Annotated in this window: 44 protein-coding genes and 1 tRNA gene; 15 read left to right on the top strand and 30 right to left on the bottom strand. The window is 66.0% G+C overall.

Going from position 1 to position 57,224, the window contains the following annotated elements; genetic code table 11:
* Positions 1-66: 66 nt before the first annotated feature.
* Genes FM113_RS11520 through FM113_RS11510 form a run of 3 tightly spaced genes read right to left on the bottom strand, consistent with a single transcriptional unit; the run spans position 67 to position 5,558 of the window.
* The gene (locus FM113_RS11520; RefSeq protein WP_087014815.1) at positions 67-1,833 is read right to left on the bottom strand and encodes an AMP-binding protein; all 1,767 of its coding nucleotides are present in this window, start codon (positions 1,831-1,833) and stop codon (positions 67-69) included.
* A 4-nt stretch (positions 1,834-1,837) separates the two neighbouring features.
* Positions 1,838-4,957, bottom strand: coding sequence for a DUF2207 domain-containing protein (locus FM113_RS11515; protein ID WP_087014813.1), 3,120 nt, complete (start codon positions 4,955-4,957; stop codon positions 1,838-1,840).
* Positions 4,958-5,006: 49 nt separating this feature from the next.
* The gene (locus FM113_RS11510) at positions 5,007-5,558 is read right to left on the bottom strand and encodes an adenine phosphoribosyltransferase (RefSeq protein ID WP_254908985.1); all 552 of its coding nucleotides are present in this window, start codon (positions 5,556-5,558) and stop codon (positions 5,007-5,009) included.
* Positions 5,559-5,739: 181 nt separating this feature from the next.
* Between FM113_RS11510 and FM113_RS11505 the strand changes: the two genes are divergently transcribed.
* Both FM113_RS11505 and FM113_RS11500 read left to right on the top strand, forming a co-directional pair.
* Positions 5,740-5,816 (top strand) — tRNA-Arg (locus FM113_RS11505).
* A 129-nt stretch (positions 5,817-5,945) separates the two neighbouring features.
* The gene (locus FM113_RS11500) at positions 5,946-6,851 is read left to right on the top strand and encodes an ankyrin repeat domain-containing protein (protein ID WP_140393353.1); all 906 of its coding nucleotides are present in this window, start codon (positions 5,946-5,948) and stop codon (positions 6,849-6,851) included.
* 47 nt (positions 6,852-6,898) lie between these two features.
* Here FM113_RS11500 and FM113_RS11495 read toward each other — a convergent pair whose 3' ends face one another.
* Positions 6,899-7,774 carry a 3-hydroxyacyl-CoA dehydrogenase family protein gene (locus tag FM113_RS11495; protein WP_087014805.1) on the bottom strand — a complete coding sequence of 292 codons (876 nt, stop codon included), beginning with the start codon at positions 7,772-7,774 and terminating at the stop codon, positions 6,899-6,901.
* Positions 7,775-7,870: 96 nt separating this feature from the next.
* On the opposite strand from FM113_RS11495, the gene FM113_RS11490 reads away from it, so the two are divergent.
* Both FM113_RS11490 and FM113_RS18280 read left to right on the top strand, forming a co-directional pair.
* On the top strand, positions 7,871-8,539 hold the full coding sequence (locus FM113_RS11490) for a TetR/AcrR family transcriptional regulator (protein WP_087014803.1): 669 nt from the start codon (positions 7,871-7,873) through the stop codon (positions 8,537-8,539).
* Between the two features lie 82 nt (positions 8,540-8,621).
* Positions 8,622-10,388, top strand: coding sequence for a 3-hydroxyacyl-CoA dehydrogenase NAD-binding domain-containing protein (locus FM113_RS18280; protein WP_217896004.1), 1,767 nt, complete (start codon positions 8,622-8,624; stop codon positions 10,386-10,388).
* On the opposite strand, the gene FM113_RS11475 is transcribed toward FM113_RS18280, so the two are convergent.
* The 7 genes from FM113_RS11475 to FM113_RS11445 all read right to left on the bottom strand — a co-directional run bounded on the left by FM113_RS11475 (position 10,375) and on the right by FM113_RS11445 (position 19,759).
* Positions 10,375-11,037 carry a DUF998 domain-containing protein gene (locus FM113_RS11475; protein WP_254908984.1) on the bottom strand — a complete coding sequence of 221 codons (663 nt, stop codon included), beginning with the start codon at positions 11,035-11,037 and terminating at the stop codon, positions 10,375-10,377. The two genes, FM113_RS18280 and FM113_RS11475, sit on opposite strands and share 14 nt — an antisense overlap.
* Before the next feature lie 101 nt (positions 11,038-11,138).
* The gene (locus FM113_RS11470) at positions 11,139-11,510 is read right to left on the bottom strand and encodes a cupin domain-containing protein (RefSeq protein ID WP_087014801.1); all 372 of its coding nucleotides are present in this window, start codon (positions 11,508-11,510) and stop codon (positions 11,139-11,141) included.
* Complete coding sequence (locus FM113_RS11465) at positions 11,507-12,931, bottom strand: amidase (protein ID WP_087014798.1); 1,425 nt, start codon at positions 12,929-12,931, stop codon at positions 11,507-11,509. Before FM113_RS11465 ends, FM113_RS11470 begins: the two co-directional genes overlap by 4 nt.
* 29 nt (positions 12,932-12,960) lie before the next feature.
* Complete coding sequence (locus tag FM113_RS11460) at positions 12,961-15,474, bottom strand: CehA/McbA family metallohydrolase (protein ID WP_087014796.1); 2,514 nt, start codon at positions 15,472-15,474, stop codon at positions 12,961-12,963.
* Between the two features lie 71 nt (positions 15,475-15,545).
* Positions 15,546-16,997 (bottom strand): APC family permease, encoded by a 1,452-nt coding sequence (locus tag FM113_RS11455; RefSeq protein ID WP_176387197.1) that lies wholly within the window; start codon positions 16,995-16,997, stop codon positions 15,546-15,548.
* Positions 16,998-17,359: 362 nt separating this feature from the next.
* Positions 17,360-17,935 carry a helix-turn-helix transcriptional regulator gene (locus FM113_RS11450; RefSeq protein WP_176387196.1) on the bottom strand — a complete coding sequence of 192 codons (576 nt, stop codon included), beginning with the start codon at positions 17,933-17,935 and terminating at the stop codon, positions 17,360-17,362.
* Between the two features lie 87 nt (positions 17,936-18,022).
* Positions 18,023-19,759 carry an amidase gene (locus FM113_RS11445; RefSeq protein ID WP_087014789.1) on the bottom strand — a complete coding sequence of 579 codons (1,737 nt, stop codon included), beginning with the start codon at positions 19,757-19,759 and terminating at the stop codon, positions 18,023-18,025.
* A gap of 141 nt (positions 19,760-19,900) precedes the next feature.
* Here FM113_RS11445 and FM113_RS11440 point away from each other — a divergent pair, with 141 nt between their 5' ends.
* Together FM113_RS11440 and FM113_RS11435 are read left to right on the top strand one after the other, a co-directional pair.
* The gene (locus FM113_RS11440) at positions 19,901-21,079 is read left to right on the top strand and encodes a helix-turn-helix domain-containing protein (protein ID WP_087014787.1); all 1,179 of its coding nucleotides are present in this window, start codon (positions 19,901-19,903) and stop codon (positions 21,077-21,079) included.
* Positions 21,080-21,477: 398 nt separating this feature from the next.
* Positions 21,478-23,160 (top strand): ABC-F family ATP-binding cassette domain-containing protein, encoded by a 1,683-nt coding sequence (locus FM113_RS11435; RefSeq protein ID WP_087014786.1) that lies wholly within the window; start codon positions 21,478-21,480, stop codon positions 23,158-23,160.
* 60 nt (positions 23,161-23,220) lie between these two features.
* Here FM113_RS11435 and FM113_RS11430 read toward each other — a convergent pair whose 3' ends face one another.
* From FM113_RS11430 to FM113_RS11415, 4 genes are read right to left on the bottom strand one after another with little or no spacing between them, the layout of a single operon-like run.
* Positions 23,221-24,270, bottom strand: a complete 1,050-nt coding sequence (locus tag FM113_RS11430) for an iron chelate uptake ABC transporter family permease subunit (protein ID WP_087014784.1) — start codon at positions 24,268-24,270, stop codon at positions 23,221-23,223.
* Positions 24,267-25,307: an iron ABC transporter permease gene (locus FM113_RS11425; protein WP_254908983.1), complete on the bottom strand. Its 1,041-nt coding sequence runs from the start codon at positions 25,305-25,307 to the stop codon at positions 24,267-24,269. Before FM113_RS11425 ends, FM113_RS11430 begins: the two co-directional genes overlap by 4 nt.
* Positions 25,304-26,329: an ABC transporter substrate-binding protein gene (locus tag FM113_RS11420; protein ID WP_087014782.1), complete on the bottom strand. Its 1,026-nt coding sequence runs from the start codon at positions 26,327-26,329 to the stop codon at positions 25,304-25,306. The genes FM113_RS11425 and FM113_RS11420 overlap by 4 nt, the downstream gene beginning before the upstream one ends.
* Before the next feature lie 37 nt (positions 26,330-26,366).
* Entirely contained in the window at positions 26,367-26,990 is a 624-nt protein-coding gene (locus tag FM113_RS11415) for a TetR/AcrR family transcriptional regulator (protein WP_087014780.1), read from the bottom strand.
* Positions 26,991-27,044: 54 nt separating this feature from the next.
* Here FM113_RS11415 and FM113_RS11410 point away from each other — a divergent pair, with 54 nt between their 5' ends.
* From FM113_RS11410 to FM113_RS11400, 3 genes are read left to right on the top strand one after another with little or no spacing between them, the layout of a single operon-like run.
* Entirely contained in the window at positions 27,045-28,664 is a 1,620-nt protein-coding gene (locus FM113_RS11410) for an ABC transporter ATP-binding protein (RefSeq protein ID WP_176387195.1), read from the top strand.
* A complete protein-coding gene (locus FM113_RS11405) occupies positions 28,661-30,313 on the top strand; it encodes an ATP-binding cassette domain-containing protein (RefSeq protein ID WP_217896003.1) in 1,653 nt (550 codons plus the stop codon). The genes FM113_RS11410 and FM113_RS11405 overlap by 4 nt, the downstream gene beginning before the upstream one ends.
* On the top strand, positions 30,310-31,173 hold the full coding sequence (locus FM113_RS11400; protein ID WP_087014776.1) for a siderophore-interacting protein: 864 nt from the start codon (positions 30,310-30,312) through the stop codon (positions 31,171-31,173). Before FM113_RS11405 ends, FM113_RS11400 begins: the two co-directional genes overlap by 4 nt.
* A 57-nt stretch (positions 31,174-31,230) precedes the next feature.
* Here the strand turns inward: FM113_RS11400 and FM113_RS11395 are convergent, their stop codons facing one another.
* The 4 genes from FM113_RS11395 to FM113_RS11380 form a co-directional block, all read right to left on the bottom strand.
* On the bottom strand, positions 31,231-31,809 hold the full coding sequence (locus tag FM113_RS11395; protein ID WP_217896002.1) for a GNAT family N-acetyltransferase: 579 nt from the start codon (positions 31,807-31,809) through the stop codon (positions 31,231-31,233).
* A gap of 50 nt (positions 31,810-31,859) precedes the next feature.
* Positions 31,860-32,777: a LysR family transcriptional regulator gene (locus tag FM113_RS11390; protein WP_140393352.1), complete on the bottom strand. Its 918-nt coding sequence runs from the start codon at positions 32,775-32,777 to the stop codon at positions 31,860-31,862.
* A 41-nt stretch (positions 32,778-32,818) separates the two neighbouring features.
* On the bottom strand, positions 32,819-34,156 hold the full coding sequence (locus tag FM113_RS11385) for an MFS transporter (RefSeq protein ID WP_176387194.1): 1,338 nt from the start codon (positions 34,154-34,156) through the stop codon (positions 32,819-32,821).
* 65 nt (positions 34,157-34,221) lie between these two features.
* Complete coding sequence (locus FM113_RS11380) at positions 34,222-35,802, bottom strand: amidohydrolase (RefSeq protein WP_176387193.1); 1,581 nt, start codon at positions 35,800-35,802, stop codon at positions 34,222-34,224.
* 288 nt (positions 35,803-36,090) lie between these two features.
* Here FM113_RS11380 and FM113_RS11375 point away from each other — a divergent pair, with 288 nt between their 5' ends.
* Genes FM113_RS11375 through FM113_RS11360 form a run of 4 tightly spaced genes read left to right on the top strand, consistent with a single transcriptional unit; the run spans position 36,091 to position 39,717 of the window.
* A complete protein-coding gene (locus FM113_RS11375) occupies positions 36,091-36,624 on the top strand; it encodes a hypothetical protein (protein WP_087014768.1) in 534 nt (177 codons plus the stop codon).
* Positions 36,624-37,796: a peptidoglycan-binding domain-containing protein gene (locus FM113_RS11370; RefSeq protein WP_087014766.1), complete on the top strand. Its 1,173-nt coding sequence runs from the start codon at positions 36,624-36,626 to the stop codon at positions 37,794-37,796. Before FM113_RS11375 ends, FM113_RS11370 begins: the two co-directional genes overlap by 1 nt.
* Positions 37,793-38,482, top strand: coding sequence for an ABC transporter ATP-binding protein (locus FM113_RS11365; RefSeq protein ID WP_087014764.1), 690 nt, complete (start codon positions 37,793-37,795; stop codon positions 38,480-38,482). Before FM113_RS11370 ends, FM113_RS11365 begins: the two co-directional genes overlap by 4 nt.
* A complete protein-coding gene (locus FM113_RS11360) occupies positions 38,479-39,717 on the top strand; it encodes an ABC transporter permease (RefSeq protein ID WP_087014761.1) in 1,239 nt (412 codons plus the stop codon). Before FM113_RS11365 ends, FM113_RS11360 begins: the two co-directional genes overlap by 4 nt.
* Here FM113_RS11360 and FM113_RS11355 read toward each other — a convergent pair.
* From FM113_RS11355 to FM113_RS18490, 6 genes are all read right to left on the bottom strand, one after another.
* Positions 39,714-41,210 (bottom strand): GGDEF domain-containing protein, encoded by a 1,497-nt coding sequence (locus FM113_RS11355; RefSeq protein ID WP_087014759.1) that lies wholly within the window; start codon positions 41,208-41,210, stop codon positions 39,714-39,716. The genes FM113_RS11360 and FM113_RS11355 overlap by 4 nt on opposite strands.
* Positions 41,210-42,043 (bottom strand): alpha/beta fold hydrolase, encoded by an 834-nt coding sequence (locus FM113_RS11350; protein ID WP_087014757.1) that lies wholly within the window; start codon positions 42,041-42,043, stop codon positions 41,210-41,212. The genes FM113_RS11355 and FM113_RS11350 overlap by 1 nt, the downstream gene beginning before the upstream one ends.
* Before the next feature lie 22 nt (positions 42,044-42,065).
* The gene (locus FM113_RS11345; protein ID WP_087014755.1) at positions 42,066-43,151 is read right to left on the bottom strand and encodes an HTTM domain-containing protein; all 1,086 of its coding nucleotides are present in this window, start codon (positions 43,149-43,151) and stop codon (positions 42,066-42,068) included.
* Entirely contained in the window at positions 43,151-44,005 is an 855-nt protein-coding gene (locus FM113_RS11340) for a DUF5819 family protein (RefSeq protein ID WP_087014753.1), read from the bottom strand. Before FM113_RS11340 ends, FM113_RS11345 begins: the two co-directional genes overlap by 1 nt.
* A 107-nt stretch (positions 44,006-44,112) precedes the next feature.
* On the bottom strand, positions 44,113-48,147 hold the full coding sequence (locus FM113_RS18190; RefSeq protein WP_176387192.1) for a choice-of-anchor G family protein: 4,035 nt from the start codon (positions 48,145-48,147) through the stop codon (positions 44,113-44,115).
* 453 nt (positions 48,148-48,600) lie between these two features.
* The gene (locus FM113_RS18490; protein WP_254908982.1) at positions 48,601-48,810 is read right to left on the bottom strand and encodes a hypothetical protein; all 210 of its coding nucleotides are present in this window, start codon (positions 48,808-48,810) and stop codon (positions 48,601-48,603) included.
* A 30-nt stretch (positions 48,811-48,840) separates the two neighbouring features.
* On the opposite strand from FM113_RS18490, the gene FM113_RS11320 reads away from it, so the two are divergent.
* The gene (locus tag FM113_RS11320; RefSeq protein ID WP_254908981.1) at positions 48,841-51,042 is read left to right on the top strand and encodes a LuxR family transcriptional regulator; all 2,202 of its coding nucleotides are present in this window, start codon (positions 48,841-48,843) and stop codon (positions 51,040-51,042) included.
* A gap of 11 nt (positions 51,043-51,053) precedes the next feature.
* Positions 51,054-52,523, top strand: coding sequence for an NAD(P)/FAD-dependent oxidoreductase (locus FM113_RS11315; protein WP_087014748.1), 1,470 nt, complete (start codon positions 51,054-51,056; stop codon positions 52,521-52,523).
* A gap of 107 nt (positions 52,524-52,630) precedes the next feature.
* On the opposite strand, the gene FM113_RS11310 is transcribed toward FM113_RS11315, so the two are convergent.
* The 5 genes from FM113_RS11310 to FM113_RS18185 all read right to left on the bottom strand — a co-directional run.
* Positions 52,631-53,389 (bottom strand): hypothetical protein, encoded by a 759-nt coding sequence (locus FM113_RS11310; protein ID WP_087014746.1) that lies wholly within the window; start codon positions 53,387-53,389, stop codon positions 52,631-52,633.
* A gap of 9 nt (positions 53,390-53,398) precedes the next feature.
* Positions 53,399-53,974: a hypothetical protein gene (locus FM113_RS11305; RefSeq protein ID WP_140393351.1), complete on the bottom strand. Its 576-nt coding sequence runs from the start codon at positions 53,972-53,974 to the stop codon at positions 53,399-53,401.
* Entirely contained in the window at positions 53,961-55,100 is a 1,140-nt protein-coding gene (locus tag FM113_RS11300) for an HTTM domain-containing protein (RefSeq protein WP_087014742.1), read from the bottom strand. The genes FM113_RS11305 and FM113_RS11300 overlap by 14 nt, the downstream gene beginning before the upstream one ends.
* Entirely contained in the window at positions 55,090-55,878 is a 789-nt protein-coding gene (locus FM113_RS11295) for a DUF5819 family protein (protein ID WP_087014740.1), read from the bottom strand. The genes FM113_RS11300 and FM113_RS11295 overlap by 11 nt, the downstream gene beginning before the upstream one ends.
* Positions 55,879-55,996: 118 nt before the next feature.
* Positions 55,997-57,224: hypothetical protein (locus FM113_RS18185; RefSeq protein WP_176387191.1), on the bottom strand; the 1,228-nt coding region annotated here is incomplete at its 5' end.

The raw sequence follows: 57,224 nt of genomic DNA, 5'->3' as shown, positions 1-57,224 counted from the left end.
TCAAACGCGGTTGACTACGGGGCCTGGTGGACCTACTCGTTCCAGCGCACTGCGGCCAGGAGGGCGTTAGCCCTTGAGACCGGGGAAGTCTTCTTCGCGCCACTCCTCCGGCAGCCGCTCGCCCGCGTCGTACGCCACGACCTCACGGTCGCGGAGTTCGACGCGGCGGATCTTGCCCGAGGTCGTCTTCGGAAGTTCGAAGAACTCAACCCGGCGTACGCGCATGTACGGCGGCAATGCGACGCGGGCGTGTGCCAGCACCTCCCGCGCTGTGTCCTGGCTTGCGGGGACCCCGGCGGCGAGCGCCACATACGCCTTCGTCACGTTCAGCTTGGTCTCGTCGGGTGCGCCCACAACCGCGGCCTCCGCGACCGCCGGGTGTTCGAGCAGCGCGCTCTCCACCTCAAACGGGGAGACCTTGAAGTCACTGGACTTAAAGACGTCGTCGGTGCGGCCCACAAAGGTGAGGACCCCACCCTCACCGCGGCGCGCCACGTCACCCGTGTGGAACAGTCCGTCCGCGGTTGCCCGGGCGGTGGCCTCCGGGTTGCCGAGGTACTCGGTCATCAGGTTCACCGGCGCACTCCGCGGTGCGGCGGCAGCGTCGGCAGCGTCACCGGGAACGATTCGCAGGCAGATTTCGCCCTCTTCGGCTTCTTCACCCGTCACGGGGTCCACGAGGATCGCGTCGACACCGGGCAGCGGGAGACCCATGGCACCAGGAACCACGGGGTCGCCCGGCATGTTCGCAATGAGAGCGGTGGTTTCGGTCTGGCCGTAGCCGTCGCGGATCTCGAGCCCCCACCATTCCTGGATGCGCGCAATCACTTCGGGATTGAGGGGTTCGCCCGCTGACACGACCTCGCGCAGCGCACGCGGCTTCGTGTCGAGGCGGTGCTGGATCAGCATGCGCCACACCGTAGGCGGCGCACAGAACGTTGTGACGCCGGCGCGATCAAGCTCCGACACGAGGAACTCGGCATCGAATCGGCCGTAGTTCGCCACAAAGATCGTCGCCCCCACGTGCCAGGGCCCGAAGAAGCTGGACCACGCGTGCTTTCCCCAACCGGGCGCGCTAATCACGAGGTGTGTGTCTCCGGGACGTACACCGATCCACGACATTGTGGTGAGGTGCCCCAGCGGGTAGCTCGTGTGGGAATGCACCACGATCTTGGGCAGGCTCGTTGTCCCCGACGTGAAGTAGATGAGCGACGGATCCTGACTCAGCGTCCGGTTCGGAATAGTGCCCGCCCCGGACGCCCGGGACTCTTCGTAGTGGGCCCACTCCCACAGCGCGGCGCGCTGATCTTTCGACGCGTCTGCGAGCCCGACACCCACCCCACGGTAGGAGCCCGGAACGTCCGCGAATTTCACTGCATCTTCGGGCGCGGCAAATACCCACTTCACGCGTGCACGGGCGACTCGGTCTTCAAGCTCTGCAGCGCCGAGCACCACTGAGGTGGGGAGGATCACGACGCCGAGTTTCATGGCGGCGAGCATGATCTCCCACAGCTCGACCCGGTTGCCGAGCATCAGCATTGCTACGTCGCCCTTGCGTGCGCCCGTGCTGCGCAGCCAGTTTGCCACCTGGTCGGAGCGGTGCTTCAGCTCCGCGAAGGTGAGTTTTTGTTCGCTGCCGTCTTCCTCCGCGATCCAGAGCGCGACAGTGTCATTACCCTCGGCGATCACGTCGAAGACGTCGTGCGCCCAGTTGAACGAGTCGCCCACATCAGGCCAGCTGAACTCGGCGCGGGCGCGCGCCGGATCTCCCGCGCAGGCCAGCAACTGGTCACGTGCGGTGAAGAAGGCTGCGGAAGCGTCAGTCTGGGTCATACGCCTATTCTCTCTTGGACGTCGAACGGTTCTGGAATTTGGGCCGCAGCCCCGCCACGATGAGGCACTCGGCAAGGATGGCAGCCAGCAGGACGCCACCCAGCACAAACGCACCGACTCCCAGTGCGTCTCCCCCGGGCATCGACCCGATGACCCACCAGAACACCACGCACTGCGCGATCGCGAGGACCGGGAGCGCGACGAAGGCGACGAGTCGCAGGGAAAGCCCCGGGGTCTGGCGCCGGAGCGCCGCTGCGGCTGCGACGCCGAGCGCGGCCGCAATCAGCCCTCCCGTGCCCCACATCATCAGCGCGTAGGGTCGGTGGTAGTCAGCAAAGAATCGCTGCGCGCCGCTCGCGGTGACCCCGGTAAAGGTGTCCGGAGCAAAGGAAAGGCGAGCCCCGAGGTCCGTGTATGAACCGATCTGAAGTTCGTAGTGCCCGAGGGTCGCGTTCACCTCCGGGGAGACTTCGAAGCCCGCGTCCGGATCCTCCGCCTCGGGGTCGGCAGCGCTCTGATCCAGCTCCGCCATCGGGTCGGTGATCCGCGATTCGACCGAGTCCGCGTCGAATCGGAACACCACAGAGCCATCTTTTTCATGACTTTCCGAGCCGATACGCAGCTCAAGTCGCTGCGAGTCTTCGGTGTAGCTCGACATCTCAGTAACCCACGGTGCCACCGCATTTCCGGATACGAACGGGATCTTCGCCCGGTCACTATCCGTGTCGATCCACCCGCCCTCGCGAATCTCGTCCGCGAGTTCCGGGGCGACCGTGAGCTGCACCCGAAGCGGGCGCACCGGCTCGCTCCCGTCGTAGGGGTTATTGGGATTGACGTAGTACTCGTCCTCCCACGAGTCGAGGAGGGCCGCCCACCGAAGCTGCTGCGTGGCTTCGCTCGCCGTGCCCGCGTCAACCACCGGGCGTGCCAGGGTGTAGCGCACCTCGACGCTGTGCTCCCCGCTGAGCGCCTCGGCGAGCTGGGTGGTGACCACGGCACTGCGCGGCTGCGGGATCTCCCGGATCGGTGCCGGAGCTCCGTCCACGAGCAGAGAATCGAGCTCGAAGCCGAGATCTTGACCGAGATACTGGGTGCTCCACTCGCGAGCAAACTGCGGCACTCGCGCAGAGTCCTCCGCGAACACCACCGTAAAGCGCTCTACAACCTCGAGCCGGGCGGCATCTGCGTCGTCCCGGGTGAGTTCGGCGCGAATATCAAAGCCTTGGATCTCCGTGGCAAGGATGCCCGGGAGGTTGCTTGCATCGTCGCTGAACCGCTCCGCTTTGGCGTAGGGTGGCGGCACCGTAGCCGCAACACCGATCGCCCCGGCAAGGACGGCACCCGCGGCGAGCAGCGCCAGGATCGCGGGGAACGTCAGGAAGTTCCCGCCGCGCCAGCCCTGCGCGAGCGAGAGCTCGCCGGTCTCCCGGATTGCATGCTCGGTCACTCGGGATCCCGCACGGCGCGGCGAGACGAACAGCACCGCATAGGGCAGCAGCGGCTCGTCCACGGGCCCGCGATCCAGCAATCGTGTTGCCCGCGCAAACACGTGGATCCCCTTGAGATCCTGCACCGCGCGTGCGCCCTTTGGGGTGAGGGGACGAGGCCGGCGCACAAGCACAAGCGTGGCGATCGCCAACGCGGTCGCGAGCAGCACGAAGACGGCGGGCCACCACACAACCAGCAGAATGACTTGGTGTGAAAGCTGACGCAGCAGCCCCCACTGCAGCAGCGTGACCGCGATTGGAGCGTAGACGAAGAAGTCGCGGACGTAGCTGTCCGGCACCCATCGGAGGCCTTGCGCTACCACCTCATCAGAGCGACGCCAGCGCGCCGAGGTGGTGAGGACCGTGGGGGCGTTGCCCAGGCGTCCGGCCCGACGCCCCGCGCGTGCGAGGCGCGCCAGCCAGGACCTGCGCTCCGCAGGGGTCACCCGCTCTGTGAGCGTCTCAACAAGTTCGGCGTGTGCCGAGCGACCGAGCAGCGCTGTGGCAAGCTCGGGTGAGAGGCCCGCGGGTGGCGTGCTGCGCGGCAAATACCAGGGCTCGCCGGCGCTGTCCGCCCAGACAACCTTGCGGGCTGCGGCCGCGAACAGTGTCAGCACGGCAAGTCCCGCGAGCGGGAGCAACGGACCAAAGCTCTGCCACCAGAACAGCGCTGTGGTCTCCGGCTGCGCAAAGGTACCGGCGTCGAAGCTTGTGCGGATCAGGATGTCCGGGTAGGGCGGAAGCCCCTGATCGTTGGTGAAGCTGTATCGGATGCCCGCAGCAGTCGCACCGTCGGGTTCAAGCCACTGCGTCGCACTCGCGATCAGCCAACCCACATACGCCTGGGGCGGCCGCACAAGCGCCTCGTCGAGTTCCTGTGGCAGGGTCAGCGAGACCTCAATGCCCTTCGTCGCCTGGGGCCACAGCTCACCGAACACGGGCCAGTTCCAGGCGTCGACGATCGCCCCCGTCGCGTCGTCTGGTTTCGGGGTGATCAGGTTGTGCAGTTCGTAGCTGACGGCAATCTCGTGCTCGCCATCGAAGCGTTCCCCGTCCGGACGCACGATGCGGATCGTGGTAGTCGTCGCACGCCGGTCCACTTCGGCGGCGATCGTCTCTCCGTCGACGGTGACCTGGCCGAGCGCGAACTCCGCGTCGTGGCCCTGGAATTCCGTGACGAGCACTCGCTCCACGGCGGTTTCGGGCCCGTTCCGGAAGTCCGCGGTGTACCGCTCCTCCACCGTCGTGGCGAAACCGCCCTCGGGGTCCCGCGTCACGGTGTAGTCGACTGTGGCGTCACGTGCCACCCAATCGACTTCGTCGACGTTCGCGGAGGCGATGACGTCGTCGAATTCGAGTGGCTTGTTGATCACGGGGCCGACAAGCAGGAAGAGGCCCACGGCGGCCAGCAGGGCCCACCCCACACGCAGTGCGTTCCGCACCGAGGTGTCGCCCCGAGCTCGCAGCCGCGCCTCGATCGTCGTGAGGATGCGTGCGAGCCACCGAAAGAACGGGGTGTGCGCGGGGGCCGGATCGGGGATCCGTCCCGAGTTCAGCAGGTCCGGGTCGCTGCCCGCGAGGTCGAAGAAGTCGGGGCCGGGCAACCCGCGCCGAGACGGTTTCGCGTCTTTGCTCATACTTACTGGCTCCCCCGAACCCCGGGTCCGACCCGTCAGTCTCGCGTGCTTAGCTGTGGAAGACCGTGTGGAGCTGCGGGTCGTTCAGCGCGGCGCGACCGCCGAGATCCGCGATCTCAAACAGCACCGAGGTACCCGCGACCTCGTAGCCGAGCTCAGCCATCAGGGCGTGAGCAGCCACCAGGGTGCCGCCCGTGGCGAGCACGTCATCGATCACAAGCACGCGGGAACCGCGCGGGAAGTCGTTGTGCGCTTCAACGACGGCGACCCCGTATTCGAGCGCGTAGTCGACCTTGGCCGCGGGGCGGGGCAGCTTGCCTGCTTTGCGCACCGGCATCAGGCCGGCACCACTTGCATAGGCAGCGGCGCTCGCGAACAGGAATCCCCGGGCCTCCAGTCCTGCCACGACGTCGAACTGGCCTGCGAAGGGAGCGATCAGCGCGTCGACTGTGGCCCGGAATGCGGCTGCGTCGCCGAGGAGCGGGGTGATGTCACGGAACAGGATCCCAGAGCTCGGGTAGTCCGGGATCTCGAGGATCAGCGACTCGGCACGCTCAAGGGCAGTCTGGGAGTTCGCGGGGGCAGTGATGTTCTCTGGCACGGAGACAAGGGTACCTTGCCTGCGCGCCGCGAACATGGAGACCGGGTCGGTGACGTGCGGTGGCCTCACTCACGGAGCTCACGCTGGGCCAAAACCGGGAGCGTACACGCCCGGGATTCGCGCCCGAATTTCCGTTTCATTGGGGGCTCGTGTAATGTTTTCCAAGTTGGGAAACCAACGAGCGCCCCTAGCTCAGCTGGATAGAGCATCTGACTACGGATCAGAAGGTCGGGGGTTCGAATCCCTCGGGGCGCACCAGTCAACACCCGGTCAGATGAAGATCTGACCGGGTGTTTTTGGTTTTTACTGAGCCACTGCCTCACCCACCAGGCAGTTCAACCGATCAGTTGATGTCTCCGACAACGCACCGGACGTAGCGTGAGCCACATGAGCCCGATTTTTGCTTCTCGCAGGCCCGCTCGCGCAGTCCGGGCGAGCACGCCACTCACCGCGCTTGTCGGTTTGTCCCTACTCCTCGTGGGCTGCGCGCCGGAGCCGACACCCTCCCCCGCTCCGTCGCCGAGTTCCACTGCGCCACTCACGGACGCGGCACCTTCGATACAGCCCGCGCCCCCGAGCCCTGCGGCCCCGGAGCTCAGCCAGGCAGAGCTTGATCAGCTCGTGCGCGATTCCGCCTGGGCAAATGACGTTGCTGCGGCAGAGGCCCTGATCGCCCAGGGCGCGGACGTGAACGCCCAGGACTCGACGATGCAGTCCGCGTACCTCATCGCGAGCAGCGAGGGGCACACCGAGTTCCTGCGGCTCGCTCTCACCCACGGTGCGAATGTGGCGGATCTCGACAGCTGGAACGGGACCGGCCTGATTCGAGCGGCCGAGCGCGGACACTGGGCCGTGGCGGGCGAACTGATCCGGGCCGGTGTGCCGCTCGATCACGTCAACCGCGTCGGGTACCAGGCAATTCACGAGGCCGTCTGGTTCGGCCGCGACGATCCGAGCTATCACGCCGCGATTCGCGTGCTCGCGGCCGGAGGCGTAGAGCTCGACCGCCCCTCAGTAACCGAAGGGCTCACTCCGCTGCAGATGGCGGAGTGGAAGGGGTATCCGGGAAGCGCCGCGGTACTTCAGGCGATCCTGCAGGCTCCCGCGCCGACGGATCCCGCGGCTGCACTCCTGGACGCGGCGGCTTCCGGAGACGCCAACGCGGTGGCCGTGGCGCTGCGCGCGCAGGCTGACCCGAGCAGCGTCGACGCCGACGGACGATCCGCACGTCATATCGCGGAGGATGCCGGGCACAGTGCCGCTGCCCAGGTGATTCGGGCGCTCGGCGGGTGAAGGCTCGGGCCGTGCCCCGGCCCGGCCCGAACGCTACCCTCTGCGCGCTACGCCTCGTGTTTGTAGAAGCCCTCGCCTGTTTTGCGCCCCAGCTTGCCCGCCTCGACGTAGCGACGCAGCAGCTCGCGCGGCCCACTCGGCAGGGTCGGTGTCTCCGCCGCATAGTGCTCTTCGATGTCGAGCACCACGTCGAGCCCCACCTGGTCCATGAGCGCGAAGGGCCCTGCTGGCAGTCCCATGTTGGCGCGCATGATGGCGTCGACGTCCTCGGGCGTGCTGACACCTTCCGCTACAACGGCGAGTGCTTCACGCTTAATCGCGGCCCAGATTCGGTTGAAGATGAAGCCTGTGCTTTCGGCGTGTGCGATGAAGGGTGCGAGTCCAAAACGTCGCAGCTCCTCAGCCACCTCTTCGAGCAAGCCTTCCGAGGTCTGGCCGTCGCTCATCAGTTCAACCGCCATGCTTGTCGGCGGCATAGCGAAGTGCATGTTGAAAACACGCTCAGCGTTTGTCACCTCATCGATCACCATCCGGGAGGCGTACGAGGAGGAGTTCGTGGCAAGTAGCGCGTCGTGATCGGCGAGCCGGTCGAGGTCCCCAAAGAGGGGCCGTTTGATCTCGAGCTTCTCCGGCACGGCCTCGACCACGAGCCAGGCGCCGGAGAGTGCGTCGGCGACCTGCTCGACCGCGGTGACCGATCCGGCGACTGGGGCTTTGCCATGCTGCGCCAGGCGCTCAGTGAGTTCGGGCAGCGTTTCCGAGATGTAGGCGAGCGCCGCCTCACGCTGCGCTTCCTGGAGGTCGGCGATACGGACATCCGAACCACCGGCCGCGAACACTGCGGCGATGCGCCGGCCCAGCGTTCCGGCCCCCACCACAACGATGGGACGTTCTGCCGCGTTTGCGGGAAGTGAATACTGCACGATGCCTCTCAATCCGGTGATGCGCTCACCTGGCTACTTCGATACAATTCGTATTGAATTCATTATGCATCGAATTGTGATGAAAGGGAACCGGCCATGACCCAGGGCGACTCCACCGGCACTGCGAGCGACGTCGGCGCACCGGCTGCACCCGCCGCACCCCGGGCGCGCGTGCGCACCCGGGGCGCACTCCTCGACGCGGCCGCCGCGATCTTCGCTGAGCGCGGTGCCCCGTCCGCTTCTATCGACGAGATCTGCTCCCGCGCGGGCTTCACGCGTGGCGCGTTCTACTCGAACTTCCGCACAGTGGACGACGTGTTTTTCGCACTATATGAACGTAAGACCGATGAACTGATCGCGGGCATGGAGGGCTTCGAACAACACCACCCCCAAGCAGGCGAGTCCCGGGAGGTCGTGATTGAGTCGGCGGCCGATGAGATGCTCCGCGTCATTCCTGCAGACACCCAGTGGTACGCGCTCCGGGCAATTTTTGGTCTGCGCGCAGGCAGCGACCCGGAAATGGCCGAGGTCCTGCGCGCGCACGGCGAGGCATTCCAGCATCAGGTCGTTCCCGTGCTGCAGGGTGTTGCGCAGGCCGTCGGAGCCGAGCTGATTCCGGATGCCGACGAAGCAACACGCATCCTGATCGCGTGCCACGTGGGCTCGGTACTCCAAGGGCCGTTCGTCGATACTCCGGACAGGCTGCGCCGCGACGCAATCCTCACCGCGCTGCGCGGCGTCCTGAGCGACGTTCCCACCGGCTAACCCGCAACCGCTGCCACCCAAGCTGCCGCGTTCCACCCACTGACGGTCCCGCCAGTTCCACACTCAGAAAGGTTCAGACACTATGACTACCTCACGCGTTGCCATCATCGGAGCTGGGGTCATCGGCCTCTCCTGGGCCGAGCTCTTCCGCGAGCGCGGCTGGGAGGTCGCGATCTACGATGTCTCCCCCGACGCGATTCCCACGGATCGCGGATTCGAGATTGCGGGCTCAATCGCTGACGCGGTCCGCGGGGCCACACTTGTGCAAGAGAACGGACCCGAGCGCCTGGAAATCAAGCGCTCCCTGCTCGCAGACATCGCTGCAGCGGCCTCCGAGGACACGATCATCGCGTCCTCGACGTCGAGCTTGCTGCCCTCGCTCCTTGCCGAGGGCAACGAGCGCGCGGAGCAGATCCTGGTGGGCCACCCGTACAATCCGCCGCAGATCATGCCGCTTGTCGAGATCGTGCCCGGGCCCGACACCCGCGCCGATCTTGTGCAGGCAGCCGAGCGGATCTACCGCGACATCGGAAAGGTTCCCGTTGCCCTGCAACGCGAGGTGCCCGGCTTCGTGGGAAACCGAGTCCAGAAGGCGGTGCTTGACGAAGCGATGTGGCTGGTCGCGAACGGCGTGGTTGATGCACGCGACTTCGACGTGATCTTCCAAGAGTCCCTGGGGCTGCGCTGGGCGTCGATCGGCGTGTTCGAGGCTTCTCATTTGGGCGGCGGCCCCGCGGGCCTGCGGCACATCATCGAACACGTGGGAGCCGCGCTCGACGCGATCGAACTGCATCGGCCCGAACTCACCCCTGCAGCCCGCGAGGCGCTGGTGCAGCAGGTCGAATCGACCTACGGGATTGCGGACACCTACCCGGAGCGCGCGGGTCGGCGCGATCGCATCACTCGGGCCGTGCGTGCAACTGTCGGCTCGGAGCAGCGCCGCCCGGTGCTGTACGCACTCGACGTGCTCGGTGGGAGCGTGAATCGCATCGACCCTCGTTCGGGCGACACTGTGCCGCTCGTGTCGGGATTGCGCGAGGCCCCCGACGGGATTGCCGTGGACACCTCAGCCGGGGCAGTGACGTTCACGTGCATGGGGCAACCCGATGGTGCTGCTGCCACGGGAGAAGAACCGGAGTTCACCACCCGCAATGGATCTGTACAGCGGATCCCCCTGACAGGCGGCGAGCCTGAAGTGATCGTCGACCGCGGATCGTTTGTTACGGGCAAGCAGCTCGCGGCGGATCCGGCGACCGGGCGGCTGTACTGGAGCGACCGAGAGGGGCGCGGGATCTACCGCGCTGAGGCCGATGGCTCCGGGCTCACTCAGCTCGTCGACACCCGCGGCAGCGGCCCCAGTGAGGTCGAAGAGTGGTGCGTCGGGATCGCTGTTGACGCCGCGGCGGGACACCTGTACTGGACGCAAAAGGGGAACGCTGATGTGGGTCAGGGTCGGATCATGCGTGCAGGGATCGAGATCCCCGAGGGCGAACGCGCCGCGACGCGACGCGATATTGAGACGCTGTGGCACGACCTGCCCGAGCCCATCGATCTGGAACTCGATCTCTCCGCGGGCATGCTCTACTGGACGGACCGGGGCGCTGGACCGGACGGGAACACCCTTAATCGCGCACCGATCCCGGCAGCGGGTGAGCCCGGCACAACTCCCACGGTGCTGTCCCGTGGGTACCGCGAGGCGATCGGGCTTGCGCTCGACACGATCCACCATGTCGCATATGTCTCGGACCTCTCCGGCGTTATCCGTGAGGTGCAGTTGGGAACTGGTGTCGAGCGCGTCGTAACCACCCTGCCGGGGGCCGCAACCGGACTCGCGCTCAGCTGGGAGTAGTCGCCGCAGCGCTCGGCATCACCGCCGTGCGCGCTGTTGCAACCCCGAGCAGACTCAGCCAGAAGATCCCGATCGACGTGGCAATGAACTCGAACAGGCTCCCGACATCGATCCGGAACTGCAGCAGCGACATGATCCCTCCGGCGGCGGCAATCACGGCAACCAGGATTGCCGCCGCGAGGGAGATCCGGCGCAGACGCGGGTAGCCCTCGGCAAACGCGGTCTGCAGCATGGCCCAGGCCGCCGCTCCAAAGGCGAGCACCGCGGAGCTTGTATGGATCAGGTCCTGCCAGGTAAAGGTGTCCCCCACCGGGACCGGGCAGCCGTACGTGCACGGCACCTGCGAGGCGACGAAAAACAGGAGACACGACACCACAAGCGTTGCCGAGGGGGCCCAGGCGTTCAGGTACGGGAGCCGAGAGCGCACCCCGCGCGCGCCCCAGGCGACCATGAGCCCACCGCCGACGATCAGCAACAGCGCGAGCTCGAACCGGGCTGCGGTCGGCTCGCCGTCAGCGCCCAGCCCACTCACGTAGACGACGCGATCCGTCTCGGACCGCGCCACCCAAATGATCACCAGGGCAACCGCAACGAGCGCGGCACCGAGCATGGCACCGGCGGCGCGGAGCTTGTTGAGGGGAATCACCACGGCTCAAGCGTACGCACTGCGCTGGCCCCGCGCACGGTTCAGGACGGTTACGGTCTCCAGCGAACCAGCGTCGTGCACGGAAGCGGCCGAACCTCCGCGGCCTACGCGGAGGTCACCCCGACAAACACTTTCTCGGTGGGCTCCAGCGTGTGCCACACGCCAGAGAAGCCCTGGGGAATCTGGAACGATTCCCCCGCGCCCCATTCGAGGCGCACCCCGGTGCTGTCTTCCACGGCGACGCGGCCCGACAGGATGACGCACAACTCGTTGTAGGGCCACGAGTCGAATGCGACCGAACCGGGCTCACCGACCCAGTACCCACCCTCGACGGCGGGGGCACCCATCTCCACGCGGTGTTCGGACTCCTGCCAGCCCGGACTCACGCGGTCGTAGGACTCGACCGGCGGGGTGGACCCGGCCAGCGTGCTGGAGTGGACGGCGACAATATCTGCAACGGTATACACGGTGGTCACACCCCTTCTGAGAGCACGGAGAAGTCCGTGGCGTACACGTGGGTTTCGAGCGCGTTCGCGAGGGAAAGCACGCGGGTATCCGCGTAGGAACGGCCCACGATCTGCACGCCGGTGGGCACGCCCGAGCTGGAAACGCCGCTCGGCACGCTCAGCACGGGGAGCTGCGCGAGCGAGTTGAACGGGTAGGTCATGAACCAAGCTTCGCCCACCTTCGGCGGGACTACCTCGCCATTGATCTCAATATCAATGTCGAGCGGGGACCGCTCCGCCGGGACGGAGGGCAGGGCTGTCGTAGGGCAGAGGAACGCGTCGTACCGTTCGAGGATGGGGCCAAGCTCCCGGTACATATCGACGTGCACCTCGAGCGCCTCGATGAGGTCTGCCGAGGAGAGGTCCTTGCCCTTCTCGATCATGTCTTCGGCGTAGTCGGAGAGTTGGTGGCGATCTCGATCGAAGTCGTGCACAAACCGGGCCGCGGATCCGCGGCTCGAGTTCGTCGCGACCCATGCGTCGTACACCTCAGTACCCCAGTCGAGGGAGACCTCTTCGACGGCGCATCCGAGCTTGCGGAGCCCCTCGACCAAGGCGAGCAGGTTGGCCCGCACCTCAGCGTCTACGGGGAAGTAGCCGAGGTCGACCGAATACGCGATCCGCCAGTTCGACACGTCAGCAACCTCGGTGTAATCCACCACTTCTGCGACGGTGCCAATGTCGTCGACGTGACGGCCCGCGATGATGCTCTGCATGAGGCGCACGTCGTTGACTGCGCGCGCGAGCGGGCCGTAGTGCATGTAGGGATCGAAGGTGTTCGGCAGGTCGTTCGGGTTTCGGCCGTAGGGGGCCTTGTACCCGTACACCCCGCAGCAGGAGGCGGGGATCCGGATCGATCCCCCGATGTCGGAACCGTCCGAGAGGGTGGTCATGCCCGCGGCGAGCGCAACCGCCGCACCGGAGGAGGATCCACCCGGACCGTACTCCGTGTTCCACGGGTTACGCGTGGTGCCCCAGAGCGGGGTGTAGCAGTTGCCGGCCTCGCCGAACTCGGGCATCGTGGTGCGCCCGATCACGATCGCGCCGGCGTCGAGGAGCCGCGCTACACCGGGGTGGGTGTCCGGGGTGACGTTGTCCTTGTAGAGCTTCGATCCGTAGGTCACGGTGTGACCGGTGATCGGAACGTTGTCCTTTACGGCGAGGGCGATGCCCTCGAGAGGGCGCGCGGTGCCGTCCTGATAGCGCTGGTCCGCGGCGAGCGCCGCGGCCCGAGCCTCGTCCGCGTAGATCGCGGTGAACGCGTTGACCTTGGGGTTCTCGGTGGCGATGCGCCGGAGCAGCACTTCCAGGAGTTCTGAGGGCCGCAGCGTGCCCGCGGCGAACCGGGAGAGCGCCTCCGTTGCGGAGAGGTATGCCAGTGATGCAGTCATGATGTCTTCCTCGGTGTTCGTTCCCGTGGCTAGGAGGTGTGCGTGCGGATCAGTTCGGTGAGTGTGCGCGTGGCCTCGTCGAGCGGTGCCACGAGGAACGCCTCGTGGTCGGGGTGGGTGTGCCTGTGCGTGACCGAGCCCGCCCACTGGGTGCGCCCGCGTTCCACGACATAGCGCCGTGCCCCGTCCACGATCCGGAGCATGTTCTTGATCGTGTGCTCGTTGAAGCGCTGGTACTCGCCCTGCGTGGTGACGTACACGGGTGAGGTGTGGGCAAAGACCACGCGGTCCCACGTGTCGTGGTGACGTGCGTCGTTCGCGCCAAAGCAGCGCACCGCCACCCAGGAGTCTTCGGTTACCTCGAGGTCGTGCGCGAAGGAGGCAGTGCCGCCCTGCGCGGCGACGGGGATCCGGGCCTGCACGACGCCGTTGAGCAGCACTTCCACCTCGGTGACGGGGAAGATTGTCTCGAGCTCGCCCGCGACGGTGATCCGGTTACCACGGCTGCGCGTGAGCGTCTGCCCGGGAGCAGCGCCGTCCACGGTGACCCAGAGCAGCGGGCCGCTCGTGATCATGGTGTCGCCGTTCTTGATGCCCTGGCACCACTCCCAGTAGTCGGGGGTCTTGGACGGCACACCGGCGTAGGTGCGGAGCATGCCGATCGGCACCTCAGCGGTCATCTTGTCGGTGCCCGCGGCGATGGGGATCTGGAATCCCGCATTGAGGTACTTGTAGTACTCGCCCATGTTGTAGTGGTCGAAACCGATGGACTCCACGGCGTCGAGCCGTCCAGTCGCGAGCAGAGCCGCGGTCTCCCCGTAGGGAACCGGGAAGTGGGCCAGCACGACGGTGCCGCCCTGTGCGTGGCACTCGTCGGCCCAGTGGGAGAGCGTCGTTTCGAGGCCACCCCCCAGCTCCGCTTCCTCGGATCCGCCGGTGCACCAGGGCATGATCGGCTCGCTCAGCCCGAGTAGGTTGATGTGCCCGAGCATGTTGGTCCGGTTCTCCTGGCCGGTAAACACTACGGCCTCCCGCTCCAGGGAGTATTCGGGTCGGCCGCTGAACTCCTCGGTGCTGGTGAACAGCTGCCCCCACTGGGTCTGCAGCAAGTTCACGATCTGCACGTCCTCGGCGCGCGCCTCGAGTTCTGCCCCCTTGGTCGACACGAAGTGGACGTGGGTGTCACCGCCAACGTAGCCGCGCTCTAGTGGGTTGAAGCGACGGGTCAGCTGAATATCGAAGCTTGTCTGCTCGGCCGAGACTGTGATGGAGCCCCGGAACGGTTCATAGGTGAAGCCGCGCACCACCTCAACCGTGATCTCACCGTTCGGGAGCCAGCCCTCGAACCGGCCGTCCGCGAACGCGTACGTGCTGGCGCCGAGGCGTACGTCCCCGCCGATGTCGAGATTCCAGGTGCTGCCGTCCGAGTTGATGTGTGCGTGGTGCCCGTACGGCGCGTAGGGGATTCCGTCGGCGGATTCGAAGCGCACGCGAGCCGCAACGGGCTGGCCGGTGTCGGCGTCGCGAATGCTGCCTCGCACCCAGCTGCGGTCCGCGGAGGGGAGCGCCACCGAGACCTGCTCGGTGAGGCGGAGGGTGTCTGCCGCGACAAGGTCACCCCAGATGAACTCGGCGAGCACGGCGTCGGCACGCATGATCATGATTGTGGCCGACGGCGCGGCGGCCACGCGCACATACCCTGATCCGGGCTCCGAGTGGGCGCTCCCCCAACCGAAGACCCCAGTGCGGACCTTGTCCGGGGTGCGGTGGGTACGGTACACGTACTGCGCGGTGCCGCGGTCCACCGCCACCTCGACAGTCTCGTCCATCTCCACGCCGGTCAACTGGATGAGCATTTCGCGCTCCACGGCCCGGTTCAGGGGTTCCTCGGCCAGGGTGCTCCGGGTGATCGCCCCGAGGAGCAGCGTGTGCTTCTCGCCGCCGCTCAGGCGAACTCGAGCGATCGCGAGCTCGGGGTGCGGGTTCTGCCAGGCCCACAGGTAGAACCGGTACGGCAGCAGGTAGGGCACGCGGGACTGCGGATCCTCGATCTCCACGAGGCGCGCGCCGGCTGTGTCGAACCGGCCACACACCCGCTCCATGAGCTCGTGTTCGGCGTCGTTCACCGCCAGAAACGGGGTCTGTCCCCAGTCGAGCGGCGTGACGTGGCCGAGCCACTTGCGCGGGGTGGGGCCGATCTCGAACCGCTGCGACAGCGAGATTTCCACTTCGCTACCGTCCGCGTAGGTGACGAGGTAGGCCCCTACGTGCTCCCCGATCGAACCGCCAGAGTACAAGTCGGTTTCGAGGACAGCGTGCGCGAACACCAGGGAGGTCGCGATGCCCTCCACGTTCATGTCGACGTGTGCGCCCGGGGTGGCGCGCACGACCGCGTGCTGGGCGGTGCCAAAGCTGAACGGCAGGCCGTGCAGTACACGCTGGCCGAGTGTGACGTCCTGGGGATCCTCGAACAAATCGACGGGGGCATTGTATGCGTGAGTGAGGTCAACCGGGAAGTATCCGGCCGGGCTGTGGGTCGTCAAAACGTGTCTTTCCTTTACGTACCTCGGAGTGCGTGCGGCCGCATGTGCGGCGCGCGACGATGGGCGTGGTGCTAGGGCACCACGGATATCTCGGTGGTCGCGGCCATATCTCGGTAGATTTCGGGGCGGCGGCGGCGCAGGTAGAGTCCGCGCCAGAGACCGCCCAGGATCGCGACCACAGCGAGACCCCACACGATGACGTTGACCGTGGTGTCGCCCCCGGTGAATAGGTCAAAGTTAGTGATGACGAGCACCGCGATGAACGTGAGCGCGACCCAGGCCAGACCGGGGGCGATCAGCGTGCGCCAGACCCCCTCTTCCGGGTGGACCCGGCGCAGGTATACGAGGCTGGCGAGGGAGCACAGCGACCACAGCACGATAATGGCAAGGAACCCGAGCGCGCTGCCAACGAGCAGGAGCACCGTGTAGGGGTCGATCCGGCCCACCGCACACACGATGATGACGATCAGCCCGAGCGCGCTCTGCAGGAGCCCCGCTGCCCAGGGCGAGTACGTGCGGGAGTGGGTGCGCCCGAACACGTGGGGCAGGATTCGTTCCCGGCCTAGGGTGTAGACGTAGCGGTTTGAGGCGTTGTGCAGCGCGAGCAGAGCCGCAAAGGCGCTCAGGATCAGCAGGATATTGACGATCTCGAACACCCACGGGTGGGTGAGTCGCGCAAATAGGTTGGTGACGAGGCCCTCGAGGTCGTTCCCGGCAGCACCGGTGATCCCGTCTGCGCCGTACGCGGTCACGACGATCAGCGCCATCAGGCTGTAGAACACACCGATGAACGCGACCACGATGTATGTGGCCCGGCGCACGGTGCGTGCTCCGCCCCGCACCTCTTCGGAGTAGATTGAAGTTGATTCGAAGCCCATGAACGCGCCGAACACCAGCGCGAACATCGCAAGCGTGCTGGGGTGCAGCACCAGGCCAGGGCTGTAGATTTCACCGGGCACCGCACCGATCTCGGGGGCGGCGAGCACCACAATCGCGAGCACGATAAGTGCGAGGATCTCGAGGATCAGCACGACCCCGAGGATCTTGGCGCTCGCTGTGATGCCGCGGTAGCCCAGGATTCCGACGATCACGAGAGTCACGAGCGCGTAAGACCACCAGGGCAGCGAGATGCCGAACCAGCTCGCGAAGCTGCTCGCCGCGTAGGTACCGATAACCCCGTAGGTAGAGATCTGCAGGGCGTTGTAGGCGAGCACGGCGAGCATCGCGGAGACGGTGCCGGTGGTTTTGCCGAGACCGCGGGCGATGATCGTGTAGAACGCCCCCGAGCTGCGGAGGTATTTCAGGACGGTGTTCAGTCCGACGGCAAACAGCGCCATGACGCCCGCGGCAATGAGGTACGCCCCCGGGACAGCGGCACCGCCGACGAGGAAGTGGAGCGGCATGACCGCCGCGACGAGCGTGAGCGGAGCGAGTGTCGCCAGAGCGGTGAACACAAGCTCCGGCAGACTGATCGCCCCCGCGGCGAGTTGGTTCTCACCGCGCTGCGTTTCCTGGATGTTCAATATTGGGCCCCTTTGCCGATAGTGCGTGCAGGTTAATAATTATTTACTATAGGACAAGTTGTCCGCAAGCGAAACCTACATGACAAGGGGAACTTGCCGCCGCGGCGATCCGCAGCAGGCGATCGGGGGCACCAGTGGGACTCATTTACTCTCAAACTGGGACGCCAATTGCCGATGTCCACGCGTTCTGGCCCCACTCCCTGGGAGACCGCATAGCTGAGCCCGGAGGGCTGCATTTCGCTCTTGCGAGCCAGACTCATCGTCGGTGAGCTGAATCCAAGGAAAGGAGCACGGGCGATGAACGTTTTCAGCGCTCACGAACTTGCCGGGCCTTCGACCCCCGGCTCAGATGCCCTTTCGGGTCAGGGGGCGACTGTCCGGGCGAGGCACCAAATCACGGTGGCACCCAAGGACGCCGAGGCTTGCCAGCGATGCAGATCTCGCCCGTCCAGGGTCAGAGAGTCTTGCGCGCGCAGTGTCCAGTCCTCATCGTGCAGAAACACGGTGAGCTCCCCCTCGAGCACGTGCACAAAGTGCAGCGGAGTGTTCACTGAGTAATCGAGCGCGTTTCCGGACGCTCCCGGCGCAAACTGACTATGAATAACCTGCAATCTCGATTCGGATCGCGGCGTCAATAGGCGTTCCTGCACCCCTGGTTCGGCTTCAATGAGCTTGGGGGCATCTTCCCAGCTCACGCGCGCGACCTCTGTGTGCGAGAGCAACTCACCCACGTCGAGGTGCAGCACTTGACACACAGTCATCAAGGTTGCGACGCTGGGCGAGGTGAGATCCCGCTCGAGCCGACTCAGGAAGCCCTCGGTCACTCCGCTCGATTCCGCAACCTGCTTCATCGTCAGGTGCTGAGAAATTCGTGCTCGCCGCAGTTTCGAACCAATACGCGCTCGCTCTGGATGGGAACCTGCGGCTAAGACGACCACGCGCTCTCCTAGATTCTGCAGGCACGATCGCACCACAGCCGTTGACGGCCGAACGCTCCCGTGCGGGAAGGACTGGGTACTGGAACTCTATCGCCACGGCACGCGCTGGCTCGGTGCCACACACGCTCCCCGCTGCCCGAGCTCCGGTGCTCGCCGCAGCGAACCGTTCCCGCCCGCCTCGAACGCGGCGGCGTAGCCGAGTAGCGCCGGATCGTCATAGGCAGCCCCAACGAACGTGAGTCCCACGGGCATCCCGATGTCGGCCATCACCCCCATCGCCACAGTCACCGTGGGGAGTCCGATGTGACGCAGCGCATAGTTGCCGTGCGAGAACCGTACCCCGTTGGCCCACGCGATGTCTGCTGCGGCCTCGTCCGTGTCCGCATTCGCGGGCCCCACGTCAGCGTGCGAGGGGAATACGACCGCGTCGAAGCCCTGCTCCTCGAGCCACGTTTCGAAGAGTTCCTCGCGCAGCTCGATGATGGCGTGCACTCCCCGCGCGAAGTCCGGGTGCTCGCGCGGATCGGGGATCCCGCGCCGCGCAGCCTCGACGACGCTGCGGAACCGGTCGCTGTGATCGCCCACCCGTTCGTAGCGATCCGGCAGCGCTCCCGGCGGCGTGGGGTAGATCTGCGCCGAGTCCACCCCACCGAGTGCGGGGATCTGCGGGTCGCCGTTTGCCCGAAGGAAGTCGTCCCAGCCAAATGCGAGCAGGTGGGTGAACTCAAAATCCGACCAGCCCGACGGGAGATTTCCCAGCGTCCCCAAGAACTTCTGCCCAGGCCGGTCGCCCTCATACCGAGTCATCAGCGAGAAGTCGCTCACCACAACCTCAGCCCCGAGCTGCTCGAGCCGCGCTCGCGCGGCGCCCCAGAGCTGCAGGATCGAGGGCCGGACGTCGAGTGGGTAGTGTGGATCCTCACCCAAATACATCGCGGGTACCGCGATGCGTTTCCCCGCGAGCGCACCGGGATCCTGCAGCGCCAGGTAGCTCTCCGGCCGATGTTCGCTGGGGCGCGGGATCGGGACCACGCGTTGGTGCCGCCAGAAATCACCCCGTGTTTCGGGATCATCTTGCACAAGCACGTCAAGAAGTTGCAGCATGTCGGGCATGGATCGCGTGTGCGGCACCACAACATCGCGGGCGGGGAATAGCGGCCAGTTTCCCCGGATCGACAAGATGCCCCAGGACGGGGTGTAGGCACACAGCGCGTTGTTCGCGGCGGGGCTCCGGCCGGACGACACGGTTTCCTCCCCCATCCCGAACATGGCGAGGTTTGCGGCGGTCGAGACCCCTGAACCGTTCGAAGATCCAGAGCCGTAGGCGGCGGCAAGAAAGTCCCGGTTGTACGGGCTTTCCGCGCGACCGTAGAGCCCGCGTTGCATCCCACCATCCGCCATCGGCGGCATATTGGTCTTGCCGATCAGGATCGCGCCGGCCGCAGTGAGCTGCGCAACTGTGAACGCATCCCACTGCGCAACAAGGCTGGCAAAGGCCGGAGATCCCGCCGCGACGGTCAGCCCTGCAGCCATGTAGGAATCTTTGACGGTGAACGGAATACCCTCCAGCGCGCGCGGCGTTCTCGCGCGCCAGCGCCGATCCGATTCCGCGGCTGCATCTCGGACACGCGGATCCATCACCACGATTGAGCGCAGTCCATTCGGGCCTCGGTCGTAAGCCTCGATCCGGGCAAGGTACTGGTCAACGATCTGAGTCACGGTGACCTGCCCCGTCTCGTAGGCCGCACGCAGTTCATCGATGCTTGCCTCTACAAGCTCGAACGCGCAACCCTGAGTGCCTGTGCTCTGCTCAGCCGATTCCATCCTGTACCCCTCGTTCACGCTGTCGTGTGCCGCCCTGATGCCCGGCTGTACTTCAGCGTGGCAGGCAATATGCCTCGTTTCGAGACGCAATCACTCCCCGTTTCCCGCGTTTCGCGGGGCATCTGCACCTACGATGAGGTCATGGTGGCATATCCAACGACGGACACACGAGTCCCGCTCGCTGCAGACGAGCAGCGCTGGCGGGAGCTCCTCGCCAGGCTCGATCCCGCAACACTCACGGAGGCGCTCCTGCCTCGGGTCGATCGGGTCGACGGCTACCAGTCGCCCCCGATCCCGCGTTCTGAAATTCGACGCACTGCTGAGCTCTCAATGGAGGTGTTGCTGCGTGCCCTGCGGACCGGATCACTCGACAACTCGGTGACAGTTCCCAGTGAAATTGGGGTGTCACGCGCCCGGGCAGGCATCGAACTCAGCTCGCTCATGGCAGCCCTGCAACTCGACTTTGCCGTGCTCTGGGATGGCCTTCTCGCCGTGGCTGACGACGCAGACGCACAGCTCATCGTGCACCGCACTCGGGCGGTGATGCGCACCGTCGACGCATGGGTGAGCCAAGCGCAGCGCGCGTATCTTGCCGAAACACAACGCATGCGAGAGGAGTCTGCGTCGCTGCGCCGCGACATCATCGATGCCGTGTTTCACAGCACCCCCGGAAGCCGGGAGGAGCGCGAGGCGGTCGCGGCCGTCGCGAGCGAATGTGGCTACGGAGTCGACGAACCTCTGCTCGTCGTCGCAGCGGTGCGCGGCGACATCCCCGCTCTCCGTGTCGGCGTCGCCGAACTTGAACGGTTCGGCGTCATGTGCCAGCTCTCCCACCTGGATGGGGCTCTCATTGTGTTTCTTGCCGCGCACCCAGGCGGTACCGGAACGCACGCGGATCCAGCAGCACATTTGGGCGACATGCGCGTCGGAATGGCACCGGCTCCGGACGGAATCACGGGGCTGCGCGCCGCCGCGGCTCGCGCCCGCGAACTCGCACTCCTCCTTACCCCCGACGAATCCGGGGCCATGACCCGGGAACGTGGGTGGGCCCGCCAGGCTGCGCGCGCGCTCGATGACGCCGGATCGCCCGTGATCGCGGACGTTGAGGCAGCACTCGCCCAGGGCTCAGCGGCGAAACGTGAGCGGCTCCTCGAAACAGTGCGATGCTATCTCGCTTTGGGCAGCATCAGCGACACCGCTGCTGCGCTGTTCTGCCACCGAAATACGGTCTCCAAACAGCTCCAACAGTTCCGGGACGTCACCGGTGTCGACCCGACGATTCCGCAGCAGGCGGCGCGCCTCGTCGTGGGCTGGGCGTAGCACCACTCACGCACTCCCTCGACGCCCTGCTTTTCCAGTTTTGGCAAGACCGCTGGCGCCGGAACCTGAGTTCGCCATAGTCTGGTGGCGTGTACCGCCTGTCGTTTGGTTAACGGGCCTGCGTCTCATCCGCGCAGGGTTCCCCACGGAGGGTGTCTTCGCTGACCCCTCCTGACCCCCGTCAGACCACCCCCTCGCGCACTTGCCGCTCGGGGCACGCAGTACAGGAGGCCTCGTGGCCACCCCCGTCTTGTCGCACGCTCGGCGTTCCCGCTCGATGCAGGATCACCCGGTCGCACGCGCACGCGACCCAACGCGTGCAGCGCCGCCACCGGCGCGCACCCGGATCCCGTAGACCCCTCATCCCCACCGTTCTCGGGGAAGAAAGCAGTACCCGCATGTCCCATCTCGAACTCACAGGCATCAGCTACACGCTGCCCGATGGCAGACCGCTCCTGAGTGATGTCAGCTTCCGCGTCGGCAACGGCGCAAAGGTCGGCCTGATCGGTGCCAATGGTGCCGGAAAAACCACGCTCCTGCGCATTGTCACCGGCGATGTGACCCCCGACGAGGGCGTCGTGTCCCGCGGCGGCACCGTCGGCGTGATGCGCCAGTTCTTCGCTTCAGGCACCGTGCACGAGCTCCTACTCTCGTTCGCCCCCGCGGCTGTCCGCGCCGCCGCAGCGCGGGTGCAACGCGCAGAAGACGCGCTCCTCGAAAACACGGACCCTGACCGGGAGGAGGCAATCCAGATGAGCTACGCGCGCGTACTCTCCGAGTGGGGCGATGCGGGCGGCTACGACGCGGAAGTGCTGTGGGATGTGTGCACGATCGCGGCCCTCGGCGTTCCCTATGATCGCTGCCGCGAGCGCGCACTCACCTCGCTCTCGGGGGGCGAGCAGAAGCGACTCGCGCTCGAGGCGCTGCTGCGCGGCAGTGACGACGTCCTCATCCTCGATGAGCCGGACAACTACCTCGACGTTCCCGGAAAGCGCTGGCTGGAGGATCGCCTGCGCTCGTCGGACAAGAGCGTGCTCTTCATTAGTCACGATCGCGAACTGCTCGCGCGCAGTGCAACCGCGATCGTGACGCTGGAGCTGGGGGCCGCCGGCAATACGGCCTGGACGCACCCCGGATCGTTCGCGAGCTACCACGCAGCCAGGGCGGCCCGCTTTGAGCGGCTCGAAGAGCTCCGCAAACGCTGGGACGAGGAACGTCAGAAGCTCAAGACCCTCGTGCAGATGTACAAGGACAAGGCCACCTACAACGCCGGCATGGCGAGCCGGTACCACGCCGCCCAGACGCGTCTCGCCCGCTTCGAAGCGGCTGGGCCGCCCGAGGAACAGCCGCGGGAGCAGGATCTTGCGATGCGCCTCACAGGCGGACGCACCGGGAAGAAGGCGATCGTGTGTCGCGAGCTGGAGCTGACCGGCTTGATGTTCCCGTTCGACCTCGAGGTTTGGTACGGGGACCGTGTCGCGATCCTCGGATCAAACGGCTCCGGCAAGTCTCACCTGTTGCGGCTGTTCGCCGCGGGCGGCACGGACCCCGAAGCGGAGAACCGGCCGGGCACCGATGTGGTGATCGAACCGGTCCTCCACGATGGCACGGCACGACTGGGCGCCCGCGTGCGGCCCGGATGGTTTGCGCAGACCCAGGGCAGGCCGGATCTGGCGGGACGCACACTGCTCGACATTTTGCACCGCGGCGATGAGCACCGGCAGGGGCTCCCCCGCGAGCAGGCCGCCCGCGCGCTCGCCCGGTACGAGCTCGCGGGCGCCTCGGAGCAAACCTTCGACGCGCTCTCGGGCGGACAGCAGGCGCGGCTCCAGATCCTGCTGCTCGAACTGGGCGGTGCCACGCTCCTCCTCCTCGACGAGCCAACCGACAACCTTGATCTTGTCTCGGCGGAAGCGCTCCAGCAGGCGCTGCGTGTCTTCGACGGCACGGTGCTCGCGGTGACCCACGATCGCTGGTTTGCCCGCGACTTCGATCGGTTCCTCGTGTTCGGTCAGGACGGGGAAGTCACCGAATCCGATACCCCTGTGTGGGACGAGGGGCGGGTGCAGCGCGCCCGTTAGGGGTGGGACTCGGGAAGCGACGGGGTGAGTCCGGGTGAGGACTCCCCCGTCGGCTCGGGGCTACCGCGTGCGGCGCAGCAGCGTCAGTGTGAGGTAGGCCCCACCCAGGCTCACGGTGACGGCCCCCACCGGAATCTGGACGGGCGCGAACGCGTGTGCCGCGATCCAATCCGCGACGCTCAGCAGCACGGCCCCCGTCAGTGCGGCCGCGAGGACCGGCGCCGTGCGCGGGAGGAGTGAGCGCGCGAGATGCGGGGCCGCAAGCGCCACAAACATGATCGGACCCGCGACGGCCGTGGTCACTGCGGTGAGCGCCACCGCACACACGATGAACAGGTTCCGGGTGAGCGTCACCCGAAGCCCCAGGGCCCGCGCGAGATCGTCCCCCAGCGACAAGATACGCAGCTTGGGGGCGATCCCCGCGATCACGACCCCGGTCGCTGTGAGCGCCACGAGCGCGGGCAGGATCTGTGACCACCGCATGTTGTCGAGCGTGCCCGCCGCCCACATTGATCCCGCCGTCGCTGTTGCGGTGTCGGTCTTATACACAAGCCAGGTATTGACGGCGGAGAGAATCGCGCTCACCGCGATCCCCGTAAGGATAAACGTCCTGCCGCCCACCCCGGCCCGCGCAGCGAGCGCGAGGACCAGGAGCGCTGCTCCCAGACCGCCCGCCAGCGATGCGCCCGCCAGCGTGACAAAGCCTGGGGCCGGAATGAACATGAGCACACACAGCACCCCGGTATAGGCCCCCGTGTTGAAACCGATCACGTCCGGGCTCCCCAGCGGGTTGCGAGTGAGGGTTTGGAAGATCGAACCCGCAGCACCCAGCGCCGCCCCGAACGCGAGTGCCGCGAGCGCCCGCGGCAGCCGCCACGACAACACCACGGTCGAGGTGAAATCATCCGCGGTGCCGATGAGCGCGCCCCACACTTTCGCAGGGCTCAGAAGCAGGTCCCCGGCGGCCAGCGCGCCGAGGAGGATGGCGACCAGCGCCGCGACCGCCGCTGCCCAGCGCCACCCGCCGGCCCGCGCGGGCGCGGGAACTCCCAGGGACGTGGGGACCGCAGGCTGCGCAATCGCCCCCGGCGAGCGGGGGATCGGGTTCATCGAGACCTCCGGATAAGAATGAGGAGCACGGGGGCACCAACCGCTGCGGAAACAATACCGACGGGGATTTCTCCCGGCCAGAGCACCACTCGTGCCAGCACATCCGCGGCGAGGACAAGCGCGGGCCCTGCCATCACGCTGGCGATCAGCACCCGCCGCGCATCGGGACCCGTGAACGGCCGCACCAGGTGCGGCACCATGAGCCCGACAAACCCGATGGGTCCTGCCACCGCTGTGGCGGCACCCACGAGGCAGGCGGTGGCGAGCCCCGTGCCTGCCCGCGTCAGCAGCGGATGACTCCCGAGCCCCCGCGCCAGATCGTCCCCCAACGCGAGGGCGTTGAGGGGGCGGGCGAGCGTGAGTGCGAGCACTCCCCCCACCGCAAACACCGGGAGCGTCTGCATGAGAACGTCAAGGTTGGGGCTCGCGAGGGATCCCGCCGACCAGGAACGCATCGCGTCGAGCATGCGCGGGTTCAGGAGCGTCATCGCGGCTTGGATGCCTGACACCGTCATACTGAACGCGACTCCGGCAAGGATCAGCTGCGAGCCATCCGCCACCCCGCGCAGGCCGAGGACAAGCACGAGCGCCGTTACTACGGCGGCCCCGCACACGGCGACGGCGGCGATTCCCGTGGCCGAACGCAGCCCAAACCAGCTCATGCCGAGCACCACGGCAAACGCCGACCCGGCGCTCACACCAAGCAACCCGGGGTCCGCGAGCGGATTACGTGTCATCCCCTGCATGAGCGCGCCGGCAGCCCCCAGAGCGGCGCCCACAAGGAGCGCGGCGAGCGTGCGGGGCAGCCGGACCTCCCACACGAGCGTGTCGAGGTCGATCCCACCATTCCCGGCGAGGAGCGCACCGAATTCCGTGAGCGAGACGGGGCGCGAACCGACGCCGACGCTCAGCATCGTGAGCGCACCGACAACCACCAGGAGCGCGGCCCCAGCCCCGAATCGGCGGAGTTGCGCGCGGGCGGGCGGCTGCGCGGCCGCCGCTCCGGCGCGCGCCGATCGGGGCGGGGCGAGGGTCACTTCGCCGGAATGAGTTCGAGCCCGGGACGCAGCTCGTCGAGCAGCCACGGGACGGACACGACGTTCGGATCCTGCAGCGCGGTTGCTGCTTCGAGCCCCACAGGGACGTAGCGCTGGGACATGATCGGCTGCTTGGACACGATCGGATCTTGCTCAAACTTCTCCTGCAGCGCGTCCGACTGGTACGTCATGAAGAGCACGCCGGCGTCGTTGAAGAGTGGTGCCTGCTCGAAGCTGACGTCGATCGCCCCGGGCACCGATCCCTGCCCACCCAATTCGGTGACCGCCGGCAGCGAGACGAGTCCGAGCTTCTGCATGAATCCGGCGGTGACGTTCGATTCTTCGACAAGCATGACAACAACTCCGTCACGTGCCTGACCGTAGAGGAAGGTGCCGCCATCAAGGTTCGGAAGGTCCTGCTGGAGCTGTGCCACGGCGGCATCTGCCTGCTGGATCAGCTCCTCGGCGGCAGCAGACTCGCCTAGGGCGGTACCGATCCGCTGAGCAGACTCCTCACTCGAGGCCGCGTAAAGCGCGTCGCTGTAGGTGACGACGGGGGCGATATCGCTGAGCTGCTGGTAGAGCGCCTCGTCTAGCGTGAACGCCGCGGTGGCAAGGATCACGTCAGGCCGCGCGCCCGCAAGCTGTTCGACGTTGACGCTCATCGGGTTGACCCAGGTCGTGTCGGCCGGCAACTTGTCAATGTAGGGCAGGTTCTTTTCGTCTCCCGCCCCGGCGATACTTGTGAAAGATTCGGGTGCGGCCACGACCTCCGCGCCGAGTGCGGAGGCGAGCGCCACGTCCGCATAGCCGAGAGCGGCGACGCGCTCGGGCTTCTCAGGGATGGTGACCTCGCCGTACGCGTTGTCGAGCGTCACGGGGAATACCGAGCCTGCATCGCTCACGGGAGCCTCCTCAGCGGGAGTGGGCTGACCGGTGGCGCAACCGCCCAGGAGGAGCGCGCTGGCGAGCAGTGCGGTGAGCGCTGGCAGGGGGCCGCGGCGGAGAGGAGAACGTGACATCGGAGCTGCTTTCTGTTCGGGTGTAGGGGATGAGGAACTAGTGCGCGCTGCGGGGCGTCGCGTCGGGTGCGGTGAGCGTCGCGGCGATCGCCTGAAACACGGCGCGCGGCGACGCTGCCGCGGCGAGCTCTGGCCAACGCGGAGCGAGGGCCGACACGGCGGGAACCGGAGGTCCGGCCGTGAGATCTGGGATCCGGATCTCAGATGTGCCGGCCTGGGCATGGCTCATGGTGGCCTGCCCGAGGATCGTGGCGAATATCGTGCGGTAGAACACAAACCCCTGCTCATCGGTGAGACCTGCCTGAGCGGCACAGCCCAGGAACCCCTCGGGGAACTGCATTCCCGCCGGGCTTGCGAGCCGACACGTCGAGATCAGGCGGATGAGCCACGGGTGGGCACTCAAGAAGTCGTGCAGGCACAGCGCAAGCTCGACCGCGGTGGCGACGGGATCGGCGCTCGGCGCGGGCAATGTGATGTCTTGTGAGACACGATCCACGAGGGCGACGAGCAGCGCGTCGCGGTCTGCGAAGTAGCGATAGAGCGCCATCGGCGTCACGCCGAGGCGCGCTGCGAGCGGCCGCATGGCGAGCGCCGATTCTCCGTCGACGGCAATGATCGACATGGCTTCGTCGAGGATTCGGCCGGGTTCGAGCTTGCTCAATCATTCCTCCGATGTTGATTAGGACAGCCTTACTATACGCGTATACTCCTGGATGTGACACCACCTCGCTCTCTGATCGACCCATCCGTCCTGCCGGCACTGCGTCCGTCGCTGCCCGCGCTCCTCATCGCAACGTCGGGAGCGACCCTCTCCGGGGTATCCGCTCTCGGCGCGATTTGGGGGGTGGTGCGCATGATCGGCGATCCGACACCCGCGCGCGCTGTCGGAGTCTGCGTCGCGCTCCTTCTCTCGGCACTTCTCGCCTCTGGCGCATCGTGGCTGGCCCACGCCGCAGAAGCCCGCTTCGAGGCCCGTCTGCGGCGCACCGTTGCCGCCCACGTGCTCCGGCTGCCAGCGACTCGGCTCAGTGACTTCACCACTGATCGGCTACGTCGTCTCGTGTCCGAGGACGTCGCCGCACTGCACCATATGGTGGCCCATCTCCCCGCAGAGCTTGCCGTCCTCATCGTGATCCCGGCCTGTGCGGTCGCGCTTCTCCTCACGCTTGCCGGCCCGAGCGCACTCGTTGCTTTGATCCCCGGCGTGCTTGCGGCGGTCATCTCCCTGCTGGTGTTGCCTCGGCTCTCCGCTGCGCACGGAGCCGAGCGTGGCCGGGTGATGAGTGAGATCACGACCGCCGTAGACGACTACGCGCGCGGGATCCGCGTCTTTCGTAGCTTCGGCGGCGGGGCTGGGGCGCTAGCGCAGTACTCCGATGCGACTCAGCGCTTCACCACTGGCATGGTGGCCTGGGTCCGGCGCGTCGCCACACCGGCCGCGATCGCGATCGCACTGCTCCAGGCCGTCGCTAGTATGGCGATCGCGTATGCGGTGGGGGCGGGACGCAGCCCCGAAGTGCTCGCCGCGACGCTCCTGCTCAGCCTCGCGATCGTCACCCCCGCACTTCGGCTCGGGCATGGCCTCGATTACGTTGCCGCTGGCCGCGCCGCAGCGACACGCATCGGCGAGCTCCTGGCCGAACCGACACTCGACGACGGTGCCGCCGAAGCTCCCACCGGCACAGTCACCGTGGAAGTCGATGCGCTCAGCCACTCCGCTGACGGACGGATGCTGCTGGCACCTCTCACCACGCGATTCCCCGCCGCCTCACTGACGGCAGTCACCGGCCCCAGCGGGGCCGGAAAGTCCACCCTGCTGCGCATTCTCGCCGGCCTAGACATTCCCACTCAGGGGCAAGTTCGAATCGGCGGAACCCCGGTCACGAAACTGTCCGAACGAGGTCGCGCGGACGCCGTTCTGCTGATCCCTCAGGCCGTCGCACCACTCCCCGGCAGCGTCCGCGATAACCTCAGCATTCTCGCCCCGCACGCCACCGACGCGAGCGCCCGGGACGCTCTTGCACGTGCTGGGCTCGAAATCCCCCTCGACACCAGTGCGGACATCCTGTCCGGCGGCGAGCGCCAGCGGCTCGCCCTGGCCCGCGCGTTCCTCACGACGGCGCGCGTGATCCTCGCGGATGAGCCCACCGGAGCCCTCGATGCGCGCAACGCTGATCGAGTGTGGCAGGAGCTCAGTAGTCTCGCCCGTGCCGGGCACACCGTTGTGGTCGTGACCCACGACGCAGCACTCGCGGCGCGCGCCGATCAGCGGGTCACGATAGCCCCCGTCGATATCCCCCACGCCTCGCCCACTCACGCAGGAGGTACCCGGTGACCCGCAGCGCCGCACCCAATACCCAGCTCACCGCAGGCTCCGCTCACCGGGATCGCGCTGACCGCACGGGACTCCCTGCTGCCGCCCGGAGGCGGCTGGTCTCGGTCGGCGCGGGATGGGCACTCGTTGCACTCGGCGAGGCGAGCGCATTCACCATCCTCGCGCTGGCCATCCGAGATGGCCAGGGCGTCGCCACGGTGCTGATGGCCGCGGCGGCCGCGATGCTGCTCACCGTGCTCGTGTCGCGTGCCGGCTATCTCGCCGGGGCACGCCTGGCGGGCGACCTGTACGCGTCACTCGGCTCGGCGCTCGCAAGCGCTCAGCTCTCCTGGTTCACCGCCGAGCATCGCGCGCTCGTTGCGGCCGCCGCGGGGCGGGCGATCCCCTCACTCATGGGGGTGCCCGCGCATCAACTTCAGACCCTCATCCTTGCCCCGCTCGTCCCAGCCCTCCTGTGTGTATCGCTTGGCGTTGTTGCGGGGGCGGCCACAGCCGGGATTCTCGCCGCGTTACTCGTGATCGCCCTCACCGCGCAGGTGTGCGCGCAGCGCAGCCTTGCCCGCACGGATGACGCCCGGCACCGCCATGAACGCGCCGCAACCGCGGGCACTGTGGAACTCGTGGAGCACCTCGAACTGCTCCGCACCGCGGCGGGGCCGACCCGCGCACTCGCCCGTGCAGAACAGGCATGGTCCGGTCACGAAGCAGCGATGGCTCGCACCAATCGCGCGGCGGCTCCGGCAACCCTCGTTTCGGCGCTCGCAAGCGCGACCCCATTGGCCGGAATGCTCATCTTCCTCGTGGGGACAGGAGGGTTTGGCGATCCCGCGCTTGCGCTCGCGATCCTGGTGCTCACCACCCGCGCCGGTGCACCGATCGATGATCTTGCGCTGAGCGGGATCGCGGTGGGCGAGATCCGTGCGCACACCGCTGCATACCGGGCAGCCGCCGCGGCACCCTCACTTCGGCAGCCGCACCCCGCACGCCTCGACTCGCAGGTCCTGGGCCGAAACTCCGGACACGTGCTGACGCTGACCGACGTGGGTCGGGCACCGGCGTTCTCCGGGGTGACCGCGCAGATCCCCGCGGACACACGCGCTCACGTGGCTGGGCCTAGTGGCTCGGGCAAGAGCACCCTGCTCGGGCTCCTGCTCAGATTCGATGACCCTGACACCGGCACGATCACGCTCGGCGGGACGGATCTGACCCAGCTCAACGAGGCTGAGTTGACCAGCCAGGTCGCGTATGTGCCGCAGGATCCCATTGTGTTCACCGGCACGCTCGCGGAGAATCTGCGTATTGGGCGCCCCGGGGCAGACACCGAAGAGCTCCTCGCCGCCGCCCACGCGGCTCAGCTCGGGGCGGTCTTGGGTCGGGATCCCCGCGGACTGGATCAGGATGTGGGCACACACGGCCAGGGTCTCTCCGGCGGTGAACGTCAGCGGGTCGCTATCGCGCGTGCACTCGTGAAACGCGCTCCCATCCTGATCCTGGACGAGGCGACCTCCGCGCTCGATGCATCGACCGAACGCCGTATCGCTGAGGTGTTGGTCGGCCTCGACTGCTCGCTCATCTTCGTCACCCATCGGGATCCGGCGATCTGGCGGCCCCACCAGACCATCGCTCTGACGGGGACGGTGACAGTGTGAACGCGGCCACCGCCCGCAACCTGCGCGCGGGCATTCGTGAACTCACGCGAGCTGCCCCAGCCCCGGTGATCGTTTCCGCGACGCTCACCGGTCTTGAGCAGATCGCCCCGTCCTACACCCGGATCACCTTGACCGCGGCGGGACTCCAGGCGTACTCCCCCACGCTGCCCGCTGACGCGGTCAAGATCGCGGTTCCGTCCCCCGCGGGCGGGACGGCCCTGCGCGCTATGACTGTCGCGCTCCGCCCGAACCCGACCTCACTCTGCATCGACGTGCTGCGGCACTCGGACGGCATCATCGACCCGTGGCTCGCGTCGGCTCGCGTCGGCGACACAGTCGAGGTCTACGCGGTGCGTCGCGAGTTTGTGCTGGGTGCCGGAATAGACGCACACCTGATCATCGCGGACGCCACCGCCCTCCCCGCCGCGGCGTCGATCCTGCGCAGCATTCCGCCGGACCACGCGGTGCGCCTGATACTCCAGGTGCCCGACCCACACGACGCGCCGGCGCTCCTCACCGAGCCCCCAGGCGCGCGCCTCACCTTGCACACGGGCGCGCGCTGGAACGAGCCCAGACTCCGCGCTCAGCTCGACGCGTGGGCGGATCATGCCTCCTGGACGTCAACTCAGGCCTGGGTTGCAGCAGAGGCGGGGGTCGTCTCGATTGTGCGGAAGTCGCTGGTGGAACGCGGGCAGCCCCGCGACCAGCTCTTCGCCGCCGCCTACTGGAAAGCGGGGCGCGACAGCGGCACTCGGGACGCTCGGATCCGTGCAGCGTTTGCCGCGACCGGACTCGGCCCGGAAGACCTCGCCGACCCAACTGTGCGCACCGAGATCGAACAGCGCGCGGATCGGGCGTAGCCCTGGTCGGGCGTTCCGGTTTCGCCCCGGACACTACGCTCGCACCCCCGCGAGGGATCACCTCAGGGTTCGTGTGAGCACCTGTCCCGGCCAGGGGCCGGACGGCTGAGCGACAGAAAACGTGTCTGCCCGAACATATCCGCACCGTTCGTAGTAGCGCACGAGATCACCCGATGCGCCCGCATAGCAGTCGACTCGCAGCTGGCTCACCCCTTCGGATTGGGCGCGCACCTCAGCAAACGCAAGCAATTCCCGACCTACCCCGGCAGCGCGGGGATCACGGGACCCAATCAGCACCCGCACGTAGAGCTCCGGCACCACCGCAGGCGGGACGTACTCCATCGCCTCTCCCAGCACGATCGCGCCGCAGACCCCCACGCCGGGCAACTCTGCCACCCAGGTATCCGGCGAGGCACACCACACCGCGGCCCGAGCGATCCATTTTTGCTGATCTGATGCGGGTTGTGTGCCCCACTGCGCGGTGTTTCCGATCCGCACAAACCAGGCAATGGCCGAATCAAAAAGCCCAAGCACGGCCCCGACATCACGCTCCGTCGCTCGACGAATTTGGATCCCCGGAAGGGATCTTTTCCCTGCATTCGATGCCCGAGCGATGAGTTCATCTGGGTGTTCCATCCTCCCAGTGTGCCGGATCACACAACTGCGCATCAGCGATCTGAGCCCCGCTACTCGCTCCGCGGTGCTTGCCACAGCGCACCAGGCGGGTCAAGGCTCTCGCTCCCACTCAGTTGGGCGACCACGTGCCGAATCTGCGGGTCCAGGGCCCCGCCGTTCGCCCAGGCGGCCCGCAGCGGGATCCGTAACGGACGCCCCTCCCAGGCCAGCGGGGTGCTCCGCAACCCAAAGAGTGCGGGTTCCCCGCTCATGAGGCATAGTCCGCCGTGCCGCGCCGCGTACGCTTGCGCGACCTCTGGCAACGCGAGCACGCGTGCGGGTCCAGGGACCACGCCGGCCGCGGCACACGCGTCCGCCACCGCGCGACGCACCCCTCGGTAGTGTTCGACGGTCACAAGCGGGGCCGCCGTGAGCACGCCAATATCCGCCATTGCAGCGGACTCAGGATCATCAATCGGAGCCCAGGACCCCCGCGCATGCTGCACGGTGATAGGAATCGCACCGATCACCTCGTGTGCGAGATCTTGCGGCGGCACTCCCGTCCCCACTGCGATGTCGCATTCCCCGGCAGCCAGCAGCCGCAGCACGTCATCTGCGGGGGCAGAAATGATGCGAGCTGTTGCCACACGGCCCTGAGCAATCATCGGGGCAATAATGTGCCGGGCCGTCTCAGACGGGCACGCAATCACCAGTTGAGACTCCGGACTGGCACCCTGCGTCCGGACGATCTCATCCAACTGCGCGGCGGCAAGCAAGACCTTGCGTGTGTGCGGGAGAAAATCGCGCCCAGCTCGAGTCAGCGTGAGGCGGTACCCACCGCGGTCAAACAGATCAAACCCGGTGCTCCGCTCCAGGTCTTTCAGTTGTCGTGACAGGGCGGGCTGCGTGACGTGCAACTCAGCTGAGGCCGCCGCGAGCGACCCCAACCGAGCTACGGCCTCGAAGCAACGGAGCAACCTGATCTGCACCGCATTCTCCGCCCTGTTCGACAACCCTCGTGAGCGTGAGCCTACTCGACCGGCTCTCCCCTCACGGCAATCCCCGCGGTCTCCGCGCCCGTGCGCAAATTCCGTGAGCGTGAGGCGATCCACACGCTCAAGACAGTGAGGGCGGTCAGTAACATGAAGAACCCAACGAGCGGCCAGTATGACCCGTTGCTCGCATTCCAGAGCGCGAAGCCGATGGTCGGCACAAATCCGGCGACCACGCTCGTCAGGTTCGTCGAGAGTGCAAGCCCGCTGTACTGCAGCCTGGCCGGGAATAGATCACTCAGCAGCGCTCCGGCGGGGGCGTACAGCGTGGCAACAAACACGGGAGCCAACGCAAGCGCGACAAGGATCAACGCGGGCACGCCCGTATTCACGAGGGTAAACAAGACCGGGGCATACGCGAGTGTCGCGAATCCGCCAACGATCATCACGCGCGCGGACCCGAAGCGATCAGCAAGCCGCCCATACACCGGAGTCACCACGAGTTGCAGCAGCGCACCCACGATCGAACTGCCAATCACGGGAGCCGGATCCTGCCCCTTCGATGAGACCCAAGCGATCATGAATGTGGTGAGGAAGAAGTAGCCGGCCATACCGATCAAGTACACGCCAGCTCCCAAGAGCACTCGGCCGGGAACCTCGCGGAAAATCTGCAGCGCTGGGTAGCTTTCTACCTCAGCCTCAGCAACCAGTTCCCGGAACTCCGGGGTCTCCTCGATACGCAGCCGAATCCAGATGCCTATCGCGACAAGCACAAACGCGGCGAGGAACGGCAGCCGCCACCCCCAGCTGAGGAACTCATCGCGCGGGAGCATCATCACGAGCATGAACGCTCCGGAAGAGGCGATCGTGCCTGCGGGCGAGCCGAGCTGCACGATTGAGGCGTAAAAGCTGCGGCGATGCGGAGGAGCGTACTCGATCGCAAGTAGCGTCGCTCCGGTCCACTCGCCTGAGGCGGAAAGTCCCTGTCCGACACGGAACAGCAGCAGCAAGATCGGTGCCGTAATGCCAATCGCGGCGTAGCCGGGAAGGAGCCCGATTCCCCCGGTGCACACGCCCATCAGGATGAGCGTGATCAGCAGTGCGGTGCGACGCCCGTATCGATCACCCACGTGCGAGAACACAATTGCTCCCAGCGGTCGCGACAGGAATCCTGCGGCAAAGGTGAGCAGTGACAGCACTGTGGCCTGCGCCATGTCATCGGACGCAAAAAACACCTGTTGAAATACCGCCGCAGCCGCGGTGCCATAGAGGAAGAAGTCATACCATTCGAGGGCGTTGCCCACGAAGGCAGCCCAAGCAATACGCCGTACGCTGGCCTCCGCGACAGGCGCGGTTGTGGAAGGAGATGCAGACATCGTTGTCCCTTTCATAACGATGAATCGGTGCGCGGCGCGCACCGAACAGAAAGCTTTTTGGAGCGCTACGCGGGCTGCGTGAACGTGATCTCGCCACCCACGACGGTGGCTCGTACGCGAATCTCGGCGAGCTCCTCAACGGGACTCGCCAGGGGATCCCGATCAAGCACAGTGAAATCCGCGACGTGGCCGGGGATAAGACGCCCCTTCCACGATTCGGTACCCTCAGCCCACGCGCTCCCGCGCGTGTACGCGAGGAGCGCCTGTTCCACACTGACGCGCTCAGCTGGGGCGATCACGCGCCCGTCCGGGGCGATTCGGCGCACCATGTCGGCAATGCCCTGGACCGGGTCGCCATCGCTGATTGGCGCATCGGAGCTACCTGCGGGGTACATTCCCGCAGCAATCAATGACTGAATCGGAAAGACCTGGTCCACGCGGTGGTCACCCAAGCAGCGGCGGTAGCCGTGTCCGAACTGCCCAATGAACCTGCTCTGCGGCACCGGGACGAGCCCCAGTGCTGCGGCGCGTGCAACCAGTTTCGGATCGACAAGTGAGAAGTGCTCAATGCGGGGCCGGAAGTCGGCCAATGTGGTTATCGTAGCGAGCTCCTCCAGTATCTCAACGACAAGCTCGGACGTGGCATCGCCCATCGCGTGGATCGCGAGCTGCCACCCCGCGCGATCCGCCTCGTACATCATCGCCCGGAGCGTGTCAGGCCGGTGCTGCAACAGCCCCCTGTTGCCCGGCTCATGCTCGTAGTCCTCGCGGACGAATGCTGAACGCCCGGACAGGGATCCATCCGCAATGATCTTGACCGGTCCGAGCCGCAGCCACTCATCTCCGAACCCGGTGGCGGCCCCCAGCCCGCCAGCGCGAGTCCACACACCCGGCGATTCCTCAATGCGCTGCAACCCGTCGATCAACGGCATCACCGTGGCGCGAACGTTGAGGGTACCCGCGACACGTGCAAGCTGGAACGCGCGCAGGTCATCGTGCCGGGATCCGGGGAGCACCCCGGGTGCACAAATTCCCGGCTCTGAGACACTTGTCAAGCCCATCGCGGCCGCGGCCGAACTTGCCGCTCCGATCGCCGTCACTTGCTGTGCGAGCGTGATCTCGGGGAGTGCCCGGGCGACAAGCTCTCGTGCCGTCTCCACGAGGAGTCCAGTCGCGGAACCGGCATTATCGAACGCAACTTCGCCTCCCACCGGTGCCTCCTCCGGCCGGTCAGGGTCCACACCCGCCGCCCAAAACGCCGCGCTATTCGCGACGGCGAGATGCCCACACTGATGCGCAAGAAATACGGGCCGTCCGCCCGAACGGCGGTCAAGCTCATGCCGGTCAGGATGGGCCCCCAGATCAAGCGAGTAGTACCCGTGCCCCAAGACCCAGTCCCCCGGGGGCAAGAGCTGTGCTCGTGCTTCAACTGCAGCATAGAGATCGTCAAGCGATGCAATACGTCCAGGGCCCAGGTATAGCGACTCCAGTTGCCGACCAAAGTAGCTGAGGTGAAAGTGCGCATCGTTCAGTCCGGGTACTGCTGTGGCTCCGCCGAGATCGACTGTCTCTCGTGCAGGAAGGTCGGCTGCGGCCTCTCCGATTGCCACGATACGGCCCCCCGACACCGCGATCTGATCGGTCACAGGGTCACCGCCCAGCCCCAAGAATCGCGCGTTCTCCCATCGAATATCGCAGTGCATTTGGGCCTCAGTTTCTTCTCTGGAACGGGTCGATCTCACGCTATGGGTCCTCGCAAGAAATTGACATTGCCAAGCTCGAGAGGACTCCTTGCCCAAACGGACAGGGGTGTGTTGGGAGCGGGACACTCTGCCGCACCGATTTTGTGTCGCTTCACACTGGCGCAACACCCACTTCGCTGAAATGGGACATGCAGCTGCACCACGGCAGCACATATCGAAAGCAGGACTCCCATGTCAGTACGACCCCGCCCCACCCTCGCACCGCGTGCCGCGCTGAAGCTCGCGGCGTGCTCCGCGGCGCTCCTGCTGGGCCTCGTCGGCTGCGCGTCCGGCGGGGACAGCACCGCCGTCGGCGAAACCGACACCGGAAAAGCTGCGGGCGAAACGAGCATGACCGATGAGGAGTACACGGCAAAGCTGCTGGCATGGGAGCGCGACCTGGCGCAGTGCTTCCGGGACAAGGGACTCGATGTCACGGACCCAACTCCCGAGGGCGGGTGGGCGGATATCACCCCCGAGATGCAGGAGCTGTCGCCTGAGTGCCAGAAGGAGATTGGGGAAGCCCCAGTCCGCGCGTTGAGCGCCGAGGAAAAGGCCGAAGGCGCACGCCAGCAACTCGAGTACGACACGAAGTTTGCGGGCTGCATGCGTGATCTGGGCTACGACATGGCGGATCCGAAGCCGGGAGAGCCTGCTGCGGCACCGCCGGCAAACGCCAGCATCACCGATCAGGAGAAGTGCAGCACGGAAGCGGTTGCTGGCTGATGGAAAGCGGACTGAGCGACCCGCTTTCTCCCGCTGCGGTCACCCCCACACCGCCCCCAAGGAAGCGAACCGCGCTGACGGTCACGCTGATCGTTACGGCCCTGGTGCTGGCCGCAGGCGGCGGGGTATTCGCGAGCAACATGATGCGACCCACACCCGTGGCCGCGCCGCCGGTGAGCCCGCAGACGGCACAGGCCAAGGTCACTGCGGGCAGCCTGAACGCAGAGACCACGGTGCGCGGCAAATTGCGCTTCACCAAGCAGATTGACCTTGCCGCGGCGCGGAGTGGGGTGATCACGGAGCTGCCAGCACCCGACACGATCCTCGCCCCGGGCGCTGTGGCATATCGGATCGACACCCTCCCCGCTGTTGTCATGGCCGGGACCACACCTGCGTGGCGCGATTTCGCCTCCGGCATGACGGCGGGACCCGACGTGAAACAGCTGGAGGAGAATCTGCGCAGCTTCGGCTACCTTGACGCGGAACCGAGCGAGGATTTCACCTGGCACACACGCTGGGCGCTCCGCACCTGGCAGCGCGATCTCGGCCTCCCCGCGAGTGACACGCTGAGTAAGGATCTCGTCCTGTTTGCTGATCAGCCGCTTCGTGTGTCGAAGCTGGAACGCCAGCTCGGCGACCGTGTCGAAGCGGGTGCAAAGCTCTACCGGGCCAGCAGCACCACAACGGAGGTCACCGCAAGCCTGAAACCGAACGACGCGGAGCTCGCACCGGTAGGGGCGACCGTCACAGTGGAACTCCCGGGAGGGGGAAGTACCGAAGGGATCGTGTCGAACGTGGGTTCTGCGGAGGAGGCAGCCGCAGAGAGCGGAACGGCACCCGCGCCTGGAGGCGACGCAACCGCGGAGGGCCGCCCCGGGGAGCTCCGCATTCCCATCACAGTGAGCTTGGCGGATCAGACTGCAACGCAAGGACTGTCACTCGTCTCCGTCACTGTGCGCCTCGGATCGGTGGTGCGCGAGGACGTCTTAACCGTCCCCGTTGACGCGCTGATTCCCGTGGACGCTGAGCGGTTCGCGGTGGAGGTAGCGGGTGCGGGATCCACGCAGCAGAAACTTCTCCCCGTGACCGTGGGCGCGTTTGCTTCGGGACTCGTCGAGATTTCTGGTGAGGGGATTCGAGAGGGCCTGGAAGTGACGGTGCCCAAGCGATGACCGCCATTGTTCAGCTCACCGAGGTCACGCGTAGCTACGGGTCACCTCCCGTGACCGCGCTCGCCGGGGTGACCCTCACCATTGATACCGGTGAGTTTGTGGCCATTGAGGGTGCCAGCGGCTCGGGGAAGTCGACACTGCTCAACATTATGGGGACCCTCGACCGACCGAGTTCCGGCAGCGTCGCAATCGCGGGGGTACCTACGACGGAGCTGACCGATCGCGCGCTGTCCGGGCTTCGCTCACGGGTCATCGGCTTTGTGTTCCAACAGTTCCACCTACGTGAGGGGGCCACGGCTCGCGACAATGTCGCGGACGGGCTGCTCTACACCGGGGCGCCTCGTGCCGAACGCCGGGAGCGAGCGGACGCGGCGCTGCGCCGTGTCGGCCTCGCACACCGGATCGACCATCGCCCGCACCAGCTCTCCGGCGGGGAGCGGCAACGCGTCGCAATTGCCCGCGCCGTCATTGACGATCCGCCGCTCTTACTCGCGGATGAGCCGACGGGAAACCTCGATTCGCGATCGAGCGAGAGCATCGTCGATCTCCTGCACGAACTGCACGCCGGGGGCACCAGCGTGGTGGTCATCACACACGACGCACAGCTCGCCGCGCAACTGCCCCGGCAGATCCGCATCAGTGATGGCACCCTGGTTTCAGATTCACACAATCGAGTCGCCGCATGAGCCGGGACACTGCACGCGGCCTCGGTAGCGGATCCGCTGCGGCACGGGCACACGCTCGGTCCAAACTACGCACCAGCGACCTGTTCACCCTCGGAACGGTGGGGTTGCGCGCCAAACCGCTCCGCGCCGCGCTCTCTGCGCTGGGCATCGCCATCGGCGTTGCGGCGATGGTTGCGGTGCTCGGGATCTCCGCATCCAGTCAGGCCAAACTCGAGGCGAAGCTCGCAGAACTCGGCACAAACCTATTCACCGCTGCCGCAGCTGAGGGTACTGCCGGCAGTGAGCCGGTTCCGCTCCCCACCAACGCGGCCGCTCGCGTCGAGCGACTCCCGGGCATCCTGTCCGCGACCGCGCTCGGCACGCTCCCCCACGCCTCGGTGTTCCGTAATGAGTTTGTCGACCCGCAGCGCACTGGCGGTATTACTGTGAGCGCCGCCGACACGAAACTCCTTGACGTGGTGGGAGGCTCACTTGCGTCGGGGACGTGGCTCGATCGGACTACTGAGGCCTTTCCCACGGTCGTATTGGGCTTCACGGCTGCATCGCTGCTCGGCGTTTCCGAAGCGGACACCAACGTGTGGCTGGGCGGCCGAGAAGCGCGCGTGATCGGGATCTTAGAACCTGTGCCACTCGCTCCCGCGCTCGACACCTCCGCAATCATTGGGGCCCGAGTGGCGCAGGAGCAGTTCGGGTGGGACGGGCACCCCTCCCAGGTGTTGCAGAGAGTCGATGAGGAGCGGGTGCGTGAGGTCCGGGATCTCGCTCCGGCGGCGATCAGCCCCAATGCACCGCACACGATCGCGATGTCTCGGCCATCCGATGCGCTGGCGGCGCAGGCTGCCGTGGACGAAGTATTCACGGGGATGCTTGTGGGGCTCGGGTCGATTTCTCTTCTGGTGGGCGCGATCGGCGTCGCGAACACGATGGTGATCTCCGTGATCGAGCGCCGTCGTGAGATCGGTCTGCGGCGAGCCCTCGGTGCCACTCGCGGCCACGTGCAGCTGCAATTTCTGACCGAGGCGCTGGTGTTGTCCGCACTCGGTGGGCTCGCGGGGGCAGGGCTGGGGGCAGGCGTCACGCTCGTCGTGGCGCTCAGCAACGATTGGACCCCCGTGGTGCCCCCACAGATCATTGGGGTGGCCGCCGCGGCGACGCTCGCCGTGGGCGCGGTTGCGGGCCTCTACCCCGCGGTCCGGGCCTCGCGTACGCCCCCGACCGCGGCGCTCAGCGGTTAACCGAGCGGCACTAGGCCAGAGTCCGGGGCCGGATCAGCGACCCCCCACTCCCGCAACGTGACGCTGTCTTTTCCTCCGCGTTTGGCCGCGTACATGGCAGCATCCGCAGCACTGAGCACATCCGCAACGCTCGGAGCAGAGTACCCCGCCGCGGGGTCCCACCACAGGACCCCCACGCTGCAGGAGAGCTGTGCGCCACTCGCAATTCCCGCGAGTGGCGCACGCACGGCAGCACGCACCCGTTCCGCGAGGATCCGAGCCCCGGCCCGATCAAGCCCTGTTGCCGCAATCACAAATTCATCGCCGCCGAGACGACTGACGGTGTCCTCAGCTCGGCAACTCTCGCGCAGGCGGCGCGCAACGGTTTGCAACACTGCGTCGCCGGCACCGTGTCCGGATCCGTCGTTGATCGCTTTAAACCCGTCAAGGTCGAGAAACAGCACCGCACAGGGCGCCTGGGTGCGCGTTGCGTGGGCAATGCTCTGCTCAAGCCGTTCGGCAAACATCGCCCGGTTCGGCAGATTGGTGAGCGTGTCATGCATGGCCCGGTGCCGGAGCTGTTCTTGGAGGTGAAGGTGCTCAAGCACGCGTTCAGCCTGGGCACACAGCGCATGCAGCGTTTCAAGTTCGTGGGGATCCAGCGTACGGGGCCGCCGAAACCCGCAGATGACGTCGCCGAGGACCGTCGCGCCTCGTTCAGGATCGCAGACGATCGGGCTCATCACGAGGGCCTCGGTTTCGGGTCCAGCAAGCCGCACCGGACCAGCGGCGGAGGCAACTGCCAGGTCCTCGGGGCTGCGGAACACGCTCGGAATGCGCTCGGAGGTCAGTTCCTCGGCCAGAGCAAATCCAGGTGGGAGTTCACCCCAGGTGCGCACGGACTCCGGACCACCCGCGGATCCCGGCACGCGAATCCGGACCGCGGTCCAAGCCGCGTTCAAGGCACGTGACGCGGCAGTGACAAGGGTGCTTCCCAGATCGTCAATGCCGCGCGCCACGGCGAGCGCGCTCGTCGCCTCCTGCAACAGAGTCAGGCGCTCAGCGGCCTGGTCCGCGCGACGCTTCGCCTCGACAAGTTCCCGTTCAAACGCGATGCGTCCGCTCGCGTCAAACGCTGCGATATGAATCACCGGGCCCGCATCGGTTGTGTGGAGCACCGCGTTGCAGCGCACGGGTCGGGGCTGGCCTTGCGCGTCGCGCACGTTAAGCACGGCATCCCACATGTGGCCCGTTGCAAACAGCTTGGGCATGATGTGGGTCTCGTAGAGGAGGCGGGCGCTCGCCGTCAGGAGGCTCACAAAGTTCTGGCCCCGCAGGTCAGGGCGCGGCCCTGGTGTCTGCAACCATGTGGTGAGTGCCGGATTGTGGGCCAGGATTGTGCCGTTTGCGTCCACGGCGAGGAGCGCTGCCGGGCTGCACTCGGCCAGTTCCGCGTTCCCTAACGCAGGCACCAATGACGACTCGTTCCAAGGAGCTATGTTCTGCTCGGTCACTACGCGGCTCGAATCTCCTGGACGATCAAATCTGGTTCGGTGAGATGCACAAAGTGCCCCGCCGATTTCAGCTCCACAAGCTCAGCGCGGGGCAGCCGCTCCTGCAGATAGGCGCCGATGTGTGGCGGGCAGATGATGTCGCCGCTCGACTGCAGAATCACGCACGGAGTCGGGACCTCCGAGAGGCGCTTGCGCACGTCGCTCAGAAACACCACGCGCGCGAAGTGCGTTGCAACCCGCTGGGGTGTCGCGGCGAAGAGATCTCGCACGCGATCAGTGACCTCGGGCAGATCGGCGCGAGCGGTTACGGCGGGGGCGAGCGCGGCCGCCCAGCTGGGCTGGTTCGCTTCGATGGAATCGAGCAGCCCGAGCACGTCTTCTCTGCTGAACCCGCCCACGTAGTCGGTATCGTCCACATAGCGCGGCGAGGGGCAGACCATCACGATGCGCGAGAACAGCTCGGGTCGGCGGATCGACGCCAGCGCCCCGATCATTCCGCTTGCAGAGTGGGCGACAAGCACGACGTTGGTCACGCCCGCCGCATCGAGTACCTCGATCAGATCGGTCGCGTAGCCCTCGTATGAGTCGTAGCGCTGTTCGTCATACGCCGAGAGATCAGACGCCCCTGATCCCACATAGTCAAACAGGACCACGCGGTGATCCTTGACGAACCGCTCCGCGACGGCCCGCCACGTCGTTTGGTTGGTCCCGTACCCGTGCGCGAACACGATCGCGGGTGCCCCCTCGGGGCCCAGCATGGTGACTGCGTTACGCTGAAGAACCGCTCCGGGAGTGAGCGGCGACCCGCCACTGCGCTGCGTGTACTCGGCCATAGGATCCCCTCACCCGAATGGTCTATTCCCGCGAGTATGCCACGGCCACCGGGGTCCCGGAAACTCGGTCGGGATCCGTGGTGGGCTGAGCCTCCTCCTGAACTGGCGTTCGGGCACCACCGCGCATTCGTTCCCAGCGTGCCCGCACCCACGCGGTTGCCCGGTCCCAGGTCCGGTCCCGGATGAAGATCATGTCGCCAAGAATCATCATCAGGGAGAACCACGGCAGGGCGAGCAGGATCCCGATCGATGCGTGCATACCGGTCACGAGCACCAGGCCCACCACACGAGTCCACTTGGTGAGCAGGAAGAGCGGGAACAACAATTGCCCGTACACACTCAGCCAGGACGCAATATATACCGCGGGCGTGAACTGCCACGCGAGGTCGTTGAGGGCAGGGAACAGCGTGAGTTCTTCAAGCTGCAGCGGATAGTAAGCTGCGACACCGGTCACCCAGGTCGTGCCCTGGAGCTTCCACAGGGCGCTCGTCACGTAAATGACGCACAGTTGGTAACCGATAAGCACAACTGCCACATTGTTCGCGAGGATGGGAACCCACCGCGGTACCACCCATGTGCCCCATCCCAGCGCCGGGTCCTCGGTGCCCTGACGAGCGCGGCGACGTGCGTCGAGCGACCATCGTCGGGAGGTGTCCGCCAAGAGCAAGAAGAGAAGGAAAATCCGGAACGTTTGGTAGTGACCTGTGTTGAGGATCACCGGGTTTGTGGCGGCAAAGCCGAGCCACAGCACCACAAACAAGGGCGAGACGATCCGCATGCGCCACCCGAGCGCGTAAACGACGGCAACGACCATGAGTACCAGGATCTTGATGAGCAGCAGACCATCTGGGTCGTCTCGGGAAAACAGCGCCGGAAGCGGCCACAGGTAGTCGTTCGCTGCAGAGTTGCGGAACAGGGCCTCACCCCAACGAGATCCTTCACCGAACGAGTAGGAGAAGTTCGGCAGATACATCGCCAAGATGATCACCGTCATCGCACCAAAACCGATCCGCATGAGCGCAAGCCCGGAGCTCGCACGGCGAGCATCGAGAAGCCAGTGCAGCAGCCGATCCCAGAGGCGCGCCGGGAGATTCACATTTGTGCTCATCAGTTCTCCTCCGCCGTCGCTTCGGTCGCGCTGAGTTGCTCAGCTTGCACTCCTGCGCGGTCCGCCCAGGCTGTGAAGGTGCGTGAGAATGCCTCACGGTCTTGCGCGGGCCACTCCATCGCTGGCACCCAGCCCAGATCGGTGTAGCGGGATGGTGGCCGCTCCGCGTTCGGGTCTTTCCGGTCGACCCATCGGACTACAGGATCGTACACAGCACGCACTTGAACCCCAACAACGGTGCCTTGGTCGCCCCACATCGCATGCGCCACTTGCGTGCCGTAGGAGGTTGCATAGTTGCTTGCCCGGATGAACTCGCTCACCTTCGAGGGTTCGGAGTCGTCCGCCTCAACCATCGCGTCCTGGAGGGCGTACAGCGCGTCACCGTCAAGATGATTCTGGCCCGCCACGTGTTTGTGGGTGTCGTTGAGGGCCGAGTAGGCAGCCATCAGACGCTCCGCGCCGACGATGGACAATTGTTTGCGGAGCGTTTTTCGGTAGGTCTCAGCGAGCTCAATGTGGGTTGCGTTCACCCATTCGGTGCGGGATTTTTCGCCGTCGCTGTTTTCGACCCATGCGCGCACCCACAGCTGCCGGTCGGTATCTGCCGGATCGGGCGCGAATATCTTGTAGTCCTGCACCAGGTAGGGCCGCACATATCTGTCGGCTGCCGCACCCGGCAGCACGTTGTACTTGAGATCGGAATCGGGTGTATTCACGACGGCCGTGAAGAACATGTGCACAGCGAGAAGGATAAGTACAACCCCGGTTGCGATCTGAGCCCCGAGCGGGAACCCCCGGCGTATCTCACGTCTGGGTCGTAGCGTCAGCTCCGGTTCAGCCTGGTGATCCGCCATTGATCGTCCCCCTACCAGTAACGGTTGTTGATGCTCAGCATAGAGATCGGTGGTCTCCGCTGCTACTCCCAGCAGAGGCCACCGACCTCAATTACCGCGCTGCCCGATCAATCAAGATCGTGCGTGACCTCTCGCCGCCGGCGCGATGCGAGCAGGAGCCCACTTCCCGCGATCAGTGTGAGGACCGTGAGGACCGTGAGGACCGGCATAAGGCCAGGATCGAAGCCAGTGACCGCGAGGCCGCCCTTCGCTCCTGTAGCACCCGGCGTGGTCCGAACCGGCACCGTTGTCGATGTACCGGTTACCGTGACACTGGCCTCGGCTGTGCGCCCACTCTCCAGCCCCTTGGCTGAGAAGTGTGCTGTTCCGAGGGCCTGGTCCGCGGGTACCTTCCATGTTGCAACGAAGGCGCCGTTTGCATCCGCGGAGGCGGTCATCGTTGCACCAGTGGGGAGCGAGATGACCACGTCCTCACCGGGGAGGAACCCGGACCCATTCAGGGTGACCGTACCGCCCTGTGAGACCGTGCTCGGGCTCGCAGTCAGCGCGGCCTTCTTGCCTCCGCCGGGGTTGCCCCCGGGATCGGTGCTGGGGTCCGTACCTGGGTCCGTACTCGGATCAGCGCCCGGGTCCGTACCAGGATCCGTGCCCGGATCCGTGTCGGGGTCTACACCCGGATCAGTACCCGGGTCCGTTCCCGGATCAGCACCAGGATCGGTACCGGGGTCCGTACCCGGGTCTACGCCCGGGTCGGTACCGGGGTCCGTACCCGGATCAGTCCCGGGGTCCGTATCCGGATCAGTACCCGGGTCCGTTCCCGGATCAGCACCCGGATCGGTACCAGGATCGGTACCCGGGTCTACGCCCGGGTCGGTACCGGGATCAGCACCCGGATCCGTACCAGGATCAGCACCCGGATCCGTACCAGGATCAGCACCCGGATCCGTACCAGGATCAGCACCCGGATCCGTACCAGGATCAGTGCCCGGGTCGGTACCGGGGTCCGTACCCGGATCGGTACCGGGGTCAGCACCCGGATCAGCGCCCGGGTCTACGCCTGGGTCGGTACCGGGATCAGCACCCGGATCAGCACCCGGGTCTACACCCGGATCAGTACCCGGGTCCGTTCCCGGATCAGCACCGGGATCAGCACCCGGATCCGTACCCGGATCAGTGCCCGGGTCGGTACCGGGATCAGCACCCGGATCAGCGCCCGGGTCTACACCTGGGTCGGTACCGGGATCAGCACCCGGATCAGTGCCCGGATCAGCGCCCGGGTCTACACCTGGGTCGGTACCGGGATCAGCACCCGGATCAGTGCCAGGATCAGCGCCCGGGTCTACACCTGGGTCGGTACCGGGATCAGCACCCGGATCAGTGCCCGGATCAGCGCCCGGGTCTACACCTGGGTCGGTACCGGGATCAGCACCCGGATCAGTGCCAGGATCAGTGCCCGGATCAGTGCCAGGGTCCGTACCCGGGTCGGTACCGGGATCAGTACCCGGGTCAGTGCCCGGATCCGTACCCGGGTCAGTGCCCGGATCCGTGCCCGGGTCGGTACCCGGATCAGTGCCCGGGTCTACACCTGGGTCGGTACCGGGGTCAGCACCCGGATCAGTTCCGGGGTCCGTATCCGGATCAGTGCCCGGGTCCGTTCCCGGATCAGCACCGGGATCAGCACCCGGATCAGTGCCCGGGTCGGTACCGGGATCAGTACCCGGATCAGCGCCCGGGTCTACACCTGGGTCCGTACCAGGATCAGCACCCGGATCCGTACCCGGGTCCGTACCCGGATCAGCACCCGGATCGGTACCGGGATCGGTACCGGGATCAGCACCCGGGTCTACACCCGGATCGGTACCGGGATCAGCACCCGGGTCTACACCCGGATCGGTACCGGGATCAGCACCCGGATCGGTACCCGGATCAGTGCCCGGGTCGGTACCGGGGTCCGTACCCGGATCGGTACCGGGATCAGTACCCGGGTCTACACCCGGGTCGGTACCGGGATCAGCACCCGGATCGGTACCCGGATCAGCACCCGGATCCGTACCAGGATCCGTACCCGGGTCTACACCCGGATCGGTACCCGGATCAGCACCCGGATCAGCACCCGGATCGGTACCGGGATCAGCACCCGGATCCGTACCGGGATCAGCACCCGGATCAGCACCCGGGTCGGTGCCCGGATCAGTGCCCGGATCAGCACCCGGGTCGGCACCGGGATCAGCACCCGGGTCGGTGCCCGGATCAGTGCCCGGATCAGCACCAGGGTCGGTACCAGGATCAGCACCCGGATCAGCACCCGGATCGGTACCGGGATCAGCACCCGGATCAGTGCCGGGATCGGCACCTGGATCGGTACCCGGATCCGCGCCCGGGTCTACACCTGGGTCAGTACCGGGATCAGCACCCGGATCCGTACCAGGATCAGCACCCGGATCCGTACCTGGGTCTACCGCCGGGTCAGTTCCCGGATCGGTACCCGGATCGTCCTCCGCCGATTTCACGGTCGATGATCCCAGTTGCACGGCCACCGCGCCATTGGTGCCTACGTTCGGAAGCAAGCTGACATTGAGCGCACGCACGGTGAAGCTGTCTGGCCCAAGATCGCCTTGTGCGGGCTGTTCGTTGATCGTGATGTTCGCGATCCCGCGCAGCACCGGGCCGACACCGTCGGTGAGCAGTTCCGATACTAGGGGGGAGATCCAATTCATCAGGGTGGGTTGCAGGTTGCCGAGCAGGGCTACCACTGTCGAATTGAGCGCGTTGCCAATCGGCTGCACCACGCCTGTGAGGAGGTTCGTGATTGGCTGCAGCACGAGGCCAAGGGGGATACCGGCGACGTTGATCTTGCTCGTGTCGATTACGGGCGCTGCGGCACCGTCGATGCCAATGAACCCGCCGATAGTTCCGGTGATCGTCACAGGGGCTTTGACAAGTGTCTCCAGATCGAAGGGCGGGAATATGGACCGAGCACTAATGTCCGCTTCGATGCTGATATCAACCGCGACGTTGTAAATCCCCTCGGTGATCACGCCGACAACCTTTGAGAGGAGCGAGTTCGGCCCCGCACCGGTCAAGGCATCGGTCACGCCATCCAGGATCGCGTTCACGGTGTCACCGTGCAGCGCTTCGGTGTTTTCGGGTAGCGAGCTCAGCCCGGTGGCACCGGTGCGATCTACGACGAGCGAGCCCAGATCAACACTGATCGTTCCTGTGTTGAGATTCACGAGCACGCTTCCGTCGGTGTTTGACAACGGTTCCGCGAGCAGCGTGGTACGCACCTCGTCAAGCAGAGGTTGCGTCGAGATCGACGCTGAGTTGAGTTCAGCGTTGACGAGCGGCAGCGCCCCAATCCCATTCACCAGATTCGTGAGCAGGCTTTCGATCGTTCCCCCAGGGCCCAGCAGGCTCTGCAGCGGTGCGAGAATACCCTGCAGCTCCGTATCCACGCCAGTGACCAGGTTCCCGACAAGCGGGCTGTGCAGGTCGACCGTGAGATCACTCAGCATGTACGAGCTGGTGGTCGCCCCCTCGGTCCCCACGGCTTGGGAGCCGAGCGCACCGATTTCAATCGCGGCCTCGTCCAGCAGCGTGTTCACCAGTGTGGGATCAATGATCTGGGTGAGGAGTGAGTTTGCGTCGAGTCGCGCTGTTCCGTACTGGCCGCTGTTTGCCGCATCGACATTCAGTGACCCGTCGGAGTTGATCAAGCCCGTTGAGGCGGTACTCGACGTCGCGCTGGGTGAAGCGCTATAGCTTGAGATCGCGCCCAGATTTCCGAGCCGCAATAGCCCCGGGTCCGTATCACTGGGCTTGATCAGCGGGAGACTCACCGTGCCCAGTTGCAGGTTCCCGAGGCCGTTCAGTACCGACACGTTGAGGGGATCGGCCGGCGGTGCGGCATTCCCTGGGAACTCAGATTGAGTGGTGGCGGCACCAACGACATCAAGTCCGAGGCCCTCCGCCCAGAGCCAGTGCCCGTGTGCCGCGGAATCCGCGGTCACGGTTGATGAATCAGCGAACGCCGCCTGTGCCGTGACGAGCCCAGGAAGGGCGATCACGGCGGCAGCGGTTCCGAGCGCGATCCCCCTCAGGCGGTCGCGGCGACGGGGTGTCGCCCGGTTGTTGTGTCTCAAGGTCCCCTCACCTTCACTTCGTACGAGCTACGGGTTGGCGCGCCATGCGAGCAGAAATAGTGAATCGACAGCACTGCCTGTGCGCGAGCCTAAAGTTGGGGCTTCTCCAGCGCCTACGCACCTCGGGGAGGCTGAGGTTCAATTCGCAACTACTGAGATGTGTCTTCGCGAGCCCTGAGAACGCAGGGTCCAATTCCGCTCTCCCTCTACACCGAACACCTAGCAGCACGTATGATCCGAGAAGGGGGCTGGCCCGGTGAAGGGCTCAGGCCGTTCAGCTCGTCGAAAGGAACGGCGATGGGGAGAGCTGGCGGGAACGTTCGCACTGCGACGTGCACAGACGTGGTCTCCCTGTGCGCGAGCGGACAAAGTGTCGTGGTCGCTGGCGGCAACGGGTCGGGCAAATCCACGCTGCTTCGCGAGGTGGCGGCTGCCCTTCACGCGAGCGGGATCTCAGTACACCCGTTCCGCGGCGCCGAGGCCGAAGGGCACCGCCGCATCGCGGATGCCGCTACAGACGCGGTCGTCATCGTTGATGATTTTGAACAGGCGAGCGCGGAGATAGTGCGGGCCTGTCTTACACGGGCTGCCCGGGGCGGGCGCACCGTATTCGCTGTTCTGGATGGTCCGCAACGGTCCCGCCCGCTCCATGAACTGACTCACGACCATACTGCAGCAGACTCACTGCACACTGTGTGGAATGCCTGCGCCACCGTCCGTCTTGACGCGCTCCCCCCGAACACCCTCGAGCGGCTGTTACACGCACGCAGTTCGGAGCCGATCGATGCCGATACCAGCCACAGTGTGATCCGGCTCGCCGAAGGACGCCCGGGGTGGGCCTTCGACCTGCTTCGGCTCGCGCGCCGCGGCCTCATCTCGAGCACACCGCGCCCCACAATTCGGGACGCTCCGCTCCCCGCGGACGAGCTCCCTGCCCTGCGTTCCCTCGCGGCGGCCCTCGGAGATCTGGCACCTGAATCCGCGGGAGCAGCCATCGCCCTGTCCGGGCTTGAACCTTTTGACCTCTCGGGCGCACGAGACCTGATCGGGTCAGCGCGCACCGCGGAGCTGACTGACCACGGCGTCCTCTTTCGCGTGCCCGGTACCGAATCATTCACGGTACCGACGTTTGTCGCCACAGCCCTCCGTACCGCCACCACCCCCGAGCAGAGCGCACGCTGGCAGCGCACGATCGCCGAGCACTGGGTGCAGCAGGAGGCGCTGAGCCTCCCCCTTTCCGAGGCCGAAGCTATGCTCAGTGCACGCTCTCTCAGCACCGATCCTGCAGATCAGGAAGACGAACGCTTGCGCGCAGCTCGCGTCCGAATCCTGCACCGGGCGGCGACCGAGTCCGTGGAGTTTCACGACCCGGCCCACGTCCGAACTCTGGTCGTTCGAGCAGGCAGGCTTGCCACGCCGCTGACGGGCTGCGATCACGTGCGGGCGGTCTATGTACTCGCCGGGGCCGAGCTTGCACACACGGAACTCGAGGCGTTGCGGAACACCGGGGGCGCGGTGGATCCACTCGTCACCGAGTGGAACGCTGCACTTTTCGCGGCCGAGGCGGGGCAAACGGCTACGACCACTGCCGTACCCGCAGAGGGTGCGGCGTCGACGCCCTCTGACCTTGCCGGAGCACGGCTTGTATTCCACATGTGGAATCAGACCGAGAGGCCCGACATAGACAGCATCGAGTTCCGCAATGTTGTCGACAATCATTCCGTGGCGGAGGTCCGGCACCTCGGACGAGCACTCATCGATCTGCAAGCGGTGTGGGAGGGGCGCCTCCCCCAAGGGTCCTGGCTTGCCAGTGGCCTGTCTATCCCGAGCGTCCATGATCACTCAAGTGAGTTCGGACGCAGTGTCTCGGGCACGCTGCTCCTCGCACACGCGCTGATTGCATTTCTCGCGGGTGAGCAATCGCTGCGTGCCGAGGAGTTTCGAGCGGCAGTCCGCCGGGTGCCCCGGGGTGAGGCGCATGCACGGTGGATGCGCCACCTACTCGCCATGGGAGAGGCGGTCATCTGCGGAAACATGGCCCGCGGCGCAATGGAATGGGAGCATTTACTCCAGACAATCCCTCGCACCGTGCCGCTCAGGCTTCGTGCGCTTGTTCAGCACATGGGCCTCGCGGCAGGCGCGGCATACAACCCCGACACAGAAGATCCGCCGTCGAATCTGCCCAGCGGCGTGCATCTCTACTTTTCCGGGAAGCATGACAAGCTGGGCCTGGGCGGCCGTCCCGGCGTCGCGCCCCAGAACACGTTGCCCATGGTCCGGCTTGTGAGCGCACATTTGCGCGCTGCAGCCGAGCAAAACCCGAGCGACTTGCTCCGTGTCGCGGCCCGGCTGCGGAAACTCCAGTTGTGGGCACCAGCTGCGTTCGCAATCTCATCGGCACGCACGATATTCCTGAACCGCCGCGCGGTCAGGAACGTCCGAGACTGTGACGAGCTGCTTGCAGATATCGACGAGCAGCTCGGCACACGGGTGCCCTGGTACCAGACCGGAGATCTCCCTACCGTGACCTTGGTTCGACTCACCCCGCGGGAGCACACCTCGGCGCTCCTGGCTGCGGAGGGGCTCACGAACGCGCAGATCGCCGAGCGCCTCAGTTGCAGCGTCCGCACGGTCGAATCCCACGTGTCACAGGCGAAAGCCAAGCTCGGTGCGGTCACCCGTGCGGATCTTCGCAAGTATCGAGAGATGTTGCGGAGCTCCCCAAGTGGGGCGCTCCCCTCAGCGGATGATCCCGGCCGCTTGGGTCACACGCCTGAGACATCTAGCAGTCGATGGGAAAACCGCGCACGCACTCCAGCGCCCCCGAGTTCCTCGGCGCTCTCCCACGGCACCACATCCGTGGCACACGGCCAATATTCACCCTCCCAGATCTAAGATGGGAAGGGATGAACACTCCCGCGAATGCAGCCGTTGTCGGAGCAGGACCGAACGGGCTAGCCGCCGCTGTCACCCTTGCGCGGGCGGGAGTCCCCGTCACTGTGTTCGAGGCTGCGGAGACCGTGGGGGGTGGCACCCGCACCCAGGAGATCGTTCAGCCCGGTGTGCTCCACGACATGTGTTCCGCCATCCACCCGATGGCGCTCGGGACCGAGTTCTTTCGCCAATTTGAGATCGCCCGCCGCGTCGATTTCGCTGTCCCGGAGGCCTCATACGCCAACCCCCTCGACGGCGCGCACGGCATCCGAGCCGCGATCGCGTACCGTGACCTCGACCGCACCCGGGAGGAGCTCGGCGGGGACGGTACCGCATACGCCCGCTTATATCGCCCCGTGCTCAATCACCTCGAAGGGGTCATCGATTTCGCGCTCGGGGGAAGCCTGCTGCGATGGCCGCAGAGCATTCCGGCCGCGATCACCATGGCGATGCGCACGGCTGAGCAGGGAACGCCACTGTGGGGGGCGCGGTTTCGTGAGGAAGCTGCGCCCTCACTCGTTTCCGGAGTCGCAGCCCACAGCATCGGGCGGATGCCGAACCTCGCCACAGCCGGCGTAGGGATTGTGTTGGGTGCGCTCGGCCATGCAGGTGGTTGGCCCGTCCCCATCGGCGGATCACGCATGATCACAGACGCGCTCGTGGCAGATCTCGTGGCGCACGGCGGGCGGGTGGAACTCGGCCGAGAGATCCGACACCTCGACGAGCTCGAAGGTTTCGACGTGAAGATGTTTGACACGTCTACACGAGGGCTGTTGAGTATCGCGGGCAGCGCACTGCCCGCCGCGTACCGCCGGGCGCTCGCACGGTTCCGCTTCGGCGACGCGGCCACGAAGGTCGATTTCGTGCTGGACGGCCCGATCCCCTGGAGCGATCCACGAGTACACGCTGCGCCCACCGTTCATTTGGGCGGTACCCGCGGAGAGGCGGCCCACGCGGAGCGAGAGGTTGCACGCGGCCGACACCCGGAGCAGCCCTTCGTGCTGCTTGCACAACCGACCGAGTTCGACCCCGACCGAAACCCAGCCGGAACACATGCGGTGTGGAGCTACACGCACGTCCCGCACGGGTCGAACATTGACATGGTGTCCGCTGTTACCACGCAGATCGAGCGCTTCGCACCGGGCTTCCGGGACCGGATCATCGCGGTGCACCAAACCAGTGCAGCTGATCTGGCGCAGTACAACAACAACTATGTGGGCGGCGACTTCAGCGCCGGTGCCATCACGCTCCGGCAGCTGCTCGCACGTCCCGTGATTTCACCCGAGCCCTGGCGCACGCCGCTCCCCGGCGTCTACCTGTGTTCCTCGGCCACACCCCCCGGTCCCGGGGTACACGGGTTATCCGGCTGGTATGCCGCGCGCACTGCGCTCCGCCGCGAGTACGGCCTTCCCGCACCCGAGTTGGGGGTAGCTGGGCCCTAACGCGTACCTGACCGGGGCAGATGCACGCGCGACGAAGCCCTCGGAGCACCATATGTGGTGCTCCGAGGGCTTCGTCCGGTGACGCGGGCACCGCGCCTCCCTGCTCGCTAGGTTTCAGGTTGCATGACCGTCTCTGGAGCAGGGATCACGATGTCGACCGGGCCGTTCAACCGTTCAAACGTGAACACCGAGTTCGCACCACCTTCCTCGCTGACAAGTCGGAAGCGCGCCGTGTCCCCCTCTGGAAGGTCCACGCCGAGGGTGCCACTGTCCGAGCGCACGGAGTATCGGACGGCGATGCCGTCCTCCCATTCCATAGCGCCGGACACTTCAACAGAGGTCTGGGGCACCCGACTCAGCACCTCGAGTAACGGAGTGATGTCATATGTGCTCGCGATTTGCTCGCCCGTAGCGGGCTCGAAGGCAACAAACTTTCCGCGCGCCCGCTCGATCGTCGCCGCGTCGAAGCCCTGTGCAGCCCAGTACTCGTCACTCGACCTGAGCCAGGTGAGCTTCTGAGCGCGAATAATTTCCACGGCGAGTGCGCCCCCGTTGAGTTCAAGGCCCAGGACCCCAGTGAATTCGCGGGAGGACCGGTCCACCTCCAGGTCGAACGTTTGCTGGACGGCCTCAGTATCGATCACGCCTGACACTGAAAAGCTCTCGAGTTCTGGGAGCGAACTCTGCAACGCTTCAAAATTTTGCTCTGCCTGGATTGCAGCATTCCCGGTGAGGGGATCAAGTGCGACGTCGACAAGCTCTCGAGTTGCTTGGCGCGCTCCACTGTCCCGTTCGATGGAGCAGCCTGTGAGCACGAGCCCACCCAGAATCAACGGAACCGTCCAGGGCCAGACACCTTTTCTCATGAGACCCTCCTATTCACGGGGTCCGACAAGAAACGGGGCAAGGTCAACGCCGCACTCGGTGAGCACGGCGTCCATTTGCGCCTCATACGCCAGCGAACTGCTGTAGTACGCTTTCGCGATCAGGGCGATGAAATCGTCATTCACGATCTGCTGCCCAGTGCTCTCGAAGAAGTTCGCGGCGGCACCGCTGTCCTCGGCCATTGTGTCCCACTGCGCCTGCGCGGCCTCATCAGCCGCAAAGCCCGACAGCGCGAGCGCCGTCCGTTCGAGGATCCGCAACCGCTCGCCGACCTGCAGGAGCGATGCTTCCTCAGGCTGCGCAGCAGCCTCCTCACTGAATATCTCAAGTGCGTCGAACACGTCGCAGGTCGATTTCCCTTCTGACGGGTCGGTGTAAGCGATCGGCTCGGAGGGGACGGCATTACCATTCTCGTCCGCGGGATCTTCAGCGGGCTTCGCGCTGACGTCGATCTCCGTACCGTCTTGAGAAGACTGTTGAGCTGGGTCATCAGGAGCGCACGCGCTGAGCCCCCACCCGATCATCGTCACGGCGAGGAGCGCCACGAGGGCCTTACGAAATCTCATGCGAAACTCTTTTCATGTGCTCGGCTTTCACGGGTTCAGGAGGCGTCCGCACGGGGACCGAGCTGGCTTCTCGAGCACGCGCAAGATACTCGCGCCCGTGTGAAACCCAGGCGCGAAGGCGCGCGTATGTGGCGTCACTGACGAAGATGGCGTCGACCGCAATCATGGTGAGTGAAAACCAGGGCAGGCCCATGAGGAGCCCGATGCCGAGGTGGAATGACAGGATCCCGAGGAGCCCGATGATCCGAAGTTTTCGGTTGAAGAGCATGAATGGAAACGCGCACTGGAACAGCACTGAGCCCCAGGAGATCGCGACAACGAGCGGACCCCACGTTGTCAGAAGATCGGAGAGCACCGGCCAAGTACCGAACTGCTGTGTTTGCAGCGGGTTGTAGACCGCGAAGCCGTGCTGCCAGGGCATACCCGCCGCCTTGTAAAGCCCGCCCGACATGTAGATTGCGCAGACCTGAAACGCGAGCACAAGCAACGAGAGGTTGTGGGCCAGGATAAGTAGCCACCGGAACCTTCCGCCGTCTGCGTCTGGGAACGACGGACGAGTGTTCCGTCTCCGCGCGTCCAAGGACCAGCGCCGCGTGGTATCGGCGAAGAGCATCGCGATCAGGAACATCCTGTAGGCGTTGTCACCCTGATCACTTGCACTGTCATTCGTCTCGATGAAACTCACCCACGCGACGAGGTAGACGGGGAGCACGATCCGGGTACGCCAGCCCAGCGTTACCAGCACGGCGAGACCACAGAGCCCGATCATCGAGATCGTGAGCAGCAGTGGGGAGCTGGCGACACTGTGAAAGAACGAAAACACCCAGATATTAGGGAAATCGCTGATCGGCGCTTCAAGTTCCCCGTTCCAGGCGGCCCCTGCACCAAATGTGTAGTGCCTGCTCGCAAAGTTCGTCAGCAGCAGCCCGATTCCGGTAACCCCCAAGAGAATCCGGGTGACCGAGATCCCGTAGCTTGCGAGGTAGCGCCCGGTAAGCAAGCTCTCGACCCTGTCAAGGCTGTGCGTCAGCGTCACGAGCACGCGTGCGATCAGTGGCAGCCGCGGGGTGGCTTCGGGGCTTTCGGTCACCAGGATCTTCGGGGTTGCAGCAGTGTTATCGGTCATCAGCGCACACCTCCAAGGGTGCGGAGCAGAAATAGTCAGCGAACAGCACGTCGGACTGCCGGTCCCGCACTTCGAGGGCGCGCCAGCCGGTGTGCACTGGCTGAATCGGAGGTCGCTCTGCATTGGGATTGTTTCGGTCGGCGTAGGGTATGACGTTCTTTCGCGACGCCTGGTATTGGACGCGCACCACGTCGTCACCCCACACCGCACGAGCGATCTGCGTGGCGTAGCCTGTGGCGACGCGCTCTGCAGTGAGATATTCCTCGACATTCGAATCCTCGGAGGGAATCTCGGCGAGGTCCGCACTCATTTGCCGGATCGGATCTTTCCCTTCGAAGTAGTCATCCCCCACCAGGATGCTCTGTTCCTGGGAGAGCGCGTCCCACTCCGCTTTGAGGGTAGATGCGACGTCAATTCCGAGGCCAGCGGATCGGGGCGGGAACAGATGGTAGGTGGCGCGAGACAGCTCGACATCGGTGGCCCGCATCCAGTCCGTTGTCGCCTCGTCACCGTCCTCATCGGCGACAACGGCGCGGACGTCGAAGTAGTAGTCGCCATTTATGGGTTCCGGCGCGAATACGCTCCAGGACTGGCCCCACATCGGGATCATGTACTGGGTCAGCGTATCCCCGGGAAAGAGGAGCCTCAGATTTGAGGCAGGTGCAACCCATAGGAAGGTGGCAAACAGGTGAAATAGCGTGACGAGGGTGGCCACGGAAATCAAACTTCTCCGCACGATCGTGTTTCGGGGTGCGGGGCGTTGCAGGTGTTCAGTCATCGTTGCTCGGTTCTCCGGTCTTGTGATGCAGTGTTCGGGCAGAAGCCAAAGCCTCTGCCCGAACACGTGGGTGACGGAGTGGTGCACGACACCCGCGGGTCTCGTGCACCAGTCCGCGCTACTGCTTGCGCATACGGCGCTGCACGAAGAGCACAACTCCGCCGGTCAGTGCGAGCAACAGCGCAGCGATCCCGCCCATGAGGGGCGAGGTCTCGGCCCCGGTCGCCGCGAGGCTTCCCTTCGCGCCACCCTTCACGTCGCCCGTGCCAGCGGCAGCGGTGGTTCCGGAAGCGGTCGCCTGGGCACCCGTCGCCTTCGTCCCATCCGTCTGCGCGTCGGTCGAGCTTGCTGCCTGGGCATCTACTGCACCCTCCACCTGGGTGGTCCCGGACGAGCTCGAAGTGCCGGAGGCGTCAGTCGCCGCATCCGCGAGCGCCGCAGCCTGAGCCGCAGCACCCGAGTTTGCGTCCGCAGCCGCCGACGCCGCAGCGTTGGCAGCCGAGGAGGCATCAGCGTTTGCTGCCGCCTGTGCCGCTGCCTGAGCCGAGGCGTTCGCCGCGGTGGTGGCCGTTGCCGAAGCATCCTTCGACGCATCAGCGTTCGCAGCGGACTGCGCAGCAGCCGCAGCGGTCACGTCCGCAGCAGCCGAAGCCGCCGAGGTCGCATCCGCGTTCGCGGCCTTCTCCGCAGCAGCCTGAGCCGCCGCGTTGCGATCACTGTCGCCCTGAGCCGACGCAGCAGCCGAAGCCGACGCGTTCGCGTTCATGTTCGAACCTGCGGCACTCGTGGCCGACGCGTCGGCGTGCGCGGCGGACTGAGCCGCAGCACCCGCGTTTGCATCTGCAGCGGCGGACGCCGCAGCGTTCGCTGCCGAGGAGGCATCAGCGTTTGCAGCAGCCTGAGCCGCACCGGCAGCCGTCGCATTCGCGCTTGTCGTCGCCGACGCCGAGGCGTCCTTCGACGCATCGGCATTCGCTGCAGCTTGAGCTGCCGCTGCCGCGGTCACGTCCGCAGCAGCCGAAGCCGCCGAGGTCGCGTCCGCGTTCGCGGCCTTCTCTGCCGCAGCCTGAGCCGCCGCGTTGCTGTTGTTGTCGCCCTGAGCCGATGCAGCAGCCGAGGCCGACGCGTTCGCGTTCATGTTCGAACCTGATCCAGCGGTCCCCGATGCATCAGCGTTTGCGGCGGACTGAGCCGCAGCCGCAGCCGTCGCATCTGCTGCTGCCGAAGCCGCAGCGTTCGCAGCCGAAGAGGCGTCAGCGTTTGCCGCGGCCTGCGCCGCACCGGCAGCCGTCGCATTCGCGTCAGACGTCGACGATGCCGAAGCATCCTTCGACGCATCAGCGTTC

This window comes from Leucobacter sp. 7(1) (genome assembly GCF_900163635.1).
Taxonomy (GTDB): Bacteria; Actinomycetota; Actinomycetes; order Actinomycetales; family Microbacteriaceae; genus Leucobacter.
This window is presented reverse-complemented; position numbering and strand designations above follow the sequence as displayed.

What these genes read in the sequence shown, in the direction of transcription:
- FM113_RS11520 (WP_087014815.1), bottom strand. Translation starts at nt 1,833, where the DNA reads ATGACCCAGACTGACGCTTCCGCAGCCTTCTTCACCGCACGTGACCAG.
- FM113_RS11515 (WP_087014813.1), bottom strand. Translation starts at nt 4,957, where the DNA reads ATGAGCAAAGACGCGAAACCGTCTCGGCGCGGGTTGCCCGGCCCCGAC.
- FM113_RS11500 (WP_140393353.1), top strand. Translation starts at nt 5,946, where the DNA reads ATGAGCCCGATTTTTGCTTCTCGCAGGCCCGCTCGCGCAGTCCGGGCG.
- FM113_RS11490 (WP_087014803.1), top strand. Translation starts at nt 7,871, where the DNA reads ATGACCCAGGGCGACTCCACCGGCACTGCGAGCGACGTCGGCGCACCG.
- FM113_RS18280 (WP_217896004.1), top strand. Translation starts at nt 8,622, where the DNA reads ATGACTACCTCACGCGTTGCCATCATCGGAGCTGGGGTCATCGGCCTC.
- FM113_RS11465 (WP_087014798.1), bottom strand. Translation starts at nt 12,931, where the DNA reads ATGACTGCATCACTGGCATACCTCTCCGCAACGGAGGCGCTCTCCCGG.
- FM113_RS11445 (WP_087014789.1), bottom strand. Translation starts at nt 19,759, where the DNA reads ATGGAATCGGCTGAGCAGAGCACAGGCACTCAGGGTTGCGCGTTCGAG.
- FM113_RS11440 (WP_087014787.1), top strand. Translation starts at nt 19,901, where the DNA reads ATGGTGGCATATCCAACGACGGACACACGAGTCCCGCTCGCTGCAGAC.
- FM113_RS11435 (WP_087014786.1), top strand. Translation starts at nt 21,478, where the DNA reads ATGTCCCATCTCGAACTCACAGGCATCAGCTACACGCTGCCCGATGGC.
- FM113_RS11430 (WP_087014784.1), bottom strand. Translation starts at nt 24,270, where the DNA reads ATGAACCCGATCCCCCGCTCGCCGGGGGCGATTGCGCAGCCTGCGGTC.
- FM113_RS11420 (WP_087014782.1), bottom strand. Translation starts at nt 26,329, where the DNA reads ATGTCACGTTCTCCTCTCCGCCGCGGCCCCCTGCCAGCGCTCACCGCA.
- FM113_RS11395 (WP_217896002.1), bottom strand. Translation starts at nt 31,809, where the DNA reads ATGGAACACCCAGATGAACTCATCGCTCGGGCATCGAATGCAGGGAAA.
- FM113_RS11385 (WP_176387194.1), bottom strand. Translation starts at nt 34,156, where the DNA reads ATGTCTGCATCTCCTTCCACAACCGCGCCTGTCGCGGAGGCCAGCGTA.
- FM113_RS11375 (WP_087014768.1), top strand. Translation starts at nt 36,091, where the DNA reads ATGTCAGTACGACCCCGCCCCACCCTCGCACCGCGTGCCGCGCTGAAG.
- FM113_RS11370 (WP_087014766.1), top strand. Translation starts at nt 36,624, where the DNA reads ATGGAAAGCGGACTGAGCGACCCGCTTTCTCCCGCTGCGGTCACCCCC.
- FM113_RS11365 (WP_087014764.1), top strand. Translation starts at nt 37,793, where the DNA reads ATGACCGCCATTGTTCAGCTCACCGAGGTCACGCGTAGCTACGGGTCA.
- FM113_RS11360 (WP_087014761.1), top strand. Translation starts at nt 38,479, where the DNA reads ATGAGCCGGGACACTGCACGCGGCCTCGGTAGCGGATCCGCTGCGGCA.
- FM113_RS11350 (WP_087014757.1), bottom strand. Translation starts at nt 42,043, where the DNA reads ATGGCCGAGTACACGCAGCGCAGTGGCGGGTCGCCGCTCACTCCCGGA.
- FM113_RS11345 (WP_087014755.1), bottom strand. Translation starts at nt 43,151, where the DNA reads ATGAGCACAAATGTGAATCTCCCGGCGCGCCTCTGGGATCGGCTGCTG.
- FM113_RS11340 (WP_087014753.1), bottom strand. Translation starts at nt 44,005, where the DNA reads ATGGCGGATCACCAGGCTGAACCGGAGCTGACGCTACGACCCAGACGT.
- FM113_RS11315 (WP_087014748.1), top strand. Translation starts at nt 51,054, where the DNA reads ATGAACACTCCCGCGAATGCAGCCGTTGTCGGAGCAGGACCGAACGGG.
- FM113_RS11310 (WP_087014746.1), bottom strand. Translation starts at nt 53,389, where the DNA reads ATGAGAAAAGGTGTCTGGCCCTGGACGGTTCCGTTGATTCTGGGTGGG.
- FM113_RS11305 (WP_140393351.1), bottom strand. Translation starts at nt 53,974, where the DNA reads ATGAGATTTCGTAAGGCCCTCGTGGCGCTCCTCGCCGTGACGATGATC.
- FM113_RS11300 (WP_087014742.1), bottom strand. Translation starts at nt 55,100, where the DNA reads ATGACCGATAACACTGCTGCAACCCCGAAGATCCTGGTGACCGAAAGC.
- FM113_RS11295 (WP_087014740.1), bottom strand. Translation starts at nt 55,878, where the DNA reads ATGACTGAACACCTGCAACGCCCCGCACCCCGAAACACGATCGTGCGG.